Here is a 56,763-nt window from a genome sequence, read left to right as displayed (position 1 = left end):
ATCAACTTTTCGCGGCTGCCAATATTAGTTGGAAAAAGACTCAAAAAATCAATCCCAAATCCGATGACGAACTGGTAAAAAAAAAGCGGGAAGAAATTAACGAGATTTTATCGAAAAACAAGGCGGGCATAGAATCTGGGGAAATAATAGTATTGTTTTTAGATGAATGTCATCTACTTCATGGCGATCTGACAGGCTACGTTTGGGGTCGCTCCGATAGGAGAATTGAAATTCCAATTACTAATGAAAGAGAGCGACAAACTTATTTTGGTGCTCTCAATTATCAAAGCCAACAATTTCACGTTCTTTCGTCATCCATCTGGGGATGGAAAATCAACGGTCAACTTTATTAAATATTTACAAGATAAATATAAAGGTCGGAGAATTATCTTAATTTGGGATGGAGCTAGTTATCATAAATATGGAGAGTTTAGAGATTTCTTATCAACAGTAAATAGTGACAAAGAACCTGATAATTGGCCAATTACTTGTATTTTATTTGCCCCCAATGCTCCCCAACAGAATCCCGTTGAAGATATTTGGTTACAAGCTAAAAACTTTTTAAGAAAGTATTGGTATTTATGTAGGTCTTTTAAGATTATCAAATTTTTGTTTGAGTTCTTCACTAAGGAACATAAATTTGATTTTCCCAAAATTCATCAATATTGTACATAGAAAATCATTTAGGATCGCTATAGCTAATTTACTATGATTGCATTTATACCCTATAACCTAGCTATACAAAGGGCTTGATTATTTTTGGAGATGTCTAATACAGTAAAATTTCCGACTGACTCAGTTTTTGGATAAATCTGCTGAACATCAATTAGGTTCTGCCATTCCGCTTTACTGGAAACTCTATACCAGTCATAAAGTGCATCGCAGGAATCGGCATGGCTTTCACAGAAATCTCGCAGGATTTTTCGGCTGATAACACGCATTTCACCCTTGTTTTCCAAACTACACCAGATTTTGTTCTGGACTTACGCACTTGTCATTATAAACATCTGTAAATTCCCAAATACTAAAGCCCTTTTCCGTCGTTGCGGGAAAAGAGCTTTAATTTATGATTAACCTGGCACTGAGCTATTTTACCGGGCAGTGACCCGCCGAGTATCTTCGCCATAGCAACGTTTAACAACCGAGTTCGGGATGGATCGGAGTGGTTCCATTACATCATAAGCACCAGGAAAGCTTTGAAAACTTTAAATCCTGTGTCTGCGTTAAGCTTGATGCGCTGCATCTCTTTCGCTCGACTTAATTACCTTATCAAGTTTTCCCCAGGCTGTCAACCCCTTTGTCCAAACTTTTTTGCGATCGCCCGAAACTGCCCCCAATCACCGAGTTTGACGTATTATTTGCCAGTGTTGCCGATCGACCTTTAACTCACAAATCCAAAAACGCCGCCTCGACACCCTGTTCTCTGCGAATCTTCCCGTCCTTCACAAACCACGCCACGACCTGCTTAACTGTTAATTGTTCGATCGCGCTTTCAGCTTCTGTAGCAATTTGCCTCAAAGGCCGCAAAGACGCAATTACCAAATTCGTAAAAAAGTTTTCAAAACTAGCATCAAGTTCGATCGACCCTTTAATACTCTCATCATTCTTAATCCAATACATCACCTGTCCATTTGTCACCTCAGCCACGGGCAAACCAGTCTCCTCAGCAATTTGCTTGAGCACCCTCAAAGCATAGATTGCCACCCGCGCCGAAAACTTTTCCTTCGACGACAGCAGCGCCATATCAACTTCCGCGCACTCTTCCGGCTTTAAAAAATCTGCTAGCGGTTCCATATATTAAAAATTGGTAATTGGTAATTAGTAATTGGTAATTAGTAATTGGTAATCCCTGACATCCGTGACATACGTTACACTCATCCGTTGTCGAACTTCCCTGCGTCACATCCGTTAAATCCGTTACAAAATCCGTTGCCGAACTTCTTCCTTCTTCCTTGCAATCAAATAACCGCAGCGGTGTTCCCCATTAATAATCCAGTGAGTCCGCTCCACAATACAATCCGGCAAAACCGCTGCAAACATTTCCAACTCATTGCCACACACACTCGGAAAAGTTTCAGCAACATTAGAAATCGCGCAGTTGTGTTCCGCAAACACAAATCGATCGCCCAAACCAGTGCGATCGCACATCCCCACCTCCACAGATTCTACAGGATAACACTCAGCCATATAACCTTCAGCCCTGCGGAGTTCCACCAACTTAGTCACCCGCTCTTGCAGCGAACCCTCACCCACCAGCCGCCGATACTCCGTCGCCTTGCGCTGCCACTGTTTTCGCAGGATAGTAATCACTTGCTCGCGGCCGACAGTTTCCGCCAGAGTATCCAGGAAAGAGACTGCAAAATCACCGTAACGGTTCGGGAAGCGATCGCGCCCCAGACTGGTAAGCTCGTAAATGTGCTGCGGCCGCCCCATCCCAGCCTGAACCGACTGATACTGAATCAGCCCCTCCGCTTCCAAATCCTTCAAGTGACGGCGAATCGCCTGCGGGCTGATATCCAAAGACTCCGCCAACTCAAGAGCCGTCCCTTTATCCTCCTTAAGCAAATATTCCAGGATGTCTTGTTTCGTGGAAGTCTGCTGAGTAGTCTCCATCATCTTCACAAAAAATTATTAATTTGACTTTGACAATATCACTATTGTTAATGTAGCTTAAAATATAGTAAAGCAACAAACCTGTTGTTTAACTCAACCGAGCAGTCCAGCAGAACTCGCTCAAGCCCAGACAACCAACCGATTTTGGATTTACGATTTTGGATTTTAGATTTACTCCACCCGTTCGGTCTGAAGCTTAGATACTTTAGATTTACTGTTTGCGATTTGTTCCGTCCTTAAAGGACAGGGCTTGCACCAAGATTCCCGAATCCCAAATCCAAAATCTCAAATCTAAAATCCCCCGTCTGCCATCTTTGAGAGCATTATCTAGAACACTGAACACGCAAAATAATGAGTTCTACCACAGTCAAAACCTTAGTCAACCAACCCTACAAATACGGTTTCGTCACCGACATCGAATCAGACACCATCCCCCGCGGCTTGAGCGAAGATGTAGTCCGCCTGATTTCCGCCAAGAAAAACGAACCGGAATTCATGCTGCAATTCCGCCTCAAAGCATACCGGAAGTGGCTGACAATGACTGAGCCCACCTGGCCCCACGTCAACTATCCCGCGATCGACTACCAACAAATTATCTACTATTCCGCGCCCAAACAAAAGCCCAAAAAGCTCAACAGTTTGGACGAAGTAGACCCGACACTGCTAGAAACCTTCGAGAAACTCGGCATTCCCCTCTCCGAACAAAAACGGCTGGGAAATGTCGCCGTCGATGCCGTTTTCGACAGCGTTTCAATTGCCACAACATTTAGAGAAAAGTTAGCCAAAGATGGCGTTATTTTCTGTTCCATCTCAGAAGCCGTCAAAGATTATCCCGAACTCATAGAAAAATATCTCGGCAGCGTCGTACCAGTAGGCGATAACTTTTTCGCAGCCCTCAACTCCGCCGTATTCAGCGACGGTTCCTTCGTTTACATTCCCAAAGGCGTCAAATGCCCGATGGAATTGTCAACATATTTCCGCATCAACAACGGAGATTCCGGCCAGTTCGAGCGCACCCTAATTGTCGCAGAAGAAAACAGTTCCGTGTCTTACCTAGAAGGCTGCACCGCGCCGATGTTTGACACCAATCAACTGCACGCCGCCGTGGTGGAATTGATAACAATGGACAATGCCGATATCAAATACTCCACAGTGCAAAACTGGTACGCCGGCGACGCCAACGGCAAAGGCGGCATTTACAACTTCGTGACGAAACGGGGTTTGTGTCAAGGAGTCAATTCTAAGATTTCTTGGACACAAGTAGAAACCGGTTCCGCGATTACTTGGAAATATCCCAGTTGCGTGTTAGTAGGCGACAACTCGGTAGGCGAATTCTACTCGGTAGCGCTGACAAATAACAAGCAGCAAGCTGACACCGGCACCAAAATGATCCACATCGGTAAAAATACTCGCAGCACGATTATTTCTAAGGGAATTTCTGCCGGAAATTCATCCAACAGCTATCGCGGCTTGGTGAAAATGGGGCCGAATGCTAAAGGCTCTAGAAATTACTCTCAGTGCGATTCGATGCTGATTGGGGATAACGCTCAAGCGAATACTTTCCCTTATATTCAAGTGCAGAACCACACTGCTAAAGTGGAACACGAAGCTTCTACTTCTAAGATTGGGGAAGAACAATTATTCTTCTTCGCACAGCGGGGAATTTCCGCAGAAAATGCTATTTCGATGATGATTAGCGGTTTCTGTAAAGATGTTTTCAATCAGTTGCCGATGGAATTTGCGGCGGAAGCTGATAAGTTGTTGAGTCTGAAACTCGAAGGAAGTGTCGGATAATTTTCGCGGGCGAGAAACCCTTCCAGGCCGAGTCCATCGGGGACAACTTAATCCCACCGTCCGCCAGGGAATTCATTCCCTGGCTAATAGCTAAAGTCCTCTTGCATAGGACTAATGAGTTTAAAAGTTTTCTTCTCAGTCCTCATAGCGAGGACTTAAGCTTTGAGACAGGGAATTCATTCCCTGGCGGACTATCGGTTTAACGTTAAATTGTCACCAATGGGTACAGGCTAGCAACGAGAAAAAAAACTGTAAAGTGCATTGAGGAAAAGGACAAAAATAGATGATTGTTGAAAATAGTCAAGTGGTGCTATCCGTCCGCAATTTAACTGCGAATGTGGAAGATACCCAAATCCTTAAGGGTTTGAATCTGGAAATTAAATCGGGTGAAATTCACGCGATTATGGGCCCGAACGGTTCGGGTAAAAGCACTTTATCCAAGATATTAGCCGGCCATCCTGCTTATACGGTAACGGGCGGAGAAGTTACATTTTTGGGTCAAAATTTGCTGGAATTAGCGCCGGAAGAACGTTCTTTGGCTGGCGTGTTCCTAGCTTTCCAATATCCTTTAGAAATTCCCGGCGTTAGCAATCTGGATTTCTTGCGCGTGGCTTACAATTCTCACCGCAAGCATCGCGGCTTGGAAGAATTAGATGCTTTTGATTTCCAAGATTTAATCGAGGACAAGCTGGATATTGTCAAGATGAATGATTCTTTTTTAGGTCGCAGCGTTAATGAGGGTTTTTCCGGTGGCGAGAAAAAGCGGAATGAAATTTTGCAAATGGCGCTGTTGGAACCGAAGTTAGCTATTTTGGACGAGACTGATTCGGGTTTGGATATCGATGCTCTCAAGATTGTCGCCGGCGGTGTAAATCAGTTGTCAAATGCTGAAAATTCGATGTTGGTGATTACTCACTATCAGCGGTTGCTGAATTACATTATTCCTGATTTTATTCACGTCATGGAAGCCGGCAGAATTATCTTGACTGGCCCGAAAGAGTTGGCGCTGGAATTGGAAGAGCGCGGTTATGACTGGGTTGTGGAAGAGGAAGCAGCAGGAGTAGGCGCGCGATGATGAATACGCAAGTTGCTACTAGAGAAATGTTTTTGGCTGGTTTGGTGAATCAGTGCGAAAAGTTGGGCGCTGCTAATCTCAAAAGTTCTGTTTACGGGTTGGATGATTTGCGCGACATTGCGGCTCAATACGTATTTTCTTCTCATTTTCCGACTGTGAAGGATGAAGAATGGCGTTTTACTGATTTGTCGCCGCTGTTGCAAATTCCGTTGAATTTACCGGAAAGCAATCAGCCAGAAATTAAGCTGTCTGATATTACGATGCCGGTGAAAGATCGGGCAGATTTACCATTAAGATTAGTTTTTGTCAATGGTTTTTATGCGCCGCATTTATCAACGGTGAATTTGCCGAATTTGCCGCTCGACTTTTACACAGGTAATCTATCTAATGTACCCGAAAAATATCAAGGGCGCATCAGCGATGTTTTGAGCAAGCACAGACAGCAAACTGAGGTGTTTACCGCTCTGAATACTGCGGGTTTGGCGGATTCTGCGGTGGTGTTCGTGCCGGCCAATATGTCGATCGACCTTCCGATTCACTTGCTGTTCCTGACAGCGCCCGGTGCATCTCCCACGATGTCCCAGCCGCACTGCTCGGTCATAGCTGAGCCTGGAAGCAATGTGACGCTGGTTGAGGATTACGCAACTATCGGTAATGTCGCTGCATTTACGAATGCTGTAACGGATGTTGTTGTCGGCGAAAATGCCACTGTGAATCACATTCGGCTGCAGCGGGAAGGTGGGGAAGTTGTTCATATCGGCAAAAGTGCGATCGAACAATCTCGCAATAGCCGTTATACTTGTCATGCTATCAGCTTGGGAGGCAAAATATCGCGGCACAATTTAGAAGTATTTCAGCGCGGCGAAGCCACTGAAACAACTTTAAACGGCTTAAGCGTAGCCTTTGGCGAACAGTTATCTGATACTCACAGTTTAATCGATTTTAATTACCCCCACGGTACAAGCCGCCAATTGCACAAGTGCATTGTCGGAAACAAAGCACGTGCTGTATTTAACGGCAAAGTTTTCGTTCGCAAAGCGGCACAATTAACAGATGCCGGACAATTGAGCCGGAATTTGTTGCTGTCGCCCAGGGCCCGCGTAGATACCAAACCGCAGTTGGAAATTGTCGCCGACAACGTTAAATGTTCCCACGGTGCAACTGTCAGCCAATTAGAAGATGATGAACTTTTCTACTTGCAAAGTCGCGGTTTAGATTTAGAAAGAAGCCGCTATTTGCTGATTGATGCTTTCGCGGCGGAAATGCTCAATCTGTTGCCAATTGCAGGTGTGGCAAAAATGCTTTCTACCTGTGTGGCTATTCAAGAATAACTCATAAAGATGAGGACACAGAGGACACAGCAGTGCTGTGTCCATACCACATCTTGCACCATTTTTAACAGCCTGTAGGGGCTGGTTTCACGAATAATAATTACCTAAAACCAACAATCTCGTAAACCCGCCCCCACCCAACAACAAATCACTAACTTCAAAAAATATGACACTTATTCAAGAAAAAACACTTGCATCAAAAGTTCGCGGCGACTTCCCAATTTTGACTCAAAAAGTCAACGGCAAACCGCTAGTTTATTTAGACAATGCAGCTACTTCTCAAAAACCTCTAGCTGTCATCAATGCTTGGCGCGACTACTACGAACAATACAATGCAAACGTACACCGCGGCGCTCACACTCTCAGCGCCAAAGCGACTGATGCTTACGAAGGTGCGAGAGACAAAGTTGCGGCATTTGTAAATGCCGCGTCGCGGCAAGAAATTGTTTACACTCGCAACGCCACCGAAGCGATTAATTTGGTTGCTTATTCTTGGGGCTTGAGCAATCTGCAAGCCGGAGATGAAATTATCCTGTCTGTGATGGAACACCACAGCAATCTCGTTCCCTGGCAAATGATTGCTCAAAGAACTGGTGCGGTGCTGAAGTTTGTGGAGTTAACGGAAACTAACGAGTTTGATGTGGAACAGTTTAAAACGCTGATTTCCCATAAAACTAAATTGGTGTCAACCGTTCACGTTTCTAATACTTTGGGCTGCATTAGTCCTGTCAAAGAAATCTGCAAAATTGCCCACAGTTTCGGCGCAAGAGTTTTAATTGATGCTTGCCAAAGCGTGCCGCACATGATAGTAGACGTGCAAGCAATAGATTGCGATTGGCTGGTTGCTTCCGGTCACAAAATGTGCGCTCCGACTGGCATCGGTTTTCTGTACGGTAAACTGGACTTGCTCAGAGAAATGCCTCCCTTTTTCGGCGGCGGCGAGATGATTGCTGACGTGTTTCTCGATTATTCCACCTATGCCGATTTGCCGCACAAATTTGAGGCCGGCACGCCTGCAATCGGCGAGGCGATCGCCCTCGGTGCAGCAGTCGATTATCTTAGTAACATTGGCATGGATAAGATTCACGCTTGCGAAGCAGAATTGACTGCTTATATGTTCCAACAATTGCGGCAAATTCCAGAGATTAAAATCTACGGGCCGCAACCAGACAGCAACGGCGAAGGTAGGGCAGCGTTGGCGGCATTTACTGCCGGAGAAATTCACCCTCAAGACTTGTCTACCATGTTAGACCAGGAGGGAGTCGCGATTCGTTCCGGGCATCACTGCACGCAAGCTTTGCACCGCTATTTGAACCTTTCGTCTACGGCGCGGGCGAGTTTGTATTTTTACAATACTCGCGAGGAGATTGATGTGTTTGTGAAAGCGTTGAAAGAGACGATCGACTTTTTTGCTGGGATTATGGGGTAAGTTTGTGTGGTGGGTATTTTCCCACCTCAGTTACCAAATTTTTTTCAGGGTTAAGTTTAGCAGAATGCCTTTTACACTCGCACATCCGATCGCAGCAGTTCCCATCTGGTTGTTATCTAAACGAAAATTGGATCTGTTAGCTCTCGCAATTGGGACAATGGTACCCGATTTGCAATATTTTATCGCCCTGAAACCAGTCAGAGAGATAGGCCACAGTTTGCCAGGAGTATTCATCGAAGGTTTGCCCTGTTCCCTAGTTCTTTTGCTAGTATTTCACTGGGTTTTAAAGTATCCCCTACTGGCACTTGCTCCCTTGTACGTAGCCGATCGACTGCCACCAATAAGGCGATACTCGCTCCTCCCCTTATCACAATTTTTAATAATTATAGGATCGATCGCGATCGGCGGAATAAGTCATATTTTGTGGGATGATTTTACTCATTCAACTGGGTGGTTTGTCGTCCGATTTCCACTGTTGCAATTTCAGATTTTCTCCCTACCACTTTACAAATTACTTCAATATGGAAGTGGCATATTCGGACTCTGCGGTTTGTCGATTTGGTTCTTGGTGTGGTTGCTAAAAACTCAACCTCACCAAAGTAAACAAGTGCTGCCTGTGCGCTGGAAACTATTAGCAACTAGCTGCATTTTGCTGACCTCTTGTATCTTGGCATTAATTGCTGTAAAGTTGCACGTAGCTGAGGATGGAAGTTTTTCTGGCATAGTTGTTAGAGCGGTTATTGGTTCTATTTCTGGGTTATTTCTCGGTTGTTTGTTGTACTCTGCTGTATTCTGGAATATCAAAGGTTTTCAGCAATTAAATTAGAACTTGGGTGATAGAGAAAATTATAGATATCAGAAAGGGCGATCGCCCTTTATTCATTAGATGTATTGTGAGACAGGCGTCTCACCTGTGATTCATCTGTGAGAAGAAAGTGAAGGATTCGATCTCAGCAATTAACTGCAAAATCTATCTTTAGGGTGAGGACTGACGACCTTAACTCTACAGAGACTGTAAAAGTTAAATTCTTTAGTAAATCCTGAATCTATTTTTTTTGTTGTATATTTAGTTAGACATTATCTAACTTACAGAGGTTAACAATGAGACCTTCAGAGTCGGAATCAGTACCATCCAGTTTCTTTGATGAAACCTATCGCCAAAGTAAAGATCCTTGGAGCTACACGTCTAGCTTTTATGAAACCAGTAAATTTAGAACAACGATCAGATCCTTGCCAAAAGTCCGATTCAAAAATGCTTTTGAAATCGGATGTGCTATCGGCGTCCTCACCCAGAAACTTGCAAAAAAATGTGACAGATTGCTTTCAGTAGATTATTCAGAAGTAGGATTAGAAGAAGCGCGGAAACGCTGCCACGATCTTCCACAGGTTCGCTTTCAGCAGATGCAAATACCCCAACAGTTTCCAACTGAGAATTTCGATTTCATTTTATTCTCAGAAGTGGGCTATTATTTTAGCAAATCTGACCTCCAGACAACCAAGGAAAAAATCATTAACCACTTACTTCCTGGCGGTTATCTTTTGATTGTTCACTTTCGGTATCCAGTGGAAAGTTTTATCTTGAATGGCGAAATTGTTCACGATACCTTTCTCAAAGATTCGGGACAGTTTTTGAAACATCTTGGAGACCCACGCAAACGTTTTTTGATGCTAGATTTAGCACGTCATCATAAACGCTATCGGATGGATTTGTTTCAGCGGTTGTAAATGATACCAGCCGATAATATTCTAGAGAGTGCATCTACAATTAGTTCGCAAACACCTTTTATTTATTAGCATTTAAGCTATCGTGCATTTAAATTACATATTGTCTGTTTTCCGTTTCTCGTTACCTGTTGCTTTTCGCCAAATCCTCACACCCTATTTAAATGCACAACAGCTTATCTGTCAGTAATATCAAGTCCGGGTCAATAATTATAATTAATTAAGTTTGTAGTAAGGACGGATGCGATCAAAAGTCTGCACCGATCGATATCCAAAAATATTATTGTGAATGATTGACCGGACTTGAGATAAATTAAAGAGCGATCGCCTTGTAAATTGCGAACACTAACAAAGAACGATCGCCTTCAATGACGCCATTCACTCCTCCATTAATACTCCCTAATCTCAGGATGGATAAATTGATAACCAGCCGCCTTAATCTTTTGATTCGACACCCTCGCATTGTAAGGCCGCACGCTAGGACTTCCATCCCAAGAAGCTTTCGGCAAATTGTGAGTTTCAAAAATGCGATCGAGTAATTCGCGACTCGACAGCGACACATCCCCGACTAAATTATAAATTCCCTGCAATCGATTTTCCAAAGCAAAAGTTAACCCCCCAACAACATCATCCAGATGCACCCAATTAGTAGCATCTTCCCCCCTACCAGGACGAGTGTTCCCAGCCCAACGTCCAAAGATTTTAACTAATTCTCGCCCCGGCCCATAAATTCCTCCCAAACGGAGAATGCAGACGTGAAGATTTGGACTAGATGCTGCTAATAAAACCCGTTCTGTTTCTGCCATAATTTCACTATTTGGATTAGCTAGTTTGACGGGCGATTCTTCATTTACCAATTCACCTTGGCGATCGCCGTACACAGAATAACTACCCGTATAAATAACCTGCTTGACTGTCGGTGTTTCCTGTAAAACCGATACCAAAGTTGTCGCAGTATCTAAATAACTCTCCCGATAAGCATGAGGATTTGGAGCACCGACGCACAGCATAACAGCATCTTGTTCTTGCAGTACAGAAGCGATCGCATCTTTGTCATTTCCCTTGACAACGGCCACCCGCTGCGCGACACCCTCCAACTCAACTACTCGGGTCGCCGTCGTAGTTGTCGCCGTCACGGTACAATCAGGTTTGCCGCGTAAATGTTTGGCTGTCGCAGTACCCACATAGCCGCAGCCGACGATCGCAACTTTCATAAAAAATTCTCCTTTGTTTCATACTCTCTAAAATTATTGCCGGTTTCTGAAATCATGGCGCGCTGAGTTTTGTGGTAAAATGCAAAGCATCGTTATCAATCGGAGTAGCATCGTGTCCGAGAGAGATATTTTTGCCACATCCTCAGAAAGCGAACTTTTAGCTTTTTACGGTTCTTTGTTTGCGATCGCAGCCGCCGATGGTTCCGTTGATATTGACGAATTAGATTTGTTGTTTAAAACCATAAATTTAGACAAGTTTTCTGACTCCGCAAAGACTCAAATCCAATCCTACACAGCCAGTCCCCCTTCACTCAGCGACTGTTTGCAAACACTCAGCCAATCAGCAGAACCGCTGCGTTTGGGAGTCATGTATTTTTTAATAAACATTACTTGGGCAAATAAGACGCTGCATCCCGCAGAAAGCGAGGCGATCCAATCCGCAAAAAAACTGCTGGCGGTTTCCGACTTGCAAATCCAAGCCATGCAGGAATTCATCGCAGACATCAAACAAATACGGGAGGCTGCGCCCAATCAAAATCAGGCATCAGCCTCGTTCAATGCCAGTATTTCCCAGCTCAAAAATAAGGGAATTCCTCTCGATTTAATCGATCCAAAAAGAACTACAACCAACCTCAGTGATTCTCAGATAAAATACTCCGAGGAAAATTTTTGGACTCAACTTAAAAACTTTGCTTTAACCGCAGGAAGAGAAGTAGTAGAAAAAGCTTTGATTCTCTACTATGTGACTCAGAACCCAAAGGTGCCTGCTTGGGCAAAAACTGTTATTGTTGGAGCTTTGACCTATTTTATCTCTCCTGTCGATGCCATTCCCGATATATTAGTCGGCATGGGATTTACGGACGATTTGGGAGTGTTGCTGGCGGCAATAGCTACTGTTTCAGTACACATTAATGCTGATACTAAAGAACAAGCAAAACAAAAAATGAAAGATTGGTTTGGCTCATAATATTATGTCCGGTGGATCGTTTTGTTTCCGCCTGCATCGGAATAATATAATTTGAATAATATAGCAGTTGTCAATCGGATGAAATACAGGACACGGCAGTGCCGTGTCCCTACTTAATTATTGTGGATTCTCAGTCTTTAATCGGCTTGCCATCTCGATTGACAATACGGCTTTCACCATCCTTAGCCGTGACATTTTCATAAACCCCTTCATCCCGCTTCACGTACTTGCTGAAACCCGAATTTTTATAATCGGTGTCGGATGTCGGCTTCATCAACCTCGGAGCGCTCAGCAGTCGGCGTACCGGAGCATCTGCGGGAGTGTCCCCGGGTTCGCACTTAGCTAACTGGCACAGTTGGCCCCAAGTCGAAACTTCCAGGTTCATGCTGTGCGAAACTTCTAACTGCTGGTTGTTTTTGGGACAAAAATAATCGTATACAGGCATACTAAGAATCTCGTTTGCAACTACTAAAATTACTAATTGCACGGTAATTGATAATAATATAGCTCAACATTACTAAGAATTCAAGCCCAACAATCAAACTTTACTATTTTTAACGGTTGTTGAAACCTAAATCAGCTATATTATTAACCCTGTGTGCTTGCTCCCGGATGCGATCGAAACAAAGCCCAAAACTACGCTACCCTGAAACCCTCTGACTCGATCTAACGATCGCACCATCAACGGCTAGCAAATGCCCGCAAGACTTCGCTCAATGCCGTCAAAGGATCGAATCATTTTCAGACTGTACGCAAATCACAGATTCTAAGTTTCAATGTTATTTATTTACTCACCAGCGAGGATTTACCGATGAGCGATTTCAAAGTTACGCCAGAAGTAGAGCTGAATACAGCTCAAATGTTGGAAAGATATCAACTGCAAGATGAGACAATTCTGCGGCGTTGGGCAAAACTGCACGGCATCAACAGCACTCGCGGTTTCTTCTATCCCAGTGAAGTAGATTTAATAGATCATGCACACCACCATCTTTACAATTTGGGAATGAGTATTGCTGACTACCAAAGTCTTTTAGACAGACGCCGCAACCATTCTCAAACATCAGGCGACCAAAGTAAAACAGTAGCAAGTCAAGTTGCTGACGAAGCATACGATGCCATAGAAATGCTAACAGATCAGTATGCTGAAGCTATAGATTTAATGGGAGAACGTATAGCAGACCATTTCATAGATGAACTCGATTTATCTGTGATGCGCCACCTGTCTAAAAAAGTGAAAGACCGCCGCAGTCTCAACGGTCAAACTAAAAAGCCTAACCGTTTTCTCCAAGTTATTAAAGCCGTGTTGCAACCGAGCAGCGAAAATACGCTTCTGGTTCCCAAAAAAGATGACGACTCTAGTTTAGAATTAGAACAGCATCACCGCCTCGGCTAGCTGCATATTTAGTTGAAAGACTAAGCGCGAATTATAGCGGTAAGGTGCGCTAGGCGCACCCTACATAATTTAGTTCTGCGTCCAGGGCTGTGAAGCCAATAAATTTAATATTTTCAAGAAGTCTAAGCTAGCTGTGAATTATAAATTTAAGACTGGATGCAGATGTATTTTGCGCGGTTATTACCTAAAATGTATGTTTAATCTCAGCCGTAAATCTAGCCAAAGGTAGATAAATGATTAAATCCTGGATGGTAATTGGAGGAGTCGCCTTTGTAGTAGCTTTAGGCGCTAACATAATAGCGCCCAGCGACATCCAATGGTTCAACCGCTTGCAGCGTCCGAGATGGCTAGTATTTGAAAAAGCAATTCCCCTAATTTGGACAGTAATTTTTATTTGTGCAGCTTGGTCAGCAGTGATTGTTTGGGAAAAAGAACCGGGAACTCAGGAGACTTGGGTGAGAATGGGTTTGTACTTGCTTTTAGAAATAGTAACCATATCTTACACCTCGGTTATGTGCAAAGTTAGGAGCCTAAAAGTCGGCACGATAATCGGCGGAACGGGTGCTATTTTAAGCGTAATACTAGCTTTAATTGTGTTGCAAGTTTCCGAACCCGCAGCCCTGTTATTGCTGCCTTACATACTTTGGAGTCCGATCGGCACTTACACCACTTGGGCAATGATGCACCTAAATCCGGCGGATGTTTAGTCTCTCATGGAATTAGTCATTTTAATGGGATTGCAAGCATCGGGAAAAAGCACATTTTTCCGCGAGTATTTAGCTGCAACGCACGTTTTAGTCAGCAAAGATTTAATGCCAAACAATAAAAATAAATCGCGCCGACAAATTCAATTAATTGAAAATGCACTGCAAGCAGGTCATTCAATCGCTGTTGACAACACCAATCCCGAAGTTCTCGATCGCAAGTCGCTGATTGATATCGGTCGCACCTATAATGCCCAAATCATCGGTTACTACTTTGAATCATTAGTCAGCGACTGTTTAGCTCGAAATCAAAAGCGATCGGGCAAATCTCAAGTTCCAGACATAGCAATTTATGCTACTCTAAAAAAAATGGTATTGCCCAGTTACGCCGAAGGGTTTGAACGGCTGTTTTGGGCCCGCATAGCAGAAAACTTTACCTTTGAAGTAAAAACCTGGCTCGCAGAGGAAGTTATTCATGGACAATCAGACATTTGAAAAAAAAATGCGCGAGCTTGAATATTTTCACAGCCTGCGTTTATTGCCGGGAACTCACACAGTAATTCGCGCCGACGGTCGCAATTTTTCCAAATTTACTTCCTCAAGTTTTGATAAGCCTTTCGACTTAAAATTCCACGAATTAATGGTGGAAACTGCCAAAGCACTCCTGTCAGAACTAGACGGCATTTACGCTTATACCGAAAGTGACGAAATCTCAGTTTTGTTTCCTCCAGATTGGGATTTATTTGACCGCAGCTTAGAAAAAATTGTCTCTATTTCTGCCAGTATTGCCAGTGCAACTTTCACTAGCGCCGCCCAAACAGCAGTCACTTTTGACAGCCGCATTTGTTCTGCAGCGAACAAATCGCAAGTAGTAGATTATTTTCTATGGCGGCAAGCAGATGCAGCGCGCTGCGCTTTGAATGGCTGGAGTTATTGGATGCTGCGAAAAAATGGCGAAACGGGTGAAAATGCAGCAGTTATATTAGAGAAACAATCGGTGGCTTTCAAAAACGAATTGCTGTTTCAAAACGGAATTAACTTTAACGAACTGCCGACTTGGCAGCGCCGTGGAACGGGATTGTATTGGGAAAAATACGATAAACCAGGTTATAACCCGATCGAACGCAAAGAAGTTGTCGCAGTGCGGCGGCGACTCAAAGTCGATGAAGAGCTGCCCATGAAAGAGGAATACAAAGAATTTATTTACCAATTTTTAAATGTTGGCGATTAACCATTAAGGATATCTTGCCAAATCCGGTGGCAATTGATGAATTCTTAGTCGGTTTTAACCGAATGCAAGCTGTGAGACGGGGGTTTAAACCCCCCGCCCAATCTCGAGCAAGCGAGTTAGCCTATTTTTGGTAGTATCTAGCTGCAACCCAGGTTTTAGTCAGCAAAAATTTGATGCGAAATAATTGTACAGTTGCACAACTGGAAACTTATGATATCGGTAGCCCAAGCTGCAGGAACCAAGTGTGCTTGTCTATGTAACCGCGTTGAAAATGGATTTTGCCATCAACAACATGAAAGAAGCCACAGCCTTGCAGGGTAAAACTTTTGCCAGTTGGTAGGTTGCCACCAAACTCACCTAGAAATGTGCCGCCACCAGTCCACTCGACGATCGCCCACTCGCCATCCTCAAACAGATTCTCAACGTGCGTGTAATTGTCTGGAAAAGCTTGGAAGAACGTAACAAAACTCTCCAGCAAGGCCTCGCGCCCGTTTATAGGATCGCCAAAGGCAACTTGATGGTTCTCTGCATCGTCGTGATAGAGCTCGATAAGGGCGTGAGGGTCACGAGCGTTATAAGCAGAAACCCAGTCTTCGAGAACTTGCTTGGGCGTTTTCATTTTTGGTTCCCTAATACAGATCGGCAAAGATATTAGTTAGCAGCTTCTCACCCTCAAATTTACCGACTGGGAGGGCTGCTCGGAGACTCGGTTTCCGGGGGTTCGGGAGGGGGAGATTCAGCATCGGGAGATTCAGCATCGGGAGGATTCAGCGACTCCTCCCAAACTTTGATTTGCGATCGAGCTTGCTCAAAAGCCCGAGTGCCCGAGGGAATTTTCTTTAAAGTTGCGATCGCCCCAGCCAGATCCGACGACGACTGTTCCACACCAAGAGCCAAAATCCGCTGGCTCCACTCATCAATCGCCTCGCTCGCCTGCCACCGGAGCGAACTCGACTCCGGCACCTGAAGAGCGAGGGAAATTGCCGTTTGCAAAGCGTCAGCAGTCCCCGCTCGGGCTGCTTGACGGGCGCTCTGCAAACCTTGCTCGCCCTGAAATTGAGCCTCCCAAGTCCGAATGTTCGATCGAGCTTCCTCATAAAGCACCCGTCCCGATCGAATCCGGCGGGCCATCTCAATTGCCCCCGCCAAATTGCCCACCGCCGCTAGCTGCTGAGCTCTATCCAAAAACGGCTGGTCAACAAGCCGCTGTCTCCTCTCGATCCAAGCTTGAATTTTGGTTTGAGCTTCCACGTAAAGCGCCCTACCTTGACCGATCCGAGAAGCTTGAGCAACTGCGGCCTCTAGAGCATTCGGATCGCCCGTACTCGCCAAATCGTTCGCTCTTTGTAAATACGGACTGTCTTCGAGCAGCTCGATTTGACGGCTCAAGCGGCTAATTTGACTGCGAGCTTCAGAAGCGCGGGGATTTGATTCCGGGACTGTTTGCAATTGCCCGATCGCAGCCCTCAAATCATTTACCCCTCCCGGTGCCGCCAGCCTGCTTGCCAAATCCAAAACTTTCACATCAGCCATTTCTTGCTGCCAGCGGCCGACTAAATCTTGAGCTTGTTTGTACAAAGGGCGGCTCGAATTCAACTTTTGAGCGATCTCGATCGCCTTGGACAAACCCTCAACAGAGCCACTCAAAGCCTGAGCAGTAGCATTCGCCAACTGGTTAAAATCCTCAACTTGTTCCCTTAAATTTGCAGAGTCGGGAATCTTGTTCGCAATCGCGACCGCCTGTTCCCAATCGCCTGAGAGCAAGCGTTTTTGGGCGATTTGCATAATTTTCTTGCTAAATTCCGCGATCGCCTTATTGGCAGCTTGATACAAATAACTGTTTTGACCAATTCCCTGAGCCAGCTTAATCCCCATCACCAGATTGTCGAGCCCTCCCTCTGCCGCTGTATTCCGGGCTTTTACCAACTTATTGCCCTCAGTCCTAGTCGTTTGAATCAGCTTAGTCAACTCCTCGTACTTAGTCGATTCCCAGAAAGTATTGCCCAAATCCAACAGCAAAGTAGCTTGGCGGAAAGCCAGCGTCCACTCTTCCTTACGCAAGTGGTCTTCGGCCGTGCGGTAAATTTTCTCTGCATCGATCCATATCGACTGCCACTTTTCAATCTGCTTTTCCACTGTCGGGTAAGCGGGAACGTCTTGAGGAACCTTGCGAGCAATCGCAATCGCCCGATCCAGCTTTCCTTCTTGGAAACTAGCATTTCCCAGCCTGAGAATATCCTCCGACCACCGCTCGATTTGACCGTTAATTCTCGGCCGCAGCGGATGGTCTTTTGGCAAAGCATTAACTAATTCGATCGCCCTGAGCAAATCATCCGCCGTCCGCTTGCTGGCTGCTTCTTGAGCACAAAAAAAGCGATCGTTAGCAGAAGCCGTCGGCCAAAAAATCTTTGAGCAATTCGACTGCGATGTCAGGTTGAGCAAAGACGCAAGTGCCACAAACCCCATACCCACCGACAGGATCAAGCTCACCGCCAGCCAAAACTGCCACTTATTGGACCAGCTCTGCCACAACGGATTCTGTTCCCCCCGCCGCTGCGAGTTTTCCCCAGACAAATTTGGCGGTAGTTCCAGATGCCCTCCCGGCAGTTTTCCCGAAGTAACCAATTCTCGGAGCTCTTTAAGTCGTTCAGCCCGGTTTTTCCTTGCTGGCAGCCGCACCAGCGACGAAGTATCCTTTGTTGACTCCAAGGATTCTGATGCAGACCAACGGCCTGATGTTTTGCGATCTTGACTCATATCCTCACCACAAACAACAACCAGCCTGTCTTAATTATTTCAAAACAGCGATCGCTGCTATTGACTGCTCTATAGAATGTATTCATCACTTGTAAATACTCCAGCAGGCGAAAGACTACAATAGGCGATCGCCAAACCCCAAAAATCAAAATTTTGTGATTAGGTAATTGATAATTGGTAATTGGCAATTGGTCAAGGCCTTTATCCCCAACTCGCACTCCTGATTGCCAATTACCAATTATTATCTCAAGAACCGGAGTTCGATCGCAAATCGCCGATGAGTTCGGCAAGTTGGTCGCTGTTAGCTTTGTAAACCTCGTTGCAGAAATGGCACGTAGCCTCAGCCCCGCCATCTTTTTCAATCATGTCTTGCAGTTCCGCTTCGCCCAACATTTTCAAAGCTCCCAAAACTCGATCGAACGAACAGCCACAGTCAAAGCGCACCATCTGAGTTTCCGGGAAAATTTCCAGGCCCATATCTCCCAGTAACTCTTCGAGAATCTGGTGCAGCGTTTGGCCCGATCGCAGCAGCGGCGTAAAGCCCGACAATTCAGCAACTCTAGATTCTAAAGTTTGCACCAATTTTTCGTCCGTTGCCGCCTTCGGCAGAACCTGCAACAGCACACCCCCAGACGCTTGTACCCCGCCCGCGCCCACAAACACCCCCAAAACCAGAGCCGAAGGCGTTTGCTCCGAGGTTGCCAAATAGTGAGTCAGATCGTCGCCAATTTCGCCGGAAACCAATTCTACCGTACTGGAATAAGGGAAGCCATATCCAACGTCCCGCACCACGTACAAATACCCGTCACCTATTGCCCCGCCGACATCGAGTTTGCCTTTAGCATTGGGCGGCAATTCCACTTCGGGATTGTCCACATAACCTCGAACTGTTCCATCGAGTCCCGCATCAATCAGAAGCCCGCCCAGCGGCCCATCTCCTTTAATGCGAATGTTGACTCTCGATTCGGGCCGCTTCATGCTGGAGGCCAGTAACAGCCCTGCCGACATCGTGCGCCCGAGGGCCGCTGTAGCCACGTAGGAGAGCTTGTGCCGCCGTCTTGCTTCTTCGGTGAGGCGGGTGGAAATGACGGCTACAGCGCGAATTCCGCCCTCTGCGGCTGTAGCGCGAATTAATTGATCGGCCATGAAAAACCTTACTTTGTCTTTTGATACCTTCTCGAACTATTTTAGAAGTTCTTGAAGGTTGTGGCAGCAAAGAGCAGCAATTGAATCAGCGGGCCTGGATGTGCGATCGAACTTCAGAACTCGCATCTGTTTTCTATTTAACCTCGATCGACTGACTATTTTTTAACAAAAATTATGCTAATTGTTTAATTTAAAATTAATTATATTCGCCCGAATAACGAGTGCATTTTTTTTATCAAAGCCAGCTTTTTCTCCTTCATTTTATAACAACTAACAATTAATGACTAAAGCTTATCTTGCCGCTAACCAGACGATTACCAAACCTTTACCTTTGTCGGCTAGAGTGAGCAATGTAGGTCTCAGACCAATGTTTTTTAGCTGGAAATAAGGATATGCCACCAACATCCAAAGCACTTTTAGCGGAAATCCAGCATAACACAGGAGCGACTCGCAACTTGCATTTTTATGCAAAGGGCGAAACCATTCCTATGATGTCGCAAGGTCTTTGGCGAGTGTGTCAAGGTCTAGCACAACTGAGTACGCTTTATCCAAGCGGAGAAGAAGGACTTTTGGGTTGGGTTGGGCCTTCGATGTGCTTCGGTTTGTGGTTGACAAATTTGCAGACTTACCGAGCTACGGCGACATCAGATATTTATTTGATGTGGTATTCTATGGTGGAAATCGAAGCTTCTCCTCAATTGGCTCACGAGTTGCTGCCTCAAATGGTACGGCGGCTGCGGCAAATGGAAGCAATTTTAGCGATCGCCGGACAGCGGCGAGTAGATGACCGTTTGTATCAGCTACTGCTATTATTGCAACAAGATTTCGGTCAGCCTGTGGTTGAGGGAACTCGTTTGAATATCCGCTTGACACATCAAGATATTGCTAATGCGATTTGCACGACGCGGGTAACAGTAACGCGAATGCTGGGAAAATTGCAGCAGCAAGGGTTAATCAGTCGAGATGCCGATCGGCATTTAATTCTTAACAAAGATGTTTTTGCCTCCACATCGGATTTGTTTGGCTGCAACCCTCAATCAGTGTAGCAAGCGCAGAGAAAAATCTTATTCTGCTTCGCCAATCAGCGTAAACGCCGCCCAATCTTGCGGAGTTGGGTGCATCTTCATTGTCATCAGCATCGCTTGCCGCAAAGCTTGAGCTTTATTCGGGTTTTTCTGTATCTGTAACTGGCGATAGAATTCTGCCATTAATTCCCCTGTCGGAGCATCGGGTACTGACCACAGAGAAACGATAATACTGGAAACACCAGCACTAATGAAAGCACGAGATAACCCAAGCACACCATCGCCTGTCAATTTTCCTCTACCAGTATTGCAAGCACTTAATACCACTAATTCAGCATTTAATTTTAAATCCAAGATTTCGCTCGAAGTCAGCAACCCATCATCATTTCCTGATGGAGCCAGGGCGATCGCTCCCGGTAAATCTCTCCTCTTCACTTCATTGAGTAATCCGTGAGTTGCCAGATGAATAATCCGGGCTTTTAGCATCTGTTGAGTAATCGATGCTTTAGTGGCTTGAGAGCCTGTAATCGGTTTAGTATTCAGAAGCTGGGCAATTGTAATTGCTTCCCGTTCGCTGCCCGGTAAGGGATCTAACTGGCGCGGCGGGTTGCCTATTTTGGGCATAATTGGATTGCCGACGACGAGGTTATTTGGCAGAGAAAGTTGTCGGAGTTTTTGCCGTGATTGGCGGGTGAACTGCAAAATTTGAATGGCGGGAGCAGTGAGGATGGTATGTTTTTCAATCAAATATTGACCTGTCGGATCTTGTAAGGCGACAAAGGGAACTAAAAACAAGGATTTATGGGGAATGAAGATGACAGGAGCATTCGGGTCAGTAGGTAAAAGATCGGCAATGGGTTGAATGAGTAGTTGATAGCTTTGCTGTAATTTGGGGTAGATTATCCGAGAATTAGCAGGGGTAGAAGCAGGGCGATTAGCCGCTTGTCGATTGGCAGTGTCCCCCGCCGCCGATACACCCAGAGCATCGCGAGTGCCGCGAATCATCTCAGCTAAGGCTGTATCTTTCTCGTTTAATCCTCTCCTCCCGGTAGCAGCAGATACTCTTGTCCCTTCGGTGGCTTCGGGTAGATTGATGTTCAGAGATTTGAGGTCAACTGAGCGAAAGGTAATTTCACCATTCGGCTTGATGACCCAAATATAAAGGGCTTCATCCCCAATAGTTGAATACTCGACGAGGGTAGCGTTTTGCTCTTTAGCGATTTGTTGAATTTGCTGGATATTGGGGGGGTTGATAGTAGTTTGGGCAGATGCAGATGGGGCAAGGCGAGAGGCCAATAACTCCACAAAAGCTCTGGCTCTACCCCGTTCGGCAATTTCTAAAGCGTCATTAGTTTTTTTCTGAGCAATGAAGACTTTTTGTAAAATGCCGTAGGCCCTAGTTTGAGTTTCAAATATTGACACTTTATTGGCATCGTCTAATCCAGCTCGCAGAGAGTCCGAAACTTTAATACTATCAAGTAGGGTTTTCTCTGCGCCTGGGAGATTGCCAGAGTTGAAGAGAGCAAGTCCTAGATTGTTGAGAGCCGCCCCCTCGCTTTGGCGGTCTTTTATTTCTCGCGCGATCGCCAACACCTGCTGAGCGTAATCGATGGCTTTGGCGTAGTCGCCGAGGTTACGGTAAGCAATTCCCAGATTTCCCAGAGCCGCCCCCTCGATTTGGCGGTCTTTTCTTTCTCGCGCGATCGCCAACCCCTGCTGAACGTACTCGATGGCTTTGGCGTAGTCGCCAAGGGAATTGTAAGCAATTCCCAGATTTCCCAGAGCCGCCCCCTCACTTTGGCGGTCTTTAATTTCGCGCGCGATCGCCAAGCCCTGCTGAAGGTAGTCGATCGCTTTGGCGTAGTCGCCGAGGGAATTGTAAGCATTTCCCAGATGTCCCAGAGCTCTCCCCTCGCTTTGGCGGTCTTTTATTTCTCGCGCGATCGCCAAGTCCTGGTGAAGGTAGTCGATCGCTTTGGCGTAGTCGCCGAGGGAATTGTAAGCATTTCCCAGACTTCCCAGAGCTTTCCCTTCACCTTGGCGGTCTTTAATTTCTCGATAAATTATTAGTGCCTGTTGCCAAGACAGCAATGCAGCTTGAAATTGACTAATCTCATACTGCTGATGCCCTTGGTCTAACAGTCGGTCTGCTTCAGCTTTGCGCTGAGCTTGAGTTTGAGCCAAGGCCTGAGAATTGATGATTTTAAATTGAGAGTTAGGGATAAACCGAAACTCACCTACAGTCAGCGCCGCTAAGATTGAGATCGGTGCCGACCATCCAATTTTTTGCAGTTTCATAACTTTTGACAGGCCTCTGGTTTGAATATCCGCTTGACACATCAAGATATGGCTAATGCGATTTGCACGACGCGGTTCAGTTGACAGTTGATAGTTGACAGTTGACCGCACGCGGGGCGACTTCTAACTGGAAGGAAGAGGATTGGAGTAATGAATAGTCTTCTTTTAATTTCTCGCGATCGGGGTTAGGGCTTTAAACCAATTCTTTCTGGTAACAGTAACGCGAATGCTGGGAAAATTGCAGCAGCAAGGGTTAATCGTTCGAGATCGCAATCTCGGCCTTGAATTCTTAACAAAAGTGTTTTTGCGTCCGCCTCCTATTTGTTTGGCTGCAACCCTCCAGCAGTATAGCAAGTGACAGCCATTTGCATCTACATAATGCTGTCTAATATTAAATCCCAAATCGAATTATCAGAATTGTCTGTATAAATGTTCCTTCCCCTATCTACAGCCATACATTTGTAGCCGGAAAAGATATAATTAAACGGTGCATCTATTTAGGACAAAACTCAATGGCTAACTCAACTTCAGAAACACCAAAACCAGACAAAAAAGAATTAACTGACATCACAGCTAAACCTCAAGAACAACAAGAAGAACCGCCGAATAAGGGTGACGGGCGGAAATAGTCGATCGCCCGGAATAACAGGGCACCAGAAGGTAAAGAAACCGGGTTTTTTGACTCTTATTGAAGGTTTTAAGCAAATATTGTGGTTAAAAAACCCGGTTTCTAGTTATCCGCGAGTTTAGGAAATAACTTGACAAATTATTCCGTTTGTGAAGTGCCGTTGGTCGATCGTAACTTCGGCTTTTCCGGCTTCCCTCTGCGTCCGTCCAAAGAAACCACATCAGCCTCAGAACTCTCCCTAGCCACCCGAATCAGCAACCCCGACAACAACAAACTCGCCAACATCGAGGAGCCCCCGTAACTAAAAAACGGCAGCGGCAAACCCGTAGTCGGCAAAACTCCCGTCGCCACCCCAATATTCAGCAGCGACTGTCCCACCATCACTACCATCACCCCAATCGCCACCAACTGAGACTCAATATTCCGGGCCCGCGTCGCCACCCTCAAAGCCACCGTACCGTAAGCCGCCAACATCAGCAACAGCGAGAAACCTCCCACCAAACCAAACTCCTCAGCAAACACAGCAAAAATAAAATCGCTGTACTGAATCGGCAAATAAAATAACTTTTGCTGCGACATCCCCAAACCCACACCCCAAATGCCCCCAGAACCGACAGCCAGAAGACTTTGAATCAACTGATAGCCGTCTTGCATCGGGTCAGCCCAAGGATTGAGGAAAGACATAATCCGGCGGCGCTGGTATTCCCTAAAACTAATACTTAAAACGGCTAAAAGCATTCCCCCCATAGCCGTGGCGCCCAACTGCAAGTAAGGCAAGCCAGCCGCCAAAGCCACCAACCACAAAGTCATCCCGCACAAAGCCGTGGTACTCAAATTCGGCTGCAACAAAATTCCCAACAGCATTGCGCCGAAAATTAACAGCCAAGTTAAGCGAACTTTATTTGTCAACCGGGGCCAGTTGCCGAAAATGCGGGCGCTTTGGAGAACGAAAAACGGCTTGATCAACTCAGAAGGTTGAATAATCGGAACCGGGCCCAGAGATATCCAGCGAGTCGCCCCGTTGATTGTGGTTCCCACCCCCGGAACTAAGGTCAACCAGAGCAATCCCAGCAGCAACAGGACTCCTAACTGAGCTGTTTTCAGCAGGTAGCGCAGGGGGGAATACACCATCAAGTTAAAACCTGCCAGCCCGATCGCCACTGCGATTAGCTGTCGTTTAAAATAATAAAGCCCGTCTCCAAATTCATAATTTGCAATGGGATAGGAAGCCGAAAACAATGCTGTAAGCCCGACAAACAGCCACAGAAAAGTCAGCCACCTCAGCCACCGAGCCTCGGCAGCCCATTGAGACGCGCTGGGGTCAAAAAATGGAATGAAGCGTCGAATGTCGTTAGCCATAGGATTTTAGAATGATCTCAATAAACTCTAACAAAGATGGCTAAAGTACCAGATTGGTTAATTTACGCATTAATCTGTTCGCTATTATATGGTTTGTGGGGATTTTTTGGCAATTTAGCGACTAAATATATTGACTACAAAACTGCTTTTGTTTATGAAACAATTGGCGCTATTTTAACTACTTTATTTATTATTATCCAAACTAATAATTTTAGTTTTGAGGGAGATGTTAGGGGAATTTTGTTTGCCATGTTAGTTGGCGTTTGCGGCACTGTGGCGTCATTAGTATTTTTTATAGCCCTTGGCAAAGGTGAAGTTGCCAATGTAGTGAGTGTTACGTCTATCTATCCGTTGATTACTATATTATTATCGTCTTTATTCTTGAAAGAGGCTATTACATTACCACAAATGCTTGCTGTTTTGTTAGCGATAATCGCAGTGATACTTTCTGCTTATTGAAATATTTGTCAATCATTAGATTAACAACGCTCGACATTATTCCTTCTGCTATAACTATAACAAACAAAAAAGAGGTCATCGCGACCTCTTACCCCTCTACTAATCCAGCTTTGGCTCTTAAAGCAGACCCGTATTAGCTCCGGGCTTACCGGTAGCCAGTTGCACTTTAATAATTCTGCCGCCCATTTTCATAATTCTTTGCTGTTCCCGGAACCAGTTGTCGTAAGGAACGAGCTTAGTAAAATAGGTATTTTGCAATTCGCGCTGAGTGCGGATGCGAGTTTGACTGGGGACGCAAGCAGTCACCTTAAACATTCTCATGGGAAACTAACTCCTGAGTAGGTTTACAGATTATTAGATGGATTTTTTAAAGATTGAAGGCAGGGAGTTAGGAGTCAAAACTAGCTCGTTAAAACTCATCGGGCTTTCTCGACAAGCCTTTGACGGTCTAGCAATCACTCTCAACTTCCCTGACCTCTTTTCAAAGCCAAAGGTAACAAGTCCAAAGTTAAAAGTTAAAAGAGGCAAGAAATAAATATTTTTCTTTCTTCCTTCTTCTTCCTTCTTCCTTCTTCCTTCTTCCTGAGTCTTAGCTCAAGCCAGAGCAGATGTAGTCGAAATAGACGCCCATTTCTTTACCAGCGTCAGAACCGACCAAACCGGCGGTGACTTCTTTCATTGCTTGGATTGCTTGTACGGTAGAACCGATGGGCACGCCCAAGGAGTTGTAGGTTTCTTTCAAACCGTTGAGCACGCGCTCGTCGAGGATGGAAGGGTCGCCAGCTAGCATGGCGTAGGTGGCGTAGCGCAGGTAGTAGTCCAAGTCGCGGATGCAAGCTGCATAACGACGAGTGGTGTACATATTGCCGCCGGGACGAGTTACGTCAGAGTACAACAGAGACTTAGCAACTGCTTCTTTGACGATTGTGGCTGCATTGGCGCTGATGGAGGTAGCTGCACGGACGCGCAGTTCGCCAGAAGCGAAGTAGTTCTTGAGCTTGTCTAGAGCGCTGGTGTCGAGGTACTTACCTTGAACGTCAGAGGAATTGATAACGGCGGTAATTGCGTCTTGCATGGTTGTCTTGTTTCCTTGAAAGTGGCTGAGTCAGTCCAATTTTGGAGCTAGAATTTGGAATTTGGGATTTGGGATTTGAGATTTTTAAGTTGCCGGTTATCTGCAAAAGCTTTTAGCTTGTTAGCAGTAAGGCGCTTTTGTTCAATCTAAAATCGAAAACCTAAAATCGAAATTCCTTACTGCATCGCACCGATAACGTAGTCGAAGTAAGAGGAAGCTTCGGAAGCGTCTTCTCCAGACAGCAGCGAACTTGCTGCACTTTTCATAGCGCGAACGCCTTCGGCGACGGCTTCAATCGGGGTGCCGAGAGATTTGTACATTTCGCGGACGCCGACGATACCGATTTCTTCGATCGGAGTAATGTCGCCAGCTACGATTCCGTAGGTGATCAAACGCAGGTAGTAGTCGAGGTCGCGCAAGCAAGTTGCGGTCATTTCTTCGCCGTAAGCGTTGCCGCCGGGAGAAACAACATCAGGGCGCTTTTGGAAAAGTTGGTCGCCTGCTCCCTTGACGATGCGTTCGCGGGATTCGCTCAAAATTTGGGCGATGCGGACGCGGCGTTCACCAGAGGTGACAAAGCTCTTGATCCGATCTAATTCACCTGGGCTCAAGTAGCGAGCTTCGGCGTCTGCGTTGACGATTGATTTGGTGACGATACTCATCTTGTGTGTACCCGCTGGATATTTTGCTATACGAACTGCTCCGCGCTGAGCGAGCGACGGTGGGCTTTTGCATCCCGTACCTTTCAGGCTCGGGCAGGAGCTTTGACAGGGAAGGCCGGACTTTCCAGAGCCAGCAACTGTTAAAGTTGTGGGCGGGAGGCGACCTTCGATGTTTGACGGCGCTGGTTCTTCACGCCGGTGCGCTTGTGAGTGCCCGCACTAAGCCTGTCGCTTAGAATACCACAAATGACTGATGCGATCTTTAATTTTTGATTTAGATTGCAGCAGGCCACTAAGTGGCGATCGAGTGACTGTCGGGCAGTTAGTAAGGATATTGCTTCTCTGACACAACTACCTCTCGCAAGTATTTTGAGGCATTATGTTCACATTCTGAGTGTTACTGTAATAGTTTGTAACATTCCTTTTCATATTTGGGCCCTCGCTTGGGCGTTCAGCGTTAAAATTTCACAGACACAAAAATCGCTATAATGCTTTTGCAGCAAAGGTTACAGGCGATAGATTGTTGAGGGGGATTTGTGGCGGGCGACGGGGCAACGCTCAAAGACTTTTCCCTCAGAGGGAAGGGAGACAAGTCCAAGACAGGGGGGGAGCATTGGTGTCAACTTAAGCTTTTAGTCCGCCAGTCCTCCCGCTAACCAGGCACTCCGCCAGGGAATGAATTCCCTGTCTCATAGCTAAAGTCCTCTAAAAGAGGACTGAAGAACTCATTAGTCCTGGCTTGGCGAGGACTTTCGCTTTGAGCCTCTTGTTTCAACTCCTGACCGACTATCGGTTTTACCTTAAGCTGACACCAATGAGGGGGGAGATGTGCGATCGTCTCACATCTTGCAGCATTCTCAATCGGTTTTGGACGGGCGGGCTAGAAGATCCCAATCCCTACTCTCCGCAACAAAACTCACTCTTTGTCTTTGTGGAACAGGCACTCCGGCCTGTTCTAGATCGCGATCCCAGATATAAGATCGTCGGAAATCGTAACTTTCGAGCTTGTAGCTAGATTTGACACTCACTTTTAATCTGGTGCGCCGTGAAAAGAAATATATCAGCCCTTAAAAAAGCTTTGCAGTTTGGGATTAGCGGTGCTGTCGGCGGTTTCGCCGGCAATCTCATCACCGAACCTTTCATGCAGGGACTCACTGGTTCGGAATCTTTTTCTGAGAGTGTATTGTCCACAGGTCGCTGGTTTGGATTGGTAGGCGGTGGTATTGCTACTGCGATCGTGTTTGGCTATTATTACTATATAAAAGGCAAGCCTCAAATTAAACAGGCTTTAAAAAATGGCGGGTTGTTTGGTTTAATAGCAGGAGCCATTTCTGGGGCGATCGCCGAAGGTATTTACAGCGGAATTGGCGACGGAAACAACGAATTATTGCGAGTAATTTGCTGGGGAATAGCTGGCAGTTTGTTAGGACTTGGACTTGCACAGCGGATTCCTAATTTGGGAGCGCTTCGCGGCACGGGAGGCGGCGGTGTTGGGGGTGTCTTGGGAGGCTGTTTGTTTATTCTATTTGCTTACAATTTATCCGGTACAGCGGGCCGTTTAGCTGGCTGTGCTGCGATCGGTTTTTGGATTGGAATTATGCTAGTTGTAGCTGAAACTTTGTTCAACAAAGCTTGGCTGGTAATTAGTTACGATACCGGAGCAAATCGCACTCTCACTCTGGGTTCGGAACCGATAACTTTTGGTAGCGATGAAAATTTGTCTATTATCTGCATTCCTAATGTTTCGCCCTTGGCCATGCGGTTTCAATTGGAAGCAGGTCAAATTGTTTGCGAGAATGTTGATAGCGGGGCGGTGAGTTATTTGCGATCGGGCGACCAAAAGAGAATTGGCAACTGTACAATTACAGTAGGAAACTCTGACTTGCCCGCTGCAACTTCTGCTCAGGTTCAGCCTGCTGTGAGAGCAGAAAAATCCGCAGCAGATTCTTTTACCAACGGTCAATTTTTTCTGAAATTAGGAAGTCGGGTTATTCCTCTGAGTGCGGGAACTCAACTATTCACCTCTGACATACCGACTTTAACAGCCGCAGCATCTAACGGTCTTGTAGCTATAGTTACTTCTCGATCGAGAAACGAGCTTTCGTTAGGATTGACCAATTTGTGCGATCGCGCTTGGTGGGCTACAGACATTCAAGGCGATATAAAAATGGTAGAACCTGAAAGTACCTTAACTTTGGCGTTGGGAACTAAAATCGAATTCGGTGAATTAGACGGCGAAATAGTGTAAGTAAGAAAGTATAAACTGAGATATTGCACCATTTTCAATAAGTATTTCATGGGCTGGCTCTCCTGCCCGCCCCACAAGAAAATTTACTCTTTGTGGAACGGGCATCTTGCCCGTTCTTAACAGGATATCCGACCCCACACCACAAGAAAATTTACTCTTTGTGGAACGGGCAAGATGCCCGTTCTTAACAAGATATCCGGCACACCCCACAAGCAAATTTCCTATTTGTGGAACGGGCATCTTGCCCGTTCTTAACAATAATTCAAGCAGAACTGCCGCTAACTCCATTAATTACCGCCGCACCAATCAAATGAGCTAAACGCAAAGCTTCAGGAACTTTACCAGTGTCTGTCAAACGCTGGAGTACCAGCGCAATTACTTCTGGTTTTTCGCCGCAAACTTGAAAAAAGAAAGGTTCAAAAGCGTGAATTTTACCAGCGCGGCGCAATAATTCTAAACGGTATTCCGAGTCGGGTAAATGGCCGAGGGCTTTTTCAACAGCAGCTAAATCTGGTTGGCGGCGCATGACAGCAACGCAAGGAATTTGCAGGCGCGATGCTAACTCGGGAAGGTCAATAATATTGAAGCCGCCGAAAGCAATTCCGTCTAGCAAAACCAGATGCAATTGCGGCAAAAATTTGCCTCCGAGGAGTAGCCCAGAAATAGCATCCGTGGCATCTAATCCGTCTCGGAAGACTTGTCCCCACACCATTCCTTCAAATCGAGTTCCCCCGCAGACTATGCCCGCGATCGACACCAGACTGCCGCTTGTCCGAGAAAACGGAGCGTCGTCAAAGCCAATAACCTTAATTGTGCGATCGAGCCTCAGCAAATCTGCCAGTTTCAACTTGGGGAATTCCGTAAGCTAAAGTTTTTGACATTAATTTGACTTCTAGATATAGTATGATATACGTTAAATACCTCATTACTAAAAATATTTTAGACAATTGGCAAAAAAATACGTAGCAGCGATCGACCAAGGAACAACCAGCACCCGATTTATCGTATTCGATCGCTTGGGACAGATAATTTGCAGCAACCAACAAGAGCACCAGCAAATCTATCCGCAACCAGGATGGGTGGAACACAATCCCGAGGAAATTTGGCAGCGCACCCAAAGCGTGATTAAAAATGCCCTCGAAATTGGCAATATCGACCCGAAAGATATTGCTGCCCTCGGTATAGCCAACCAGCGCGAAACTGCAATTATTTGGGACAGAAACACTGGCAAACCTTACGGGAATGCGATTGTTTGGCAAGATACCCGCACTCACAAAATATGTGAAAAATTAGGTGAAGTTGAGGGCAAAGAACGATTTCAAGAACGATGCGGTTTGCCGCTGGCAACTTATTTCAGCGGGCCGAAAATTAAGTGGATGTTGGACAATATTTCAGGATTGCGAGAAGCTGCAGATCGAGGGGATGCGATTTTTGGAAATGTCGATACTTTTCTGATTTGGCACCTGACTGGCGGCGCGCACATTACCGATGTTACCAACGCCAGCCGCACGATGCTGATGAATTTGCAAACCCTCGATTGGGATGCCGAAACTTTGGAAATAATGGCAATTCCCCGCCAGATGCTGCCAGAAATTCGCCCTTCGAGTCAAGTTTTTGGAACTGCAAAAGGATTGCTGGCAGGTGTTCCAATTGCTGCTGCTTTGGGCGATCAGCAGGCCGCCCTGGTCGGGCAAACTTGTTTCAGTCCGGGGGAGGCGAAAAATACTTACGGTACGGGCTGTTTTATGCTGCTGAATACCGCTGAGACGATCGTCCGTTCAAAGCAAGGATTGCTGACAACAGTCGCCTACAAGATGGGGGAATCGCCCGCTGTGTATGCTTTAGAAGGCAGTATTGCGATCGCCGGAGCTTTAGTGCAGTGGCTGCGCGACAATTTGGGCATCATCAACACATCTGCAGAAGTAGAAACATTAGCAAATACAGTCGAAGATAGCGGCGGAGTTTACGTTGTCCCGGCCTTTTCTGGACTCTACGCGCCCTATTGGAAAGACAGCGCCCGGGGAGTAATTGCAGGTTTAACTCGCTACGCGACTAAGGCACACATTGCCCGCGCAGTATTAGAAGCGACAGCGTGGCAAACGCGGGAAATATTGGACGCTATGAATCAGGATTCAGCAGTGCAGCTTTTGTCTTTAAAAGTAGACGGAGGAATGGTGGGAAATCACACGCTGATGCAGTTTCAGAGCGATGTTTTGGGAGTGCCTGTGGTGCGGCCTGTGGTAGCAGAAACTACTGCACTCGGTGCCGCTTATGCGGCCGGTTTGGCGGTGGGTTTTTGGAGTCAGCTAGCCGAATTGCGGGACAATTGGGCGGTAGATTGTACTTGGGAACCGAAAATGCCGATCGCACTTCGCGAGCAAAAATATCGCTTTTGGAAAAAAGCAGTTTCCCGCACATTCGATTGGGAAGAATGAATCGCTGAGTCAACCCCAAAATCCGTATTTAGTGATATCATTAAATCAAGCAGCATTTTGCAGATTGTAAATAAATGATTTCCGTAAATAACTTAAAAAAAATCTTTACCACTGTTCTATTGATACTGACCCTAGCCTTTGTAGAAATCGCCACTAATTCCCAAATGGCGATCGCAGATACAGTTACAAATCCCGCAACCGCAGCCGAAGTCTTCAGCGCCAACTGTGCAGGTTGTCACATCAACGGCAGCAACATTATCAGGCGCGGCAAAAACTTGAAACAAAAAGCTTTAAAAAAATACGGCATGGATTCCATCGCCAACATTTCCAACTTAGTAACCAACGGCAAAGGTATTATGCCCGCTTACAAAGATCGTTTGTCGGAACAACAAATTATCGATGTTTCAGCTTACGTGCTATCCCAAGCCGAAACCGATTGGAAATAAAGCAGACTATGTAGATTGTCAGAGCAGGTTTAGCGCTTAAATTCTGGAAACTAACCAAGCCTAGGTATAATGTAGACAGGTTTCGCGCTTAACTTGGTCATCCGTGAATAATCTTTATACAAAACCTGCCTGCTTTTTCTCTTCTATTGTTCATTCCTTAATAATCTCAATACAAAACCTGTCATTTTTCTTATTTCTGAGAAAAGAGTGTAAATTTTCGGAAGTCTTGCAAGATGAAGAAACATTATTTTTGGCGTAGAACTTTAACTGTTATTAGCTTGTGTTTGTCTCTAATTTTAGCTGTCAGCGCGCCCGCTTTCGCCTCCATTCACAAATATCCCGAAACTGCCAACACAGTAATGTTTCGCTCGATACAAAGCCTCCGCGATACAGACGAAAAAGCATGGGAAGTGGTTTTGTACAAGCGAGTAAAGTCTGGAGTAGTTAACTCTTTGAACCTCAGATTGGTAGGATTTCCCGGCACTGAATTGCAGCACCCTGTACCCCTGAAAGTTGCGGCGGGCAATCGGGAAATTGGCAAGGCTGATGATATTTGGAGCGAGTCGAATTTGCCGATTAATGTAGGAGAATACGATTTCAAATCAATAATTACACAAGTGGCAAGTAATCGACCTTTGCGGTTGAATTTGCCTGTGAAAAATCAAAAAGAAACTGAATTGCTAGTTCCTCCTTTTGCTGTCAGAGAATGGCGGTTGTTGTTAGAAAGAAACTAAATATACCAATTTAATCGCACTTTACTTTGAAAATAGCTACAGTTTGATGCGTGTATCAAAAGTAACCTATGTTTAAATATGCCTTAAGGTAGATTTAACGGATTTCTAAGGGTAATTATGAAACAAACTAAAAGCTGAGTTAGTCTGGTGACAGAACTCCAATGTTTTAACGTGCACTTCTTCAGGGTGAATCTAGTATGACTTTAATCAGTAAAATTGTCCGAAAAGCTTTGGCGACAGGTTACTTAACGGTTGAGGCAGAAGAACAGTTGCGACAGCAGTTGCAGATGACCAAGTACGGTTTAGAAGATTTTGAGGCTTTTATTAATTTGCAAAAAGAGGTGATGGAAGGTCGGGTGAAACAGCAAGCTTTGGAATTGTTGCGATCGCGCAAATGTTCTGCGACGGCTTGAATCCCGTTCGATCGCCCTTTTGAAAATAATTAAGGGCGATCGTTGGCAGTCAGGACTTTACTCCTTATTGATGAGGGCTCTTCGTCCTGACTACAAACCACACGGTAAACCACAGGGTCGATCGCACTTTGGGAGAGCATCAGTATCGGCTACTTATTCAATGCTGTTCTTGCTTGTTAATTGATGGGCGCCGGTGGATCGGGAGTATTTACGTTATTAGGGTTTTTAGCTGCTAAAAGTTTCTCCAACTCTCTAATTCTGGTCTGCATTGCTTCTACTTCCGTTTCAGAATAGCGAATCGGAATATGCTGGGGACAGTTCCAATCCCAGCCTTCAATTTCAAATACGATCGCTCTTTCGACAGTTGCATCATAGTCTGTATCCCGAACTCGGGCAAGTATTACTGGATCGTCTTCCACAACGCGGGCGCGACCGAGAATCTTGAGGCGCCGGCGATGACGGTAATCCATTAGGAACAAAAATGCTTTATCATTCTCAGCAAGATTTCCCACAGAGATATATTGCACATTGCCACGAAAATCCGCAAATCCCAAAGTTCTCGGATCGAGAATCTTTAAAAATCCTGCTTTCCCGCCGCGAAACTGAATGTAGGGATAGCCACTAGAACTCACAGTGCCTAGATAAAATCCTTCCATACTGGAAATAAATTGCTCTAGATCGGGATTGATGGAATTATTATCTGCACCTTTAGCCACAAAGCGTTCATAGTTCTCGCGGGAACCCATTTTTTCTTGCATGGCTTTGACTGCAGGAGTAAAAGCGATCGTACCAAATTGACGAGGCATAAAATCTAACTCCTTGTCTACTTATTTAACTCGGCGATCTTCAAAATGCCTAGATTCCCAACATGGGAATATAACCAGAGAGTTGCTTCACCCGATCGATCCAATTCAAAACATTGGGATAAGCATCAAGTTCAATCTTGCCATCTCTCGCTAGAGCGATATAGGGATAGATTGCCGCATCTGCGATCGTGGGATGCTCAAACTCTAGCCAAGTGCGCGGACTCTCGGGCCCACCCCACCAGAAAATTCCCTTTTTGTGGAACAGGCCCGAAAGCCTGTTCATAAAAATGATACGCCAAGCCTGGAAAAACGTTTCTACTGCATTCCTAGCTGTCGCCTTAACGCTTCTGGAACATAAACGGCTGTATCCAAACCTCGAACATTCTCCCACTTTGTATTTTCATCCCATTCGATATCTCCAAAAGTGCGCTCGCTGAGGTTTGCGCCGCTGAGGTCTGCGCCGCTGAGGTCTGCGCCGCTGAGGTTTGCGCCGCTGAGGTCTGCGCCGCTGAGGTCTGCGCCACTGAGGTTTGCGCCGCTGAGGTCTGCGTCGTTGAGGTATGCGTGGCTGAGGTTTGCGCCGCTGAGGTTTGCGCCGCTGAGGTTTGCGTCGCTGAGGTCTGCGTCGCTGAGGTCTGCGTTGTTGAGGTCTGCGCCACTAAGCTTTGCGCCGTCGAGGCTTGTGCCGTCGAGGCTTGCGTCGCTGAGGTCTGCGCCGCTGAGGTCTGCGTTGTTGAGGTATGCGCGGCTGAGGTATGCGCGGCTGAGGTATGCGCCACTGAGGTCTGCGTCCCAGAGGTGTGCGTCGCTAAGTTCTGCGCCGTTGAGGTTTGCGCCACTAAGCTTTGCGCCGCTGAGGTCTGCGCCAAAGAGTTGTGCGCCGCCAAGGTTTGCGCCGCTGAGGTCTGCGCCACTGAGGAATCTCCCAACTGTGTCGAGAAAGCCAAAATACCCAACACAACAGCTATAACCGATAAGACGCAACAACCGAATTTCATCGTCAAGTTTACCTTCAGCATTAGGTTTCCCAGAGGGATAAAACACCATTTTGTCTTTAAATTCATCTCTCTCCTGAGCGTAACGGTGCAACTCCAACAGCAAAATCATCACATTCAAACCAGCATAAATATCTATTTGTCGCTGCCCCAATTTTTGAGTTTTCAATAATTGTTCTGGCAGCAGCCGCATCTTCTTCTGAGGCAAACTTTCCGGCAGCATATCAATAAATTCCCCCTCGCACCACCGCTGATAAAAATTTTCCAGACGCTGGAATAACTCCACAGGGCGAAACTGATTTTCCTCCCCTGGATCAGCCGGAGTGGTTAACAACCCCATCAAATATTCCACAATTTCTTCTGTCAGCGACCCATAACCCAACAAATCATAAATCTCCCAGTCCATCTGAGAGTCTGGAGTCTTAAATCCTCTACCTTTCTTTCCCGGTTCCGTCCACTCTTCCAGACTTTCTTTCAACCGTTCCGCACACAGAAATTCACCAAAACTCTTGTGTACAAACTCCACAGAACCTTCTTTACTGCCTTGCTGAAGATAAAAAACCGCCAAAGCATTTCTCAGAGGATTATCGTCAATCCGTTTTTGTGCTTCTTCAAGTAATGCTTTAACCGAGTTGTCTTCTCTCAATCGTTCCTCAATCATCGCTACAGAAGCAGATTCCCCTCCCGACTGCACCACGCACAACCCTGCTTCTGTCAGGATGCGCCGCAAATCCTCTGTTTCCAATTCTGTCAAATTGCGATTGAGCAATTTAGACCGCTGTTCTGTGAGTACCCAATTCACAGCTTGGTTGTAAATTAAAATTTTTGCTTGAGTGCTGTTAGTTCCTTGAAAATGTTCAACTTTCAACTTTTCGTCCCGGTGCATCGCTGCTAACAGATAAAGCAATAGCGGTTCTCGCGCCAAGTCAGATTTCACCTGTTTTGGACAGCGTTCATCTTGCAAAAAATGCTGAAAAGCTGAGGTTTTTTCAGCCCCAAATTGGGCTTGCCACTTGCTCAACCACTGCTGCTGTAGTTCGTTATCCATTACCTGAATTTCGACTCGCTCTAGGTTGTCCGGCATTTGCCTTTCAATCCCTTGCAAAGCTAAAGTTCTCCCAGTAATCAAAACCCGGTGTCCCATTTCCGAACTCTGCTGACAGTCCCGCTGAAATTGCCCTACTTGCTTGAGAAATTGCTCTAAACCGCCGCTACTTCTCCCCTCCATCAGCAACTCGTCAAAGCCATCTAAGAAAAACAAATATCGCGTGTTTCGATCCGTCAACCAGCCGTCATCGCTAGCAAAACCCGCAGTAACTGCATCTTTTAGCGTCTCTCGAAAACTCTTTTGCAGTGTGGGAATATCTCGCAGTCGAATTAACACGGGCGTCCAAATTGGATGCAAATTTTGCCGCACCCAGTCAGCAAAAATCCGACAAAAAACACTTTTACCGCGTCCGGGTCCAGCTTCGACAAACATTACCCGATTTTGTTTCTTTTCATCTGCCAGTAAGTTTTTTGCCCAAGTTTCCAAATCAAATGCTTCGGCACCTGGATCGACTTTGCCATTTTTATCAATTGGTTTTGCCTTTAGCGGTACGTAGATATCCTTGAATGAAAAATTTTCTGCAAATACGGATTGTAGCGGTAGAGAGGAAATCTGTTCTTGCAGGTAGTTGTCAATGCTGTGATATTTCTCCTGTTCCTCTCGCCATTCGCTGATAGAAGGCTGTCCAAGATGTTTCATGGCATCGCCGGAAACTGCCCAACCTTCGATTAAATAGCGGTGAGTGTTAGCAGCAACTCTCTTTGTCAAAATTTGAGCTTCATTGGCATTGAGTCCCGCTTGTTGCAGCCGCTGTGACAGCACTAGGTTAAATTCCTTGGCTAATAGCGAATCGCGGAAGCAAATCACAGTTTCTTTCGCTGCTTTATCGTTAAATTCCAAATCCGCCAATTTTTTAAGCAACTGCTTAACTCCATCGGAAACCGGAGTTTGCCCGATGCGATTTAACAAACTTGCGTCTTGTTCAAGAAACTCCTTAAAACTTTCCAGATAAGCCGCCTGACTGACGAGAAAAATGCACTCAGCTAAAGTCGGCTGCTGTTGAGTTTTTTCGATAAAAAACGCCAGCAGTTTCGCCGCCATCCCGACAAATGGCAATCCAGTTCCCACAACTTGAGCTAAGGGAGAGTTCAAAACCTCTAGCAGCAAATTGCTATTGTCCAGCCCTTGTTCTTTAAACATTTTTGCCACTTCTGCGGCTGTTTTCCCAGCTTCTCCGATTCCCTCCGCTGCTTCGGCGGAACACAGTTCTTTGAGATCGGTATTTAAGAATTTCCAGATGCGATTTGCCATTTTTACCTGCCCTATTTCAGAAGAGAGAAGCTGAGAAAATCTACATTTAACTCTGTAAGCATTCCGTAGTTCGCCGCCACAAATCTATTTTCAAACTAACAATTAGAAAAGATTAAGTGCCTTTTACCTTGACAAAAATACAACAATCCGCAATAATGATAGATTGTCTGTCTAAATCCGGCTCGGATCAGGTTAAGACATTCCAAAAGCTGGAGAGCAGTCAGCCGTCAAAAGTCCACAACGACCAATGACCAATGACTCATCAGCTACCTGTACGGCAATCTCAACAACCATCCCATGACTTACGCAATCATTGAAACCGGCGGCAAACAATTTCGGGTAGAACCAGGCCGCTTCTACGACATCGAACTGCTTCACGTTGAAGCTGAATCCAAAGTCACCATAGACAAAGTATTTCTGATCCAGCACGAAGGCGAGGTTCATATCGGTCAGCCTTTAGTAGAAAATGCCACTGTAGAAGGAACGGTTCTGCGGCATTTCCGGGGCCGCAAAGTCCTCGTCTACAAGATGAAGCCGAAAAAGAAAACTCGGAAGAAAAAAGGGCACCGTCAAGAAACAACTCGCTTTATGATTGACTCGATTAGCGTCAACGGTACAGTCTTAGCCGCCAGAGACTTAACTCAAGCAGTTGTTGAAACTCCCCAAACCGCCGAAACTGATTCAGAATAAAACATAGTAAATACAGTTGAGGATATTATGGCCCACAAGAAAGGTACAGGCAGTACACGTAACGGACGCGATTCTAATTCTCAGCGTCTGGGTGTCAAAAAGTACGGCGGTCAAGTTGTCAAAGCTGGCAACATTTTGATCCGCCAACGCGGCACGAAAGTTCACCCCGGTAACAATGTTGGCATCGGCAGAGATGATACTCTGTTTGCTTTGGTTGACGGCGTGGTGACTTTTGAAAGAAAAGGCAAAACTCGCAAGAAAGTCAGCATTTATCCTGTTGTAGCAGCACCTGTGGCTGAGCCCGTGGCTGAAGCTGTCGCAGTTTAATTGCGATATTAATTCCTCGTTCCGAGGTTCGGCCGATTCCGGAGAACTTAAGGTCAAACCGATAGTCCGACAGTCCGACAGGGGTTGAAACCCCTGCCTCATAGCTAAAGTCCTCTCAAGAGGACTGAAGAACTCATTAGTCCTCTTGAGAGGACTTTAGCTATTAGCCCCGTGGAATTCATTCCCTGGCGGACTAGAGGCTTAATTTGTCACCAATTTGTCGCTAGCCTCCTCCGACAATTGTGACAACTTCTAAGATGTCGCCTTCTTGCATCTGTGTAGTTTCCCAAAATTGTTTGTGCAGAATTTCCCCGTTGTACTCCACAGCTACCAAGCGCGGGTTTAATCCCAATTGTTTTAGTAATTCTGGTAACGGCGTGTCGATCGCACAATTGCGAGTTTCTCCGTTAACTTGCAGCGCAATTTGATTTATCATTAGTTATTAGTTATTAGTTATATCAAATCCGGTGACATCGGTATTAATATTAGCCACAGTCAGAACACGGCAGTGCCGTTTCCCTACTATTATATCCGAGTAGGGAAACGGCATTGCCGTGTCCTCGGTTACTAGGTTTTTGCGTGCAAAGCTTTTTGAGCTTTGAGATTCTGCATCCGAATCAACTGGGAGATGAAAAACTGCGTGACTAAAGTAGGCTGTTCTGCTTCCATAATCGCGCGTACTGCGGCAACCCTTTGAGCTCCGGCATTCAATACTTCATCGAGGTTGTTGATATCAATTCCGCCGATCGCAAACCACGGAATCGGTGACTTAGTAGCAGCATACCGCACATAGTCTAAACCCGCCGCCTGTCTATCAGGTTTAGTAGGAGTGGAGTAGACAGGCCCAACTCCAATATAGTCGGCTCCCGCATCAACGGCTCGCTGCATTTCCTCGCCATTCGTAGTCGAACAACCGATGATCCGTCCCGGGCCGAGCAACTTGCGCGCTTCGGCTACAGGCAAATCTTGCTGTCCTAAGTGTACGCCGTCGGCATCCGCTGCGATCGCCAAATCCACGCGATCGTTCACAATCAGCAAAGCATCGTAGCGGTGACAAAGTTCGCAAAGCTGGCGCGCGTTAGCCAGCTTTGCGCCGTCGTCTGAGCTTTTGTCGCGGTACTGCACCAAAGTCAGCCCGCCTTGCAAAGCAGCTTCCACAACTCCCATCAAGTTGTCTCTCGGCGAAGTTACAAGGTATAACTGCGATCGAAGTAACTGCTGGTAGCGCCGGTAAGCCAGCAAATCGCTTTCGAGAGTATAAACCCGATAGCGCATCTGCTTAAAAGCCTCGCCCATATTCCGATCGTAAATTTTGCCATACTCTTCAAGTACCCGCAGAGCTTCTTCCACCCGAGAGAAATTCGCCTCCAGTAGCTGCTGAATGCTCGAACGCTGCTCTTCCTGCGGGTGAGTCAACTCCGTACCCGGATCTGCCGGCGTATCCCTAGCACTGCGAAGTTCTGCGACGTGCCAAGCAGCCAATTCTTGACGCAGTTGCTTGCACTCGCCAGCTAAATCAGCGCTGTTGAGACCAAACCTGCACCATTCTTCAATAATTCTCAACCCTTCGCGCGATCGATCTAAATTTGCATCTAAAATCCGGCAGAGGGCTGGCTGTGCCGGTAAAGTTCTGTTTTGTTTGTCAGTCATCAGAACCACCCTAATTATAATTAATCTTACCAATCAACCCGCTATATTCTCCCACGCCGTCATTTGATTTTAGATTTTAGATTTTAGATTTTGGATTTTGGATTGACTTGCGCGAGATAAATTGGGGGGCTTGAGGATTTTCGATTTTGGATTGATTCCACGGATCGATCGCGTGGCGGGTACCCTCAAGAAATTCTCGCTCAAGATCGTAGCAAAGCGATCGGCCTAATTTTTACCTCAACCGATTTAATTTAGACAAATTTTTAAGTTTTATTGAATTTGAGAAAAACGAAGCATAATAGATCAAACTTGATGAGAGTGAAATCGTTAAGCTGCATACCACACTTGGGAGGAGAGCCGTGAGGTTAGCAGAACAACACAAAAGATTCAGGGAGAACCACCCAAACAGGCGGGCGTATTTAAACTTCGATCGCGAAAACCCGACACGAAACACCGGAGGCGAAACTCGGCTTGCAGATAAGTTGCGTTTTTTTATGCTGATTTACTCACAACAGACCTGGTGCAAAGAAAATCGATCGCAAAAATCTTATTTGAGTTCTTGCCTTCTGCTGGTCTTTGCGATGACAGCCCTTTGCAACCATCAACCGTCAGTTATCGCTGCCGGAGTACCGGGAGTCCAGCTACTTTCTCAGACCCCGCAGAGCGACCTTAACATACTGTACGTCAGCTCGATCGGAGGCAGCGACACGGGGGGTAACGGCAGCGATCGAGCTCCGTTTAAAACCCTTACCTACGCCTTAAGCGTGGCCCCGCCCAAAACAGCGATTTTGCTAGCGCCCGGTACTTACAGCGAGCAAACCGGCGAAAAATTTCCATTAATGCTCAGGCCCAGCGTGACAGTTCAGGGAAATCCCAACACTCGCGGTCAGAATATTGTCATCAAAGGCGGAGGATACTTTATCAGTCCGACTTCGGCGGGTCAAAATATTGCGATTTTAGGCGCAGACGGTGCCGGACTCAGCGGGGTGACGGTGACGAATACCAACTCTCGCGGTTACGCTTTGTGGATCGAATCGAGTTCTCCAACGGTTGTTAACAATACTTTTTCTGGCAGCACTCACGACGGCATTTCGGTAGTCGGTACTTCCAGGCCGACGATTGGCGGGAATGTTTTCTCGAAAAATGGAGCTAACGGCATCACGATTTTTGGAAGTTCCCAGCCGGAAGTTCGAGATAATGTGTTTGACAACACGGGATTTGGGGTGAATGTAGCGCAGAACGCTTCGCCTCTGCTAATCGGCAACAAAATTACTCGCAATAAAGATGGCGTGGTGGTGCAAGCTGATGCTAGACCCGTGCTGCGTAACAATTATATCGAGAGTAACCGGCGGGACGGAATTGTGGCGATATCGAGAGCTCTGCCGGATTTGGGAACAGCAGCAGAACCGGGGGGCAATGTCATTCGCAACAACGGTCAGTACGATGTGAACAATGCGGCCAAAGGTCAAGTAATCCCAGCATACGGCAATCAATTGTCGAGCAGCCGGACTACGGGATCGGTTGATGTGGCGGGAACTTTTACCCCTGGGCCAATGGGGGGAAGTGCTTTGCAGCTAAGGGCCGATCGACCTCCCAGCATCGGCGGCCCAGAGACTTCTCTCCCGGCTTACACTCCCGGGAGGCTAACTCCCAGAGTTGAAAGAGCGCCAATTTCGCCACCTGCGCCCGTTTCCAGGCGACCGCTGCCAACTCGACCCGCACCGCCCAGCGATCAGTTGCGCCAAGAGCTTTCTGGGAGAACTACCGCTGGTTCAGCGGTAGTCCCAGGGGCGATCGCCATTCCCGTGCCGGACCCTAATTCTCGATCGGTTTCGGAAATTTCGGTACAGCAACCAATTATTCCTCCCAATTTTAATAGTTCGAGTTCGGTTTCTTCCGAGGGTAGATTGCCGGTTCCGGGCCGCAACATTCCTATCGGAAGCGGCGGCTATGTACCTGCTGCTTTAGGGGGAAATTCTTTGCCCGATTCCCGGGAGAGTGCGCTGTCATTCGATCGACCGTCTGCTTTGGGTTTGCGGTATCGAGTTGTGGTGGATACCGACAGTTCGCGCGATCGACAAAAAATGAAATCTCTCGTTCCCGGTGCTTTTCGCTCTTTTTCCAGCGGACGACCGGTGATGCAAGCCGGTGCTTTTCGGGAACGCGAAAAAGCTGAGGAATTGCTACAAATGCTCAGCGCTAACGGTTTGAATGCCCGAATTGAAGAAATTAAATGAAATCGTCATTAGTCATTAGTCATTAGTTGACTGTTGACTGTTAACTGTTAACAGTTAACAGTCAAAAACTACCGATATTAATTCCGTTAGCATCGGAATTATTCATCTCTCTCTCATCTCCATCTGCGTTCTCTGCGTTCTCTGCGGTTAAATTCTTCCGATGCAACCGGAACTGATATGATATCGTTGCCGGTTGCACGAGCGACGCGATCTCAAAGCCACAGCGCCGTCTCGAAAGCTGTGGGTAATATTAATTCTGATGCTACCGGATTTGATATAACAGTCAAAGACTGCTGACTGCTTAAACAAAAAAATCCAAATTTTAGGGCCTAGCATATCGGATGCCAGACCCTAAAAAGTTTGTAAATTCAGTTGATTCAAATGGGTTTTTAGCTCTGCTGAGTTTCAGCAAACTACAACTAAGGTGGACTTTTTTGCAACTACTCTGCGGACGAGCTAGCTATCAGCGGAGTCTATTCAGACTTCTGTGTTTGACTTTGCGATCGCAACTTTTGATTAATCGAATAACCTCAAGCTATCTAGGAAATCCCTATCGCAATGTCAACTTTTCTTTGCTAATAAGCTACACGGTTCAGGTGTTGCCTGAGAACTAGAGCCGATCGGGACAAATACTCTAATTCCAAATTTTTTATCCAAGTTTTTTGTGCTTCTTGGTTTTGCCCCTCATGTTTTTAAGTTAACACCAACTGCGTGCATGACAACACTTTGTTTACCAAACTTGACACTTTTTGACGTGCAGAAATACTTCCAAAAGCAATTATTAACAATTTGTACGATCGCCCGACCGCACAACGTGCATACCCGGAACTTTTGGCTTGCTGTCAACGCAGCAGAGCTTCCCAAGTTGCGCGGCCGACAATGCCGTCTGCTGGCAGTTGATATTGTCGCTGAGCGGCCTTGACAGCAGCTTGAGTTTGCGGGCCGAACACGCCGTCAACACTCACCCGCAAAAATCCCTTGGCCCGCAGCCGTTCTTGCAAATCTCTGACTGCCGCCCCCCGCATTCGTCTTCTCAAAACTGGAAATTTGGTTGGCTGCGCTTGGGGGTTAATCTCTGAGTTGTCGGCAGTTACAGGAGCGTTGCCTGTGGGGTTTTCGACGATGGCGGTCGGAGCCTCCGGAAACAGCCTGTTCCAAGTATCTTGACCGACTATTGCGTCGGGAGCCAAGCCTGCTGCTTCCTGGAACTGAGACACAGCTCTAGCGGTGCTTTGTGAGAAAATCCCGTCTACGGTGTCAGCGTAAAAGCCCAATAATTTAAGAGCAGCTTGGAGTTCGATCACTTCCGATCCGCGGCTGCCCAATTTGATCGTGGGGCGGGCGCGAGTACCTGTTTGAGCGATCGGGCTGTTGCTGTTAGTCTGTTCGGAGGTAGGTAGCTGTGCTGCAACAGGAGTAGAGGCGATCGAGCCTATTGCCAATAAACCGCACAAACTCCAGCCGAAGAGCAAACTGGGAACCTCGCGGGCGTCATTCCAGCTTGCTGTCAAGTTTTGGGACATTAGGAATTCGACCTCTGCAAAACTGGTAGCGATCGTACATCAAATCTGGAAAAATTTGGGAATTTCGGCATCGCGAATTGGGCATCGGGCATTTACTGGTTCCCAGGCAGATCTAGGTTCCCAGATTAACTCAAAACTCGCAACTTTTTCCGCCCTTCCCTTTCCTAAAAAAATTTATCTCTCTGAAATAGCTGCAATTGGCAAAAAAACTGCTAGATTGCCCTACAGAAAACATTGAACCGCGTTCATTGGGCCCCAGCAACACCATGTCCGAATCCACCCCCACCAGAACCGCCAGCCAAATAGACATCGGCAACGTCAACATCGGGAACTTTCAAGTCGGCAGCATCAGCGGCAACAAATACAACGACCTCAACGCCAACGGCCGACCCGATCCCGGAGAAGTGCCAATTCCCAACTGGCAAATCTACCTCGACCTCAACAACAACGGCCAGCCAGAGTTTAACGAACCTTCCACCCTCACAAACGCGCAAGGCAACTACATCTTCGTCAACCTGCCGCCGGGCACTTACCAAGTTAGGGAAGTCCAGCAGCCGAACTTTCGCCAAACTACTCCAAATCCCGCACCCATTACGATTACCAGCGGGACAAACGCTGCCAATATCAATTTTGGCAATAACTTTAACGCAGGGACGATCGCAGGCACAAAATTCAACGACATCAACAGCAACAGCCGCCCCGATCCAGGAGAACCACCGCTAGCTAACTGGCAAATTTACCTCGACATCAACCGCAACAACAGGCTCGACGGCGGCGAACCTTTTACTTTTACCAACGTTCAAGGCAATTACGCTTTTGTCAATATTCCCGCAGATACATATTTGGTGAGAGAAGTTCAGCAAGCGGGTTTTCGCCAAACCACGCCTGACCCCGGCCCAGTTAGCGTTACTTCCAATGCCACTGTCAACAACATCAATTTTGGCAATGTCTTTTTTGTCGGCAGCATCAGCGGTCTCAAATACAACGACCTCAATGCCAACAGCGTCCGAGATGCGACAGACCCGCCTCTGCCCAACTGGCCAATTTACATCGACCTCAACGGCAACGGCAGCTTCGATCCGGGCGAACCCAACACCATCACCAACCCGCAAGGCAACTACACTTTTGCCAATGTTTCTCCCGGGCGATATTTGGTGAGGGAAGTCCAGCAACCGGGATGGGTACAGACTACGCCAAATCCAGGTCCGATCGACATCACCGGCAATACCAACGCAGTCGGCGTCAATTTCGGCAACAATTTTCCCACAGGCAGCATCAGCGGCTTCAAGTTCAACGACCTCAACGCTAACGGTATCAACGAACCGACGGAACCGAGAGTTGCCAACTGGCCGATTTACCTCGACCTCAACAACAACGGCGGCCGAGACCCCAACGAACCTTCGACTTTAACAAACCCTCAAGGTAATTTCTCTTTTATTAACTTGCCCCAAGGCACTTATTTCGTGAGGGAAGTACCGCAGCCGGGTTTTCGACAAACCACGCCAAATCCGACTCCCATTACCGTGGGCAACGGCACAAATGCCACTAATCTCAGCTTTGGCAACGTGTTGGTAACGGGCACCATCAGCGGTGTGAAATTTAACGATTTTAATGCCAACGGCCGCCTAGATCCCGGGGAACCGCCGATCGCCAATACTCAAATTTACATCGACCTCAACAACAACAGCAGTTTAGATCCGGGCGAAGCGAGTACCTTCAGCGATCTTCAAGGCAATTACAGTTTCCGCAACGTTCCGGTAGGTAGTTATGTTGTCCGCGAAGTTCCGCCGCCCGGTTTCATTCTCACGACTCCGCCTGCGGTGGTTGTTGTCTCGCCAGAGATTCGGGCTAGCAGCATCGATTTGGTGACGGGAGATGCTGAGGCTACCTCGGCTGAATCCTTGAAAGGCGACCCGCTAACGGATGCCAGCAACTATGCGGGCGAACCAGCAGCCAATATGGGGGTGGATAGCTTGCTTTCGAGCCAGGGTCATGATAGTTATCGAATTAGTAAATTTTTGAGTGATGGATCTTTGCCGAATTTAGGCAATCTTCCTAACTTTGGGCAACATAATTTAGGTCTGGAGCCTAATGCACAACTTGGGGAATTTGTCAATAAGAAAGAATTAATTAAAGGGGCGATCGATCGCTGGGTCAGCACTGTGGCAGCGAGTGATTTCTCGGTTATGTAGGGTGAGACATTCGCTCGATCGACCGGAATCCCAAACAGCAGATCAAAATCAGGAAGAGGTTAAAGGGCGATCGCGTGATACCCTATTGTTGGCCACCTCCAACACTCAAGCCTAAGTTCCGGCAACTCCGAAACTGGCTTGTATATTGGTTGCAATATTCAGAGGCAGTAGCATCTCTGTGAGTGAAAAACTATCAGGCAATTCCCCCAACCGCGATCCGCATATTTCCAGGCAAAGCAAGTGATATCAAGTCCGGTAGATCGATCGATGCTTGTTCGCTGTCCTTGGCAATCGCTGAGGCTGCGATCGTCAAGCACAGCGAATTAGGACAAACAAGAACGAGTCCGCCGGACTTGAACTCGGGGGGAAGAAGTCAGTCTTCGGCTTTTTAAAGCTCAAAACCGCAAGTATGTACGGACAGAGAAGGCGTGCAAATCCTGAAGAAGTTGCCCTCAAATTGCCAGGGTTCTTCAAAACCTGATATACTTGCCAGCGACAAAGCTTGAGGCATTGTTGTGTTAGATGGGGAACATTACCTCAAGTGCAGACGTATGTAAAATCGAGTAGCGGTTGTCAGCTATTAGTAAAAACTACTCAGCAAGTTACAACCCATACAGTAGTCTGTAATTTACGTGGATTTAGGTGTGAAGGAGAGAAATCATGGCAGATTTAGATTTAACTAACGAAGAACGCATTGCCCAGCAATTACAGCCAGTTGTGGTTGGGAATGCTGGCCCGGCAATTTTAGGCATCAAGTTCAATGACTTGAACGGCGATGGCATCAGACAGCCCAATGAACCAGGTCTGGCAAATATCCCGATCCTCCTCGAATCAGCAACAAGCACCAACGGTGTATTGGATGCTGGTACTGGCGAAGTCTTAACCACGACGGACGCTAACGGCGCGTTCTCATTCATAAATCTTATTCCTGGCAACTACGTACTCACGGAAACCGCAATACCTGCAGGTTTCCGGGCTACTACTCCCAACCCCCTCGCAGTCACTGTCGGCAACAGAAATGCTAACGTTTTCTTTGGCAACACCGCAGTTACAGGCAGCCGGATTGTAGGATGCAAATACCTAGACATAGATGCAGATGGCTTCCGAGATGGAAATGAACCGGGCATTAAAAATGTCAGGATCTATATTGATGCCAATGGCAACGGTCAACGCGATGCAGGGGAAGCCAACACCTTAACAGACAAAAATGGTGCATGGTCGTTCAACGTAGCACCCGGAACCTACAAGATTCGGGAAGAACGGATCATACGACAAATTAATTCTGTTACCGGACTAGAAGTTAATGCTACGAACGCAGAACCATTAGAAACACAAGATTTTCCCCAAAGCACACCCCCCGGCAACGTTCCCGTACTCGACGTGACGGTAGCAGCCGGTCAAACCTTTGCCTGCGCTCAAGTTGGCGATACTCCGCTCTATCAAATTGAAGTTAACAAATTTCGAGACATAGACCGCAGCGGCACGCGAAATGTTGTTAATGGAGTCTTGGAACCTCCCATTGCCCGAGTACCGTTTATTTTAGATATCAACGGGAACGGCCGCTGGGATGGAGCAGGCTCCGAACCGATAGCCATCACAGATGCGAACGGAGTAGTTACCTTCAAGGATTTGCGAGCTGGCAATTACAGAGTGTTAGAAATTTTTCCGGGTGTACTGCCTGCAGAAGTAGGTGGCGGTGCCCCAGGAAACCTCAATGCTCCAGTAGCAACAACTCCAAACCCCACTCTGGTTGCGGCACCAGGGCCTCAGGCCCGATTCCAGGGTACGATCAGCAGAGAGCAACCGCTGCTAGTAGCAGACTCAACCTACACGCTGAAACCAAACGACCCTAAATTCGTAGACACCAACCGCGACGGCGTTCAACAAACAGGTGAAAGATCGATCGCGACCACTGGTGAGCGGCCGATTTTTGCAGCGCCAGTTACAACTTTACCAGCCCCCAGCCCCCAACCATCACTTACCTTTTCTCCGGTTGGAGCTACTCAGGGTATTGGCAGTAATGCCGGTGTGGGCAACACTCTACCAATCATCAATGTCTTCAAATACAACGACTTGAATGCCAACGGTCGCTACGAACCAAATCAGGGTGAATTGCCTATTAGCGATGTCACTGTCTTCCTCGACACCAACAATAATGGCACTCCCGACACTGGAGAACAGCAACTCAGGACAAATGACCAGGGAAGAGCCGCCTTTACCAACTTGTCACCGGGCAACTATATCGTCCGCGAAGTTGTACCGCCGAATTTCTCGCCTTCTACTGCAGATCGCGTCGATGTTACCCTCAATCTTCAGGACGCCAACGTTACCTTTGCCAACACACCTAACAGCAACATCACCGGGTGTAAGTTTGAGGACTTCAACCTGAACGGTTATCGAGATGGAAACGAACCAGCTATTCCTGGTGTCACCATTTTTATCGATACTAATCGTGACGGTGTGTTGCAAGCAAATGAACCCACTACCACTACCAATCAATTTGGTGTCTTTGCATTCAACAATTTGCGCCCCGGCACCTACAGCATTCGAGAAGTAACGCCTCCTGGTTACTTCCAAACTACCCAAGCACTAGATGTTGTTCTCGGTGCAAATCAAACCTTTACTTGCGCTTTGGTCGGTAACTCCCGCCGTTATGACCTCTTGGTTCCTAAATTCCGAGATGACAACCGCAACGGTATAAAAGACGGAAACGAACCGCCGCTTGCCGATGTGCCCTTTACTTTGGATTTCAACGGCAACGGCCGCTACGATGCTGCAACAGAACCCCTGGTGAGAACTGATGCTGCTGGTATTGCTCGGTTTAATAATTTGTCTCCAGCTACCTACTCGGTTTTGGAAGTCTTCGATACTCCGGGCGTTCCCAACAATTTCCCGATCCGAACTGGGCCCAACCCGGTTAGCTTTGACGTGCCGGGCCCTAACACTACGCCTACGGTGGTGGTACCGACGCCAACAGCTACACCAACCGTTACTGCTTCTAGCATCGATCCTCTGACGGAGGGCGGTCTCTTGACTGCTTCTCAACTAGGCAGCATTGTTGATAACCAGGTCGTACTTGATAATGCTGGTGCGGCTAATGTTGTTAATGTCGAGAAGTTGCAAGAGTCGGTGGAGGCTTCGATCTTATCGTTTTTAGAAGCTCAGAAGCTCGACGATAACTTGCTGTTGGGCGCTCCAACTTCAAGTCCGCTGTTCTAGAGTTAAGTTGAGTGTCAAACTAGAGACTCAACTATTAGCAACTAGCTTGTTTTTAGATAAACCCGCCTCCCACAACCACAGGTTAGTTAAGAGGGCGGGTTTATTTATCTCTTGGATGAGTTACAAAGATTGTTTGTGAAACCCGCCCCTACCACAAATATATCCCGATGCTTGTAGGAACGGATTTTATCGACTATCTTTGAGGAAAACTCGCAATTTAGATAAACCCGCCCGCCACAATCAGGGGATCGGGGGGGCGGGTTTATTTATCTCTTGAATTACCGGCAATATTTTTCGTGAAACCCGCCTCTACAACAAATATATCCCCACGATCTTATGGGCGGGTTTTAACGACAATCTTTGAGGAAAACTCGCAATTTAGATAAACCAGCCCGCCACAACCATAAACTTGGAGGGCGGGTTTATTTATCTCTTTAATTACTGTCTTTAGTCGTAGAGGACGATCGGCAAAAAGAACGATTCCCTACTCCAAGAAAACCTTTATCTATAGAGGTAGAACTTAGAGGAATTTTTTATGCCAACCGAACAGAAGATTAATCCGGCTCAACATCAAGAACAGCAACCGGGCATCGAATCCCAGATGACCTCGCAACCTCAATCCTTCGCCGAGGGATACCGCAGCAGCAACAAATTGCGCGGGAAAGTAGCCTTAATTACCGGCGGAGACAGCGGTATCGGGCGTGCAGTGGCGATCGCATTTGCCAAGGAAGGGGCGGATGTGGCGATCGGCTATCTTAACGAAAATGAAGATGCTAAAAAAACCAAAGAGGCGATCGAACAACAAGGCCGCCGCTGTATTGCGATCGCCGGCGACATCGGCGATGAAAGCGTCTGCCAAAATCTTGTAGAACAAACAGTTAAAGAATTTGGCCATCTCGACATCCTCGTCAACAACGCCGCCGAACAGCATCCCCAACCAAGCATCGAAAACATCACCGCCGAACAATTAGAGCGCACCTTCCGCACCAACATTTTCTCAATGTTTTACCTCACAAAAGCCGCTCTCAAACATCTCAAAGAAGGAAGTGCCATCATCAATACTACCTCTGTCACCGCCTACAAAGGCAACCAACAATTGTTAGATTACTCCTCCACAAAAGGAGCAATTGTTGCCTTTACCCGCTCTTTGTCCCAGAGTTTGGCAGAAAAAGGAATTCGCGTCAACGGAGTCGCCCCCGGGCCGATTTGGACGCCTCTAATTCCTGCAACTTTCCCTGAAGAAAAAGTGGCGAAATTTGGTGCAGACACGGCCTTGGGACGCGCCGGTCAACCCGATGAAGTTGCCCCCAGTTACGTATTTTTAGCTTCAAAAGATTCGTCTTACATGACGGGTCAAATTTTGCATCCCAACGGAGGCTCTGTGATTAACGGATAGATTTAGCGCGAGTTGAGATATAAATAACTGAATTTTGTGGGGGCGACTTTCACCCACAATCTCTGATTATAACTCACAATCTAAATAAACCCGCCCCACAACCACGTTAGCTAGGGCGGGTTTATTCATTTTTTTAGTTATATCAAATCCGGTAGCAGCGTCGGGCGTATAATCTGCGTTAATCTGTGTTTATCTGCCTGTATCTGCGGTTAAAAAAAGAGAATTTCAGCAAGCGCAGATGACAAGGGATTGACGCTGATTCACGCAGATACAGAGAATAGATAGATCGATAATTCCGATGCTAACAGATTTAATATTTGTTTTTGAACATTGGTGAGTTTACACAAAACAGTAATCCCGCTACGTGGGTAGCGGGATTGATAGGTTGCAGTTTAGCTATTTTTTAGCTCAGCTAGAGCTACCGTTAGCTTGCTGCTGAATTAGCTCAGGTTAGCCATTTCTTGCTGGATGGTGCTTTTGGCTGCTTTGAATTGAGTCGCCATTTGTTCCATTTGTGCTTCGCTCAGGTTGCGGCGAATTTGAGGGAACATATCGTTTTCTTCTTGTCTAACGTGATCTTGAACCGCTGTTTGGAGCTGTTTGATTTGGGCTTTGAAATCCGAATTACTGGGGTTAAGAGACTTAATTCGGGCAAGCATCTGCTTCATTTCTGCTTGCTCGTCGTACAGTTCTTGAGTGTTGCTGTAGTAGCTGCGAATTGCGGGATAAACAACTTGTTCTTCGGCTTCGGCGTGAACGCTTAAATCTTTGTACAACTGACCGAAGAATTCTTGCAGTTTTTTCGGATCGTCGGTTTTTTCGATTTCCATAAATAGGGTATCGGCTTTGCGGTGATCCATGGTGATGATTTCGGTGATATTCATCTCATCTTTGGTGCGGGTAACTGCACCGCCGATGATGCCGGTCATGGCTGCCATTGCATCTTGCACGCGGGCCCAAACGCCTTGGTCGGGGTCTTTGCCGGTTAGTTCGCGCACGCCTAAAATTTCGAGAACTCCTTTGAGTTGTTCTTGGTGAGCGCGGTTCTCAAAGTTAACTGTGTTGAGGGGTGTAATGGCGGCTTCGATGTCGGCGCCGACTACTTGAGCGGCTTTGTGAATTAACAAGCCGGCCATTGTTTGTTTGTGTTTGAGCAGTTCGTGCTGAGCGACTTTTTCAAACATGGTGAGTTCAGAACCTTGCATGAGTTTCTGAACTTCTTGAATCATTTTTGTGCTTGTTTCTTTGGGTTCGGCTTGAATGCCGTATTGTACGATCGTAGTTTCTAATACGCCTAAGTTTTTGCGATCGTCCTCGAGCATATCTCGGAAGCGCTGAGCTAGTTCGGAGTCGTTGCAGGAATTGATGAACAATTGCTCGTTGGCGATCAACAGGTTTTGCAGCGCTTTCATGTCTGCTAATTTAGTTGCGATCGCTTGGCGCTTGGTATCTTCTAAGGTAGCTACCATCTGTCGTTTCTCCTCTCAAGGTCTTTAGTGTTCTTACGTCTTTTAATTTATTGATATATTCTGATAACATCCTCTTTCTCCCGACTGATTCATTAATATCCCGCACAACCTATTGACTTTTGAGCAAAAAAATGGTAAGTATTTGAGACTGCTTGAAAAAAATCAAAAAGTAAAAAATAACTGATGAGTAAGGATTAATGGCAGAGGACTCCGCCCAAAAACGGATACCGTGCCACTTACTCCTGTAGCGATCGGCTCAAAATTTTAGACTCTTGTTCAAGTCCCCAGATTCATCTGTGCAGTAAATCTAAAATCTAAAATCTAAAATCTAAAATCTAAAATCTAAAATCGACTGACTGATGATTTCTGTATCAATTAATCCCGATCGCATAGCTGGAAGGCGCTACGATAGTTGCAGCCGAAGTTAACTAAAGTTTAAGAATAACTAGCTTGTCTCAACTGCTCACTGCTTTAGAGTTCCCAGCCAATGTCTGGAAGCTGAATAATGGGTTAACGGTCATTCACCAGCGGATTTCGGCCACACCGGTGGTCGCACTAGACGTGTGGGTGAGGGCTGGCGCTACGCTGGAGCCGGATTCTTGGTCGGGAATGGCTCATTTTCTAGAACACATGATATTTAAAGGGACGGATTCGATCGCCCCTGGAGAATTTGACCAGGTAATCGAAAATCGCGGCGGTGTCGCGAATGCAGCTACAAGTCACGACTACGCGCATTTTTTCGTCAACGCAGCAGCCGATTATTTAGCAGAAACTGCCCAGCCGCTGGCAGAATTGCTGCTGCGGGCTTCGATTCCGGATCGGGAATTCGATCGCGAGCGAGATGTGGTGCTCGAAGAAATCCGTCAAGCTCAAGACAATCCAGATTGGCTGGGTTTCCAAGCCATGATGGAAACAGTTTACCAGCGACATCCCTACAGGCGATCGGTACTCGGCACGGAAGAACTGCTGATGTCGCGAACTCCCCATGAAATGCGCTGTTTTCACCGATCGCACTATCAGCCGGAAAATATGACTGTGGTGGTAGTCGGGGGAATTGATGAAGAACAGGCTAGGGATGTCACGGGGAAAGCATTCGAGCAGTTTTCTGACAGGTGGGATTGTCCCAAATTAACCGCAGAGGCGGAACCGCCACTGATAGAAATTCGGCGTCAGGAATTGGGCCTCCCCCGATTGGAACAAGCGCGGCTGATGATGGCCTGGACGGGCCCGGGAGTTGAACACTTGCAAAGTGCTTGCGGCTTGGATTTGCTGTCGGTGTTGCTCGCAGACGGGCGGACTTCGCGTTTAGTCAGGGAACTGCGGGAAGAATTACAATTGGTAGAGGCGATCGACAGCACTTTCTCGCTGCAACGGGAATCGAGTTTATTTACTATCAGTGCAGTCTTGGACGCGAAGGATGTCGAAGAGGTGGAATCTCGGATTTGCGATCGGCTTTGGCAATTGCAGTCTGAGCCGGTTTCCGAGGTAGAATTGCTCCGCTGTCAGCGTTTGCTGTGCAACGATTTTGCTTTCTCGATCGAAACGCCGGGACAGCTAGCGGGTCTTTACGGATATTACAATACGATCGCCAGTGCCGAATTAGCGCTTAGCTATCCCACCAGGATTAAAGCATTTGGGCCGTTAGACCTCCAGCGCCTAGCTCAACAATATCTCTCTCCGCGACGCTATACAGCCGTGGTACTCAAACCAATCTAATCGTTAAGCTTGTGAATATAAATATCTTTTGTACCGGATAGATGTTCGGCATTTGTCCGGGGTTCTTTGTGCTTGTGGCGCACTCTACGGGATAGATGTTGTTACATTTAAATGTTGTGCGTCAGGCCCTACCCGGTATGACATCATACAAAATGCACATGGAAAATAGAAAAATGGCGATCGAGTAATTACCAATTACCAATTACCAATTACCAATTACCCATTTTCAATCACCAATACTTCAGCTACGCGAGCGTACTTCCAACTAAATTAACCATGAAAAATGAAATCCAGCGCACGGTTTTAGACAACGGTATTGTTGTCTTAGCAGCAGAAAATCCAGCAGCAGATATTATTGCAGCTAGGATATTTCTGCGGGCCGGCAGTCGCTACGTGCAGCCGGAACAAGCAGGATTGTGTCACTTGCTGTCGGCGGTAATGACTAAGGGAACCGATCGGCTGTCTTCGCTGGAAATTGCCGAGCGTGTAGAATCGGTGGGAGCGAGGTTGAGTGCCGACTCTACTACAGACTATTTTTTAGTGAGTTTGAAAACGGTTTCTGCGGATTTTGAGGAGATTTTGGAGTTGGCGGCGCAATTGACGCGATCGCCCACTTTCCCGGAAGCTGAAGTCGAACTCGAACGCCGCATTGCCATATCGGCAATTCGATCGCAGCAAGAACAGCCATTTGCGATCGCCTTCGAGCAATTGCGGCACGCGATGTACCAGGAACACCCCTATGCTTTCTCTCCCTTGGGCACGGAAGCTACTATGTCAAAGCTAACCAGAAACGAGCTCGCACAGTTCCACAAAACATATTTCCGTCCCGATAATATAGTTATTTCTGTAGCCGGCAGAATCTCGACCGAAGATGCGATCGCCCTGATCGATCGAACTTTTGGCGACTGGAAAGCGCCTTTAACACCCCTGCCAACTTTAACCGTCCCCCCTCTCTACCCCTCCCCTAAATCGGTCGTTACGGCGCAAGATACGCAGCAATCAGTGATTATGCTGGGCTACCTCGCACCCTCTGTCAAAAATCCTGATTACGCAGCGATTAAGTTGCTCAATACTTATTTGGGTAACGGTTTGTCGAGTCGGTTGTTTGTGGAATTGCGGGAAAAGCGGGGCTTGGCTTACGACGTTTCCGCAGTCTACGCGACGCGCTTGGACACGGCTCAGTTTGTCGTGTACATGGGTACGGCGCCGGAAAATACGGCGACTGCTTTTGAAGGATTGCGCGCAGAAGTCGATCGACTCGCCAACATCCCACTAAGCGAGGAAGAATTGCAAGCTTGCAAGAATAAAATGCTCGGTCAATATGCTTTAGGAAAACAAACTAATTCGCAAATTGCCCAAGTTTTAGGCTGGTACGAAATTTTGGGATTGGGAATTAAATTTGACCAGCAATTTCAAGAAGAAATTGCACAGGTGACAGCTTTAGAAGCGCGGGATGCTGCTAAGAAATATTTTGTAGAACCATATATTTCTTTGGTGGGCCCGGAGATGGCGATTACAGAGTTGGGTGTAGCGGCTGTTTGTTGAGTATGAAATTGGCGATCGAACTTGTGAAAAGTTCGATCGCTGCGATCGCAGATAAAAAGACTTTTCGCTTAACTATTATTTGTGTTTTGCGATCGCTTTTAATTTTTCCAAACTTAACAACAAAGCCAACTATTCTTGCTGGCATTATCTTGAACTGAAACCGACCACCTCAACGAACTTTTCGCTGCTGGTATAAGGTTCAGGTTGAGCGGTTGCAAATAACACTCCTAGCACCACCAGCGACTTTCAACAATCCCCTCCAACCGAATTGTTAGGTTGCGCCGTTAGCTTAACGATTCCGCGATCGCGCCTTTGCTAAATAGATAGACAGTAGGTGTAGATCGCTAGACATTTGCTTAATCTAACTCAAATCGTTGCCAATCGATCGGATCACACAAGGGTTATGATTGTCATTCATACGCACCCGACCGTTTGCAAAGCCTTGTCGGAATTTTTCGATTTCACAGGCTGTTGCGGGGTCATTGGGATCTGGTGTCTGCCGATCGATAAATTTCCTTGAGCGCTCAGAGATGAGCCAACCCAGAGGCAACTTAACGCCATCACCTGACTTTTTCAGGAACAAGGTTCTGAATTTATATTTGAGTGGATCGTCAATCCCATCATTGATCGTGAACGTAGACAACTCAACAGCACTGCGGCTGCGGGACTCGCGCGCACTAAACAAAGCACGAACTGGCGATAAAACCTCGTTCAGTCCTTCACTTTTGAGTTGAGTAGGAGGCTCGTTAAATTGCCCATCAATTAAGGATAGGTAGACAATTTCAAAGGTTGTTCCGTAACCCTTAAGTCGCTGTAAGCTGCGCCCAATGTCCAAAGCAGTAGGAATACCAGAATTATCAAAATAACCGCCATCAGCCAAATGCAATTTACTTTTGTCCTTACTGCGTTGGTACCACCCTACAGGGGTGAAGTAGGGAAAACGAGCACTGAGGCCAGCCGCTGTACTCAGTTTCAAATCTAGATCGGGTTCATCAATGGCAATATTTTCTTTGTTGGGCAAATTAATCTGAAAGGGGCTGATCACCAGGCGATCGCCAGTTTCGACAACAGTTGTGTTGAGAACCAGTGCAGGGGCGATGCCCTGAGGCTGCCAGTGCTGGTAAAAAGACTGCCGCAAGGGATTATCTTGATTTGGAATAGACAGCTTATCCCAAGCTTTTTCAAACGCAACTTCCAGACCTGTTCCCCGATCCCAATCGTATATAGGGAAAAAGATAAATCGCTGAATCAGGTCAGGGAATAGCCCCATCGTCAGGAGGGGCGTAAGCAAGTCACTGCTAAACAGTTTGCTAGCCGTTTGGCTGAGGGATTTACCACTAATTCCACCAAATTTCACCAAGCTTGAAAAGGCAGAAGCCCCCAAGCTACCGCCAGAAACGCTACTTAGGGCTTGCTGAATCAGTGTCAAAAGGTTACACCACCAGGATTAAGAGAGCGGACGATCAATAATGGTCGCCGTG

At 46.7% G+C, this 56,763-nt stretch carries 54 protein-coding genes, 1 rRNA gene and 1 pseudogene; 31 read left to right on the top strand and 25 right to left on the bottom strand.

The window, feature by feature from the left end:
- Both QUA80_RS20390 and QUA80_RS33890 read left to right on the top strand, forming a co-directional pair.
- Positions 1-353: pseudogene (locus QUA80_RS20390) on the top strand (hypothetical protein); the annotation flags it as partial.
- Entirely contained in the window at positions 244-675 is a 432-nt protein-coding gene (locus QUA80_RS33890; RefSeq protein ID WP_445302271.1) for a transposase, read from the top strand. The pseudogene QUA80_RS20390 and the gene QUA80_RS33890, both read left to right, overlap by 110 nt.
- 50 nt (positions 676-725) lie before the next feature.
- On the opposite strand, the gene QUA80_RS20385 is transcribed toward QUA80_RS33890, so the two are convergent.
- The 4 genes from QUA80_RS20385 to sufR all read right to left on the bottom strand — a co-directional run bounded on the left by QUA80_RS20385 (position 726) and on the right by sufR (position 2,616).
- The gene (locus QUA80_RS20385; RefSeq protein ID WP_333426915.1) at positions 726-827 is read right to left on the bottom strand and encodes a hypothetical protein; all 102 of its coding nucleotides are present in this window, start codon (positions 825-827) and stop codon (positions 726-728) included.
- 246 nt (positions 828-1,073) lie between these two features.
- Positions 1,074-1,190: ribosomal RNA gene (rrf, locus tag QUA80_RS20380) — 5S ribosomal RNA — on the bottom strand.
- Positions 1,191-1,386: 196 nt separating this feature from the next.
- Positions 1,387-1,794 carry a hypothetical protein gene (locus QUA80_RS20375; RefSeq protein WP_333426914.1) on the bottom strand — a complete coding sequence of 136 codons (408 nt, stop codon included), beginning with the start codon at positions 1,792-1,794 and terminating at the stop codon, positions 1,387-1,389.
- A 123-nt stretch (positions 1,795-1,917) separates the two neighbouring features.
- Positions 1,918-2,616, bottom strand: a complete 699-nt coding sequence (gene sufR, locus QUA80_RS20370) for an iron-sulfur cluster biosynthesis transcriptional regulator SufR (protein WP_333426913.1) — start codon at positions 2,614-2,616, stop codon at positions 1,918-1,920.
- Between the two features lie 348 nt (positions 2,617-2,964).
- On the opposite strand from sufR, the gene sufB reads away from it, so the two are divergent.
- From sufB to QUA80_RS20340, 6 genes are all read left to right on the top strand, one after another.
- Positions 2,965-4,407 carry a Fe-S cluster assembly protein SufB gene (sufB, locus tag QUA80_RS20365; RefSeq protein WP_333426912.1) on the top strand — a complete coding sequence of 481 codons (1,443 nt, stop codon included), beginning with the start codon at positions 2,965-2,967 and terminating at the stop codon, positions 4,405-4,407.
- A 283-nt stretch (positions 4,408-4,690) separates the two neighbouring features.
- Complete coding sequence (sufC, locus tag QUA80_RS20360) at positions 4,691-5,482, top strand: Fe-S cluster assembly ATPase SufC (RefSeq protein ID WP_333426911.1); 792 nt, start codon at positions 4,691-4,693, stop codon at positions 5,480-5,482.
- The gene (gene sufD, locus QUA80_RS20355) at positions 5,479-6,813 is read left to right on the top strand and encodes a Fe-S cluster assembly protein SufD (protein ID WP_333426910.1); all 1,335 of its coding nucleotides are present in this window, start codon (positions 5,479-5,481) and stop codon (positions 6,811-6,813) included. The genes sufC and sufD overlap by 4 nt, the downstream gene beginning before the upstream one ends.
- 166 nt (positions 6,814-6,979) lie before the next feature.
- Positions 6,980-8,242 (top strand): SufS family cysteine desulfurase, encoded by a 1,263-nt coding sequence (locus QUA80_RS20350; protein ID WP_333426909.1) that lies wholly within the window; start codon positions 6,980-6,982, stop codon positions 8,240-8,242.
- Between the two features lie 64 nt (positions 8,243-8,306).
- Positions 8,307-9,068: a DUF4184 family protein gene (locus QUA80_RS20345; RefSeq protein ID WP_333426908.1), complete on the top strand. Its 762-nt coding sequence runs from the start codon at positions 8,307-8,309 to the stop codon at positions 9,066-9,068.
- 275 nt (positions 9,069-9,343) lie between these two features.
- A complete protein-coding gene (locus tag QUA80_RS20340; protein WP_333426907.1) occupies positions 9,344-9,967 on the top strand; it encodes an SAM-dependent methyltransferase in 624 nt (207 codons plus the stop codon).
- A 386-nt stretch (positions 9,968-10,353) separates the two neighbouring features.
- Here the strand turns inward: QUA80_RS20340 and QUA80_RS20335 are convergent, their stop codons facing one another.
- Entirely contained in the window at positions 10,354-11,178 is an 825-nt protein-coding gene (locus QUA80_RS20335; protein WP_333426906.1) for an NAD-dependent epimerase/dehydratase family protein, read from the bottom strand.
- 112 nt (positions 11,179-11,290) lie between these two features.
- Between QUA80_RS20335 and QUA80_RS20330 the strand changes: the two genes are divergently transcribed.
- Positions 11,291-12,145, top strand: a complete 855-nt coding sequence (locus QUA80_RS20330; protein ID WP_333426905.1) for a YkvA family protein — start codon at positions 11,291-11,293, stop codon at positions 12,143-12,145.
- 130 nt (positions 12,146-12,275) lie between these two features.
- On the opposite strand, the gene QUA80_RS20325 is transcribed toward QUA80_RS20330, so the two are convergent.
- Complete coding sequence (locus QUA80_RS20325) at positions 12,276-12,590, bottom strand: zinc ribbon domain-containing protein (RefSeq protein WP_333426904.1); 315 nt, start codon at positions 12,588-12,590, stop codon at positions 12,276-12,278.
- A gap of 366 nt (positions 12,591-12,956) precedes the next feature.
- Between QUA80_RS20325 and QUA80_RS20320 the strand changes: the two genes are divergently transcribed.
- The 4 genes from QUA80_RS20320 (at position 12,957) to QUA80_RS20305 (ending at position 15,473) form a co-directional block, all read left to right on the top strand.
- Complete coding sequence (locus tag QUA80_RS20320) at positions 12,957-13,538, top strand: hypothetical protein (RefSeq protein WP_333426903.1); 582 nt, start codon at positions 12,957-12,959, stop codon at positions 13,536-13,538.
- 233 nt (positions 13,539-13,771) lie between these two features.
- Positions 13,772-14,245, top strand: a complete 474-nt coding sequence (locus QUA80_RS20315; RefSeq protein WP_333426902.1) for a TspO/MBR family protein — start codon at positions 13,772-13,774, stop codon at positions 14,243-14,245.
- 6 nt (positions 14,246-14,251) lie between these two features.
- On the top strand, positions 14,252-14,737 hold the full coding sequence (locus tag QUA80_RS20310; protein ID WP_333426901.1) for an AAA family ATPase: 486 nt from the start codon (positions 14,252-14,254) through the stop codon (positions 14,735-14,737).
- Complete coding sequence (locus QUA80_RS20305; protein ID WP_333426900.1) at positions 14,718-15,473, top strand: tRNA(His) guanylyltransferase Thg1 family protein; 756 nt, start codon at positions 14,718-14,720, stop codon at positions 15,471-15,473. Before QUA80_RS20310 ends, QUA80_RS20305 begins: the two co-directional genes overlap by 20 nt.
- A gap of 208 nt (positions 15,474-15,681) precedes the next feature.
- On the opposite strand, the gene QUA80_RS20300 is transcribed toward QUA80_RS20305, so the two are convergent.
- The 3 genes from QUA80_RS20300 to hslO all read right to left on the bottom strand — a co-directional run bounded on the left by QUA80_RS20300 (position 15,682) and on the right by hslO (position 19,376).
- Positions 15,682-16,092: an ester cyclase gene (locus tag QUA80_RS20300; RefSeq protein ID WP_333426899.1), complete on the bottom strand. Its 411-nt coding sequence runs from the start codon at positions 16,090-16,092 to the stop codon at positions 15,682-15,684.
- Positions 16,093-16,151: 59 nt separating this feature from the next.
- Entirely contained in the window at positions 16,152-18,230 is a 2,079-nt protein-coding gene (locus tag QUA80_RS20295; protein WP_333426898.1) for a hypothetical protein, read from the bottom strand.
- A 246-nt stretch (positions 18,231-18,476) separates the two neighbouring features.
- Positions 18,477-19,376 (bottom strand): Hsp33 family molecular chaperone HslO, encoded by a 900-nt coding sequence (gene hslO, locus QUA80_RS20290; RefSeq protein ID WP_333426897.1) that lies wholly within the window; start codon positions 19,374-19,376, stop codon positions 18,477-18,479.
- A 20-nt stretch (positions 19,377-19,396) separates the two neighbouring features.
- Between hslO and QUA80_RS20285 the strand changes: the two genes are divergently transcribed.
- Together QUA80_RS20285 and QUA80_RS20280 are read left to right on the top strand one after the other, a co-directional pair.
- Positions 19,397-19,531 carry a hypothetical protein gene (locus QUA80_RS20285; RefSeq protein WP_333426896.1) on the top strand — a complete coding sequence of 45 codons (135 nt, stop codon included), beginning with the start codon at positions 19,397-19,399 and terminating at the stop codon, positions 19,529-19,531.
- 237 nt (positions 19,532-19,768) lie between these two features.
- Positions 19,769-20,422, top strand: coding sequence for a Crp/Fnr family transcriptional regulator (locus QUA80_RS20280; protein ID WP_333426895.1), 654 nt, complete (start codon positions 19,769-19,771; stop codon positions 20,420-20,422).
- A gap of 18 nt (positions 20,423-20,440) precedes the next feature.
- Here the strand turns inward: QUA80_RS20280 and QUA80_RS20275 are convergent, their stop codons facing one another.
- Positions 20,441-22,699 carry a CHAT domain-containing tetratricopeptide repeat protein gene (locus QUA80_RS20275; RefSeq protein ID WP_333426894.1) on the bottom strand — a complete coding sequence of 753 codons (2,259 nt, stop codon included), beginning with the start codon at positions 22,697-22,699 and terminating at the stop codon, positions 20,441-20,443.
- A 226-nt stretch (positions 22,700-22,925) separates the two neighbouring features.
- On the opposite strand from QUA80_RS20275, the gene QUA80_RS33885 reads away from it, so the two are divergent.
- Positions 22,926-23,057 carry a hypothetical protein gene (locus QUA80_RS33885; protein ID WP_445302270.1) on the top strand — a complete coding sequence of 44 codons (132 nt, stop codon included), beginning with the start codon at positions 22,926-22,928 and terminating at the stop codon, positions 23,055-23,057.
- 408 nt (positions 23,058-23,465) lie between these two features.
- Here the strand turns inward: QUA80_RS33885 and QUA80_RS20270 are convergent, their stop codons facing one another.
- Complete coding sequence (locus QUA80_RS20270; protein WP_333426893.1) at positions 23,466-24,686, bottom strand: FtsW/RodA/SpoVE family cell cycle protein; 1,221 nt, start codon at positions 24,684-24,686, stop codon at positions 23,466-23,468.
- A gap of 36 nt (positions 24,687-24,722) precedes the next feature.
- Between QUA80_RS20270 and QUA80_RS20265 the strand changes: the two genes are divergently transcribed.
- Positions 24,723-25,145, top strand: coding sequence for an EamA family transporter (locus tag QUA80_RS20265; protein ID WP_333426892.1), 423 nt, complete (start codon positions 24,723-24,725; stop codon positions 25,143-25,145).
- A gap of 117 nt (positions 25,146-25,262) precedes the next feature.
- Here the strand turns inward: QUA80_RS20265 and QUA80_RS20260 are convergent, their stop codons facing one another.
- The 3 genes from QUA80_RS20260 to apcA all read right to left on the bottom strand — a co-directional run bounded on the left by QUA80_RS20260 (position 25,263) and on the right by apcA (position 26,882).
- Entirely contained in the window at positions 25,263-25,466 is a 204-nt protein-coding gene (locus QUA80_RS20260; protein ID WP_006634929.1) for a phycobilisome linker polypeptide, read from the bottom strand.
- 268 nt (positions 25,467-25,734) lie between these two features.
- Positions 25,735-26,220 (bottom strand): allophycocyanin subunit beta, encoded by a 486-nt coding sequence (apcB, locus tag QUA80_RS20255; protein ID WP_333426891.1) that lies wholly within the window; start codon positions 26,218-26,220, stop codon positions 25,735-25,737.
- Between the two features lie 176 nt (positions 26,221-26,396).
- Positions 26,397-26,882 carry an allophycocyanin subunit alpha gene (gene apcA, locus QUA80_RS20250; protein ID WP_333426890.1) on the bottom strand — a complete coding sequence of 162 codons (486 nt, stop codon included), beginning with the start codon at positions 26,880-26,882 and terminating at the stop codon, positions 26,397-26,399.
- 1,045 nt (positions 26,883-27,927) lie between these two features.
- Here apcA and QUA80_RS20245 point away from each other — a divergent pair.
- The gene (locus tag QUA80_RS20245; RefSeq protein ID WP_333426889.1) at positions 27,928-29,130 is read left to right on the top strand and encodes a hypothetical protein; all 1,203 of its coding nucleotides are present in this window, start codon (positions 27,928-27,930) and stop codon (positions 29,128-29,130) included.
- Positions 29,131-29,392: 262 nt separating this feature from the next.
- Here the strand turns inward: QUA80_RS20245 and QUA80_RS20240 are convergent, their stop codons facing one another.
- On the bottom strand, positions 29,393-29,977 hold the full coding sequence (locus QUA80_RS20240) for an endonuclease dU (RefSeq protein WP_333426888.1): 585 nt from the start codon (positions 29,975-29,977) through the stop codon (positions 29,393-29,395).
- Positions 29,978-30,077: 100 nt separating this feature from the next.
- Between QUA80_RS20240 and glpK the strand changes: the two genes are divergently transcribed.
- From glpK to QUA80_RS20220, 4 genes are all read left to right on the top strand, one after another.
- On the top strand, positions 30,078-31,565 hold the full coding sequence (gene glpK / locus QUA80_RS20235) for a glycerol kinase GlpK (RefSeq protein ID WP_333426887.1): 1,488 nt from the start codon (positions 30,078-30,080) through the stop codon (positions 31,563-31,565).
- Positions 31,566-31,639: 74 nt separating this feature from the next.
- Positions 31,640-32,011, top strand: coding sequence for a c-type cytochrome (locus QUA80_RS20230; RefSeq protein ID WP_333426886.1), 372 nt, complete (start codon positions 31,640-31,642; stop codon positions 32,009-32,011).
- Positions 32,012-32,244: 233 nt separating this feature from the next.
- Positions 32,245-32,745 carry a DUF3122 domain-containing protein gene (locus QUA80_RS20225; protein ID WP_333426885.1) on the top strand — a complete coding sequence of 167 codons (501 nt, stop codon included), beginning with the start codon at positions 32,245-32,247 and terminating at the stop codon, positions 32,743-32,745.
- Between the two features lie 197 nt (positions 32,746-32,942).
- Positions 32,943-33,158 (top strand): hypothetical protein, encoded by a 216-nt coding sequence (locus QUA80_RS20220; RefSeq protein WP_015176895.1) that lies wholly within the window; start codon positions 32,943-32,945, stop codon positions 33,156-33,158.
- Positions 33,159-33,334: 176 nt separating this feature from the next.
- Here QUA80_RS20220 and QUA80_RS20215 read toward each other — a convergent pair whose 3' ends face one another.
- The 3 genes from QUA80_RS20215 to QUA80_RS20205 are packed head-to-tail and all read right to left on the bottom strand — an operon-like array spanning position 33,335 to position 37,318.
- Positions 33,335-33,964 carry a pyridoxamine 5'-phosphate oxidase family protein gene (locus QUA80_RS20215; protein ID WP_333371601.1) on the bottom strand — a complete coding sequence of 210 codons (630 nt, stop codon included), beginning with the start codon at positions 33,962-33,964 and terminating at the stop codon, positions 33,335-33,337.
- Positions 33,965-34,013: 49 nt separating this feature from the next.
- Complete coding sequence (locus tag QUA80_RS20210) at positions 34,014-34,247, bottom strand: glutathione S-transferase C-terminal domain-containing protein (RefSeq protein WP_333426884.1); 234 nt, start codon at positions 34,245-34,247, stop codon at positions 34,014-34,016.
- Between the two features lie 32 nt (positions 34,248-34,279).
- On the bottom strand, positions 34,280-37,318 hold the full coding sequence (locus tag QUA80_RS20205; protein ID WP_333426883.1) for a pentapeptide repeat-containing protein: 3,039 nt from the start codon (positions 37,316-37,318) through the stop codon (positions 34,280-34,282).
- 297 nt (positions 37,319-37,615) lie between these two features.
- Here QUA80_RS20205 and rplU point away from each other — a divergent pair, with 297 nt between their 5' ends.
- Both rplU and rpmA read left to right on the top strand, forming a co-directional pair.
- Positions 37,616-38,008 (top strand): 50S ribosomal protein L21, encoded by a 393-nt coding sequence (rplU, locus tag QUA80_RS20200; RefSeq protein ID WP_333426882.1) that lies wholly within the window; start codon positions 37,616-37,618, stop codon positions 38,006-38,008.
- A 27-nt stretch (positions 38,009-38,035) separates the two neighbouring features.
- The gene (gene rpmA, locus QUA80_RS20195) at positions 38,036-38,335 is read left to right on the top strand and encodes a 50S ribosomal protein L27 (protein WP_333076164.1); all 300 of its coding nucleotides are present in this window, start codon (positions 38,036-38,038) and stop codon (positions 38,333-38,335) included.
- Between the two features lie 223 nt (positions 38,336-38,558).
- Here rpmA and thiS read toward each other — a convergent pair whose 3' ends face one another.
- Both thiS and QUA80_RS20185 read right to left on the bottom strand, forming a co-directional pair.
- Complete coding sequence (gene thiS, locus QUA80_RS20190) at positions 38,559-38,771, bottom strand: sulfur carrier protein ThiS (RefSeq protein WP_190738130.1); 213 nt, start codon at positions 38,769-38,771, stop codon at positions 38,559-38,561.
- Positions 38,772-38,902: 131 nt separating this feature from the next.
- Positions 38,903-39,985 (bottom strand): thiamine phosphate synthase, encoded by a 1,083-nt coding sequence (locus tag QUA80_RS20185; protein ID WP_333426881.1) that lies wholly within the window; start codon positions 39,983-39,985, stop codon positions 38,903-38,905.
- 359 nt (positions 39,986-40,344) lie between these two features.
- On the opposite strand from QUA80_RS20185, the gene QUA80_RS20180 reads away from it, so the two are divergent.
- Complete coding sequence (locus QUA80_RS20180; protein ID WP_333426880.1) at positions 40,345-42,222, top strand: DUF1565 domain-containing protein; 1,878 nt, start codon at positions 40,345-40,347, stop codon at positions 42,220-42,222.
- Positions 42,223-43,064: 842 nt separating this feature from the next.
- Here QUA80_RS20180 and QUA80_RS20175 read toward each other — a convergent pair.
- The gene (locus tag QUA80_RS20175; protein ID WP_333426879.1) at positions 43,065-43,745 is read right to left on the bottom strand and encodes a peptidoglycan-binding protein; all 681 of its coding nucleotides are present in this window, start codon (positions 43,743-43,745) and stop codon (positions 43,065-43,067) included.
- A gap of 266 nt (positions 43,746-44,011) precedes the next feature.
- Here QUA80_RS20175 and QUA80_RS20170 point away from each other — a divergent pair, with 266 nt between their 5' ends.
- Both QUA80_RS20170 and QUA80_RS20165 read left to right on the top strand, forming a co-directional pair.
- Positions 44,012-45,937 (top strand): SdrD B-like domain-containing protein, encoded by a 1,926-nt coding sequence (locus QUA80_RS20170; protein ID WP_333426878.1) that lies wholly within the window; start codon positions 44,012-44,014, stop codon positions 45,935-45,937.
- Positions 45,938-46,119: 182 nt separating this feature from the next.
- Positions 46,120-46,329, top strand: a complete 210-nt coding sequence (locus tag QUA80_RS20165; RefSeq protein WP_333426877.1) for a hypothetical protein — start codon at positions 46,120-46,122, stop codon at positions 46,327-46,329.
- On the opposite strand, the gene QUA80_RS20160 is transcribed toward QUA80_RS20165, so the two are convergent.
- Positions 46,326-46,448, bottom strand: coding sequence for a hypothetical protein (locus QUA80_RS20160; RefSeq protein WP_333426876.1), 123 nt, complete (start codon positions 46,446-46,448; stop codon positions 46,326-46,328). The genes QUA80_RS20165 and QUA80_RS20160 overlap by 4 nt on opposite strands.
- A 149-nt stretch (positions 46,449-46,597) precedes the next feature.
- On the opposite strand from QUA80_RS20160, the gene QUA80_RS20155 reads away from it, so the two are divergent.
- Positions 46,598-49,156 (top strand): SdrD B-like domain-containing protein, encoded by a 2,559-nt coding sequence (locus tag QUA80_RS20155; RefSeq protein ID WP_333426875.1) that lies wholly within the window; start codon positions 46,598-46,600, stop codon positions 49,154-49,156.
- Positions 49,157-49,691: 535 nt separating this feature from the next.
- On the top strand, positions 49,692-50,552 hold the full coding sequence (locus tag QUA80_RS20150) for an SDR family oxidoreductase (protein ID WP_333426874.1): 861 nt from the start codon (positions 49,692-49,694) through the stop codon (positions 50,550-50,552).
- 440 nt (positions 50,553-50,992) lie between these two features.
- Here the strand turns inward: QUA80_RS20150 and QUA80_RS20145 are convergent, their stop codons facing one another.
- Positions 50,993-52,021, bottom strand: a complete 1,029-nt coding sequence (locus QUA80_RS20145) for a hemerythrin domain-containing protein (protein WP_333426873.1) — start codon at positions 52,019-52,021, stop codon at positions 50,993-50,995.
- A 450-nt stretch (positions 52,022-52,471) separates the two neighbouring features.
- Here QUA80_RS20145 and QUA80_RS20140 point away from each other — a divergent pair, with 450 nt between their 5' ends.
- A complete protein-coding gene (locus QUA80_RS20140) occupies positions 52,472-53,737 on the top strand; it encodes a pitrilysin family protein (RefSeq protein ID WP_333426872.1) in 1,266 nt (421 codons plus the stop codon).
- 276 nt (positions 53,738-54,013) lie between these two features.
- The gene (locus QUA80_RS20135; RefSeq protein ID WP_333426871.1) at positions 54,014-55,282 is read left to right on the top strand and encodes a pitrilysin family protein; all 1,269 of its coding nucleotides are present in this window, start codon (positions 54,014-54,016) and stop codon (positions 55,280-55,282) included.
- On the opposite strand, the gene QUA80_RS20130 is transcribed toward QUA80_RS20135, so the two are convergent.
- Both QUA80_RS20130 and QUA80_RS20125 read right to left on the bottom strand, forming a co-directional pair.
- Positions 55,251-55,427: a hypothetical protein gene (locus tag QUA80_RS20130; RefSeq protein ID WP_333426870.1), complete on the bottom strand. Its 177-nt coding sequence runs from the start codon at positions 55,425-55,427 to the stop codon at positions 55,251-55,253. The two genes, QUA80_RS20135 and QUA80_RS20130, sit on opposite strands and share 32 nt — an antisense overlap.
- Before the next feature lie 216 nt (positions 55,428-55,643).
- Positions 55,644-56,711 carry a hypothetical protein gene (locus QUA80_RS20125; protein WP_333426869.1) on the bottom strand — a complete coding sequence of 356 codons (1,068 nt, stop codon included), beginning with the start codon at positions 56,709-56,711 and terminating at the stop codon, positions 55,644-55,646.
- Between the last annotated feature and the right edge of the window lie 52 nt (positions 56,712-56,763).

This window comes from Microcoleus sp. F4-D5, assembly GCF_036704885.1.
GTDB lineage: Bacteria > Cyanobacteriota > Cyanobacteriia > Cyanobacteriales > Microcoleaceae > Microcoleus.
The sequence above is the reverse complement of the archived record's forward strand: the minus strand, read 5'-3'. Positions and strand labels throughout refer to the sequence as shown.

Coding starts and splice junctions, on each gene's coding strand:
- QUA80_RS33890 (WP_445302271.1), top strand. CDS start 244: ATGAAAGAGAGCGACAAACTTATTTTGGTGCTCTCAATTATCAAAGCC.
- QUA80_RS20375 (WP_333426914.1), bottom strand. CDS start 1,794: ATGGAACCGCTAGCAGATTTTTTAAAGCCGGAAGAGTGCGCGGAAGTT.
- sufR (WP_333426913.1), bottom strand. CDS start 2,616: ATGATGGAGACTACTCAGCAGACTTCCACGAAACAAGACATCCTGGAA.
- sufB (WP_333426912.1), top strand. CDS start 2,965: ATGAGTTCTACCACAGTCAAAACCTTAGTCAACCAACCCTACAAATAC.
- sufC (WP_333426911.1), top strand. CDS start 4,691: ATGATTGTTGAAAATAGTCAAGTGGTGCTATCCGTCCGCAATTTAACT.
- sufD (WP_333426910.1), top strand. CDS start 5,479: ATGATGAATACGCAAGTTGCTACTAGAGAAATGTTTTTGGCTGGTTTG.
- QUA80_RS20350 (WP_333426909.1), top strand. CDS start 6,980: ATGACACTTATTCAAGAAAAAACACTTGCATCAAAAGTTCGCGGCGAC.
- QUA80_RS20345 (WP_333426908.1), top strand. CDS start 8,307: ATGCCTTTTACACTCGCACATCCGATCGCAGCAGTTCCCATCTGGTTG.
- QUA80_RS20340 (WP_333426907.1), top strand. CDS start 9,344: ATGAGACCTTCAGAGTCGGAATCAGTACCATCCAGTTTCTTTGATGAA.
- QUA80_RS20335 (WP_333426906.1), bottom strand. CDS start 11,178: ATGAAAGTTGCGATCGTCGGCTGCGGCTATGTGGGTACTGCGACAGCC.
- QUA80_RS20325 (WP_333426904.1), bottom strand. CDS start 12,590: ATGCCTGTATACGATTATTTTTGTCCCAAAAACAACCAGCAGTTAGAA.
- QUA80_RS20320 (WP_333426903.1), top strand. CDS start 12,957: ATGAGCGATTTCAAAGTTACGCCAGAAGTAGAGCTGAATACAGCTCAA.
- QUA80_RS20315 (WP_333426902.1), top strand. CDS start 13,772: ATGATTAAATCCTGGATGGTAATTGGAGGAGTCGCCTTTGTAGTAGCT.
- QUA80_RS20310 (WP_333426901.1), top strand. CDS start 14,252: ATGGAATTAGTCATTTTAATGGGATTGCAAGCATCGGGAAAAAGCACA.
- QUA80_RS20305 (WP_333426900.1), top strand. CDS start 14,718: ATGGACAATCAGACATTTGAAAAAAAAATGCGCGAGCTTGAATATTTT.
- QUA80_RS20300 (WP_333426899.1), bottom strand. CDS start 16,092: ATGAAAACGCCCAAGCAAGTTCTCGAAGACTGGGTTTCTGCTTATAAC.
- QUA80_RS20295 (WP_333426898.1), bottom strand. CDS start 18,230: ATGAGTCAAGATCGCAAAACATCAGGCCGTTGGTCTGCATCAGAATCC.
- hslO (WP_333426897.1), bottom strand. CDS start 19,376: ATGGCCGATCAATTAATTCGCGCTACAGCCGCAGAGGGCGGAATTCGC.
- QUA80_RS20280 (WP_333426895.1), top strand. CDS start 19,769: ATGCCACCAACATCCAAAGCACTTTTAGCGGAAATCCAGCATAACACA.
- QUA80_RS20275 (WP_333426894.1), bottom strand. CDS start 22,699: ATGAAACTGCAAAAAATTGGATGGTCGGCACCGATCTCAATCTTAGCG.
- QUA80_RS33885 (WP_445302270.1), top strand. CDS start 22,926: ATGCTGGGAAAATTGCAGCAGCAAGGGTTAATCGTTCGAGATCGCAAT.
- QUA80_RS20270 (WP_333426893.1), bottom strand. CDS start 24,686: ATGGCTAACGACATTCGACGCTTCATTCCATTTTTTGACCCCAGCGCG.
- QUA80_RS20265 (WP_333426892.1), top strand. CDS start 24,723: ATGGCTAAAGTACCAGATTGGTTAATTTACGCATTAATCTGTTCGCTA.
- QUA80_RS20260 (WP_006634929.1), bottom strand. CDS start 25,466: ATGAGAATGTTTAAGGTGACTGCTTGCGTCCCCAGTCAAACTCGCATC.
- apcB (WP_333426891.1), bottom strand. CDS start 26,220: ATGCAAGACGCAATTACCGCCGTTATCAATTCCTCTGACGTTCAAGGT.
- apcA (WP_333426890.1), bottom strand. CDS start 26,882: ATGAGTATCGTCACCAAATCAATCGTCAACGCAGACGCCGAAGCTCGC.
- QUA80_RS20230 (WP_333426886.1), top strand. CDS start 31,640: ATGATTTCCGTAAATAACTTAAAAAAAATCTTTACCACTGTTCTATTG.
- QUA80_RS20225 (WP_333426885.1), top strand. CDS start 32,245: ATGAAGAAACATTATTTTTGGCGTAGAACTTTAACTGTTATTAGCTTG.
- QUA80_RS20220 (WP_015176895.1), top strand. CDS start 32,943: ATGACTTTAATCAGTAAAATTGTCCGAAAAGCTTTGGCGACAGGTTAC.
- QUA80_RS20215 (WP_333371601.1), bottom strand. CDS start 33,964: ATGCCTCGTCAATTTGGTACGATCGCTTTTACTCCTGCAGTCAAAGCC.
- QUA80_RS20210 (WP_333426884.1), bottom strand. CDS start 34,247: ATGAACAGGCTTTCGGGCCTGTTCCACAAAAAGGGAATTTTCTGGTGG.
- QUA80_RS20205 (WP_333426883.1), bottom strand. CDS start 37,318: ATGGCAAATCGCATCTGGAAATTCTTAAATACCGATCTCAAAGAACTG.
- rplU (WP_333426882.1), top strand. CDS start 37,616: ATGACTTACGCAATCATTGAAACCGGCGGCAAACAATTTCGGGTAGAA.
- rpmA (WP_333076164.1), top strand. CDS start 38,036: ATGGCCCACAAGAAAGGTACAGGCAGTACACGTAACGGACGCGATTCT.
- thiS (WP_190738130.1), bottom strand. CDS start 38,771: ATGATAAATCAAATTGCGCTGCAAGTTAACGGAGAAACTCGCAATTGT.
- QUA80_RS20185 (WP_333426881.1), bottom strand. CDS start 39,985: ATGACTGACAAACAAAACAGAACTTTACCGGCACAGCCAGCCCTCTGC.
- QUA80_RS20175 (WP_333426879.1), bottom strand. CDS start 43,745: ATGTCCCAAAACTTGACAGCAAGCTGGAATGACGCCCGCGAGGTTCCC.
- QUA80_RS20170 (WP_333426878.1), top strand. CDS start 44,012: ATGTCCGAATCCACCCCCACCAGAACCGCCAGCCAAATAGACATCGGC.
- QUA80_RS20160 (WP_333426876.1), bottom strand. CDS start 46,448: ATGCCTCAAGCTTTGTCGCTGGCAAGTATATCAGGTTTTGAAGAACCC.
- QUA80_RS20155 (WP_333426875.1), top strand. CDS start 46,598: ATGGCAGATTTAGATTTAACTAACGAAGAACGCATTGCCCAGCAATTA.
- QUA80_RS20150 (WP_333426874.1), top strand. CDS start 49,692: ATGCCAACCGAACAGAAGATTAATCCGGCTCAACATCAAGAACAGCAA.
- QUA80_RS20145 (WP_333426873.1), bottom strand. CDS start 52,021: ATGGTAGCTACCTTAGAAGATACCAAGCGCCAAGCGATCGCAACTAAA.
- QUA80_RS20135 (WP_333426871.1), top strand. CDS start 54,014: ATGAAAAATGAAATCCAGCGCACGGTTTTAGACAACGGTATTGTTGTC.
- QUA80_RS20130 (WP_333426870.1), bottom strand. CDS start 55,427: ATGCCAGCAAGAATAGTTGGCTTTGTTGTTAAGTTTGGAAAAATTAAA.